This is a genomic window from Mesorhizobium sp. CA16 (genome assembly GCF_020165175.1).
Lineage (GTDB): Bacteria > Pseudomonadota > Alphaproteobacteria > Rhizobiales > Rhizobiaceae > Mesorhizobium.
Window position 1 is genome coordinate 55139 of sequence record NZ_JAIUHP010000014.1, and the last position, 49862, is coordinate 105000.

49 protein-coding genes and 1 tRNA gene (2 of these 50 running past the window's edge) are annotated in these 49862 nt (G+C 64.6%); 27 read left to right on the forward strand and 23 right to left on the reverse strand.

The features are described from left to right. From LB525_RS19580 to LB525_RS19600, 5 genes are all read right to left on the reverse strand, one after another. Window positions 1–589, reverse strand: partial view of an electron transfer flavoprotein subunit beta/FixA family protein gene (locus LB525_RS19580; RefSeq protein WP_224546029.1) — the 5' portion only. Its footprint begins 161 nt before the window's first position; 589 of the gene's 750 nt are visible here — the first part of the coding sequence; the start codon lies at window positions 587–589; its stop codon lies beyond the left edge, outside the window. Between the two features lie 162 nt (window positions 590–751). Then, window positions 752–1555: a rhomboid family intramembrane serine protease gene (locus tag LB525_RS19585; RefSeq protein WP_224546031.1), complete on the reverse strand. Its 804-nt coding sequence runs from the start codon at window positions 1553–1555 to the stop codon at window positions 752–754. A 21-nt stretch (window positions 1556–1576) separates the two neighbouring features. Continuing rightward, window positions 1577–2158: a cob(I)yrinic acid a,c-diamide adenosyltransferase gene (locus LB525_RS19590; protein ID WP_224546033.1), complete on the reverse strand. Its 582-nt coding sequence runs from the start codon at window positions 2156–2158 to the stop codon at window positions 1577–1579. Window positions 2159–2177: 19 nt separating this feature from the next. After that, window positions 2178–2369: a twin transmembrane helix small protein gene (locus LB525_RS19595; protein ID WP_095767495.1), complete on the reverse strand. Its 192-nt coding sequence runs from the start codon at window positions 2367–2369 to the stop codon at window positions 2178–2180. Between the two features lie 25 nt (window positions 2370–2394). Continuing rightward, on the reverse strand, window positions 2395–3261 hold the full coding sequence (locus LB525_RS19600) for an SDR family oxidoreductase (RefSeq protein ID WP_224546036.1): 867 nt from the start codon (window positions 3259–3261) through the stop codon (window positions 2395–2397). Between the two features lie 58 nt (window positions 3262–3319). On the opposite strand from LB525_RS19600, the gene LB525_RS19605 reads away from it, so the two are divergent. Continuing rightward, window positions 3320–4171 carry a YihY/virulence factor BrkB family protein gene (locus LB525_RS19605; protein WP_095767497.1) on the forward strand — a complete coding sequence of 284 codons (852 nt, stop codon included), beginning with the start codon at window positions 3320–3322 and terminating at the stop codon, window positions 4169–4171. A gap of 127 nt (window positions 4172–4298) precedes the next feature. Here LB525_RS19605 and LB525_RS19610 read toward each other — a convergent pair whose 3' ends face one another. Then, on the reverse strand, window positions 4299–5189 hold the full coding sequence (locus LB525_RS19610) for a DMT family transporter (RefSeq protein ID WP_224546037.1): 891 nt from the start codon (window positions 5187–5189) through the stop codon (window positions 4299–4301). Between the two features lie 153 nt (window positions 5190–5342). Here LB525_RS19610 and LB525_RS19615 point away from each other — a divergent pair, with 153 nt between their 5' ends. Next, a complete protein-coding gene (locus tag LB525_RS19615; RefSeq protein WP_224546039.1) occupies window positions 5343–5630 on the forward strand; it encodes a hypothetical protein in 288 nt (95 codons plus the stop codon). A 4-nt stretch (window positions 5631–5634) separates the two neighbouring features. On the opposite strand, the gene gluQRS is transcribed toward LB525_RS19615, so the two are convergent. After that, the gene (gene gluQRS, locus LB525_RS19620; protein WP_224546050.1) at window positions 5635–6504 is read right to left on the reverse strand and encodes a tRNA glutamyl-Q(34) synthetase GluQRS; all 870 of its coding nucleotides are present in this window, start codon (window positions 6502–6504) and stop codon (window positions 5635–5637) included. A 91-nt stretch (window positions 6505–6595) separates the two neighbouring features. On the opposite strand from gluQRS, the gene LB525_RS19625 reads away from it, so the two are divergent. Both LB525_RS19625 and LB525_RS19630 read left to right on the forward strand, forming a co-directional pair. After that, entirely contained in the window at window positions 6596–7255 is a 660-nt protein-coding gene (locus LB525_RS19625) for a DNA-3-methyladenine glycosylase family protein (protein WP_224546052.1), read from the forward strand. Window positions 7256–7366: 111 nt separating this feature from the next. Next, window positions 7367–7924 (forward strand): HNH endonuclease, encoded by a 558-nt coding sequence (locus tag LB525_RS19630; RefSeq protein ID WP_224546054.1) that lies wholly within the window; start codon window positions 7367–7369, stop codon window positions 7922–7924. A gap of 162 nt (window positions 7925–8086) precedes the next feature. Here the strand turns inward: LB525_RS19630 and LB525_RS19635 are convergent, their stop codons facing one another. Further along, the gene (locus LB525_RS19635) at window positions 8087–8605 is read right to left on the reverse strand and encodes a disulfide bond formation protein B (protein WP_095767503.1); all 519 of its coding nucleotides are present in this window, start codon (window positions 8603–8605) and stop codon (window positions 8087–8089) included. 23 nt (window positions 8606–8628) lie between these two features. Further along, a complete protein-coding gene (locus LB525_RS19640) occupies window positions 8629–9219 on the reverse strand; it encodes a YqaA family protein (RefSeq protein WP_140546280.1) in 591 nt (196 codons plus the stop codon). Between the two features lie 332 nt (window positions 9220–9551). On the opposite strand from LB525_RS19640, the gene LB525_RS19645 reads away from it, so the two are divergent. Continuing rightward, window positions 9552–9636: transfer RNA gene (locus LB525_RS19645), tRNA-Leu, on the forward strand. Between the two features lie 101 nt (window positions 9637–9737). Here LB525_RS19645 and LB525_RS19650 read toward each other — a convergent pair. The 6 genes from LB525_RS19650 to LB525_RS19675 all read right to left on the reverse strand — a co-directional run bounded on the left by LB525_RS19650 (window position 9738) and on the right by LB525_RS19675 (window position 15141). After that, entirely contained in the window at window positions 9738–10898 is a 1161-nt protein-coding gene (locus LB525_RS19650; protein ID WP_224546056.1) for a YncE family protein, read from the reverse strand. Window positions 10899–10969: 71 nt separating this feature from the next. Continuing rightward, a complete protein-coding gene (locus LB525_RS19655) occupies window positions 10970–12250 on the reverse strand; it encodes a GNAT family N-acetyltransferase (RefSeq protein WP_224546059.1) in 1281 nt (426 codons plus the stop codon). After that, window positions 12250–13653, reverse strand: a complete 1404-nt coding sequence (locus tag LB525_RS19660; protein WP_224546061.1) for a lipopolysaccharide biosynthesis protein — start codon at window positions 13651–13653, stop codon at window positions 12250–12252. The genes LB525_RS19655 and LB525_RS19660 overlap by 1 nt, the downstream gene beginning before the upstream one ends. Before the next feature lie 244 nt (window positions 13654–13897). Next, a complete protein-coding gene (locus tag LB525_RS19665; protein WP_224546250.1) occupies window positions 13898–14350 on the reverse strand; it encodes a hypothetical protein in 453 nt (150 codons plus the stop codon). Window positions 14351–14606: 256 nt separating this feature from the next. Next, on the reverse strand, window positions 14607–14756 hold the full coding sequence (locus LB525_RS19670) for a hypothetical protein (RefSeq protein ID WP_224546070.1): 150 nt from the start codon (window positions 14754–14756) through the stop codon (window positions 14607–14609). Window positions 14757–14868: 112 nt separating this feature from the next. After that, a complete protein-coding gene (locus LB525_RS19675) occupies window positions 14869–15141 on the reverse strand; it encodes a DUF4242 domain-containing protein (RefSeq protein ID WP_095767571.1) in 273 nt (90 codons plus the stop codon). A gap of 243 nt (window positions 15142–15384) precedes the next feature. Between LB525_RS19675 and LB525_RS19680 the strand changes: the two genes are divergently transcribed. Next, window positions 15385–17970, forward strand: a complete 2586-nt coding sequence (locus LB525_RS19680; RefSeq protein WP_224546072.1) for a helix-turn-helix transcriptional regulator — start codon at window positions 15385–15387, stop codon at window positions 17968–17970. A 102-nt stretch (window positions 17971–18072) separates the two neighbouring features. On the opposite strand, the gene secA is transcribed toward LB525_RS19680, so the two are convergent. Then, window positions 18073–20805, reverse strand: a complete 2733-nt coding sequence (gene secA, locus LB525_RS19685) for a preprotein translocase subunit SecA (protein WP_224546075.1) — start codon at window positions 20803–20805, stop codon at window positions 18073–18075. A 263-nt stretch (window positions 20806–21068) separates the two neighbouring features. Between secA and LB525_RS19690 the strand changes: the two genes are divergently transcribed. Further along, window positions 21069–21995 (forward strand): peptidylprolyl isomerase, encoded by a 927-nt coding sequence (locus tag LB525_RS19690; RefSeq protein WP_224546077.1) that lies wholly within the window; start codon window positions 21069–21071, stop codon window positions 21993–21995. 60 nt (window positions 21996–22055) lie between these two features. On the opposite strand, the gene LB525_RS19695 is transcribed toward LB525_RS19690, so the two are convergent. Beyond that, window positions 22056–22649, reverse strand: a complete 594-nt coding sequence (locus LB525_RS19695) for a TetR/AcrR family transcriptional regulator (RefSeq protein ID WP_095767511.1) — start codon at window positions 22647–22649, stop codon at window positions 22056–22058. A gap of 191 nt (window positions 22650–22840) precedes the next feature. On the opposite strand from LB525_RS19695, the gene argJ reads away from it, so the two are divergent. From argJ to LB525_RS19720, 5 genes are all read left to right on the forward strand, one after another. Further along, complete coding sequence (gene argJ, locus LB525_RS19700) at window positions 22841–24082, forward strand: bifunctional glutamate N-acetyltransferase/amino-acid acetyltransferase ArgJ (RefSeq protein WP_224546079.1); 1242 nt, start codon at window positions 22841–22843, stop codon at window positions 24080–24082. Continuing rightward, window positions 24082–24861 carry a GNAT family N-acetyltransferase gene (locus tag LB525_RS19705; protein ID WP_176477018.1) on the forward strand — a complete coding sequence of 260 codons (780 nt, stop codon included), beginning with the start codon at window positions 24082–24084 and terminating at the stop codon, window positions 24859–24861. Before argJ ends, LB525_RS19705 begins: the two co-directional genes overlap by 1 nt. Beyond that, complete coding sequence (locus tag LB525_RS19710) at window positions 24858–25280, forward strand: (deoxy)nucleoside triphosphate pyrophosphohydrolase (protein ID WP_224546080.1); 423 nt, start codon at window positions 24858–24860, stop codon at window positions 25278–25280. The genes LB525_RS19705 and LB525_RS19710 overlap by 4 nt, the downstream gene beginning before the upstream one ends. A gap of 165 nt (window positions 25281–25445) precedes the next feature. Beyond that, window positions 25446–25766, forward strand: a complete 321-nt coding sequence (locus LB525_RS19715) for a hypothetical protein (protein ID WP_224546082.1) — start codon at window positions 25446–25448, stop codon at window positions 25764–25766. Between the two features lie 111 nt (window positions 25767–25877). Continuing rightward, window positions 25878–26057 carry a Flp family type IVb pilin gene (locus LB525_RS19720; protein ID WP_095767573.1) on the forward strand — a complete coding sequence of 60 codons (180 nt, stop codon included), beginning with the start codon at window positions 25878–25880 and terminating at the stop codon, window positions 26055–26057. 18 nt (window positions 26058–26075) lie between these two features. Here the strand turns inward: LB525_RS19720 and LB525_RS19725 are convergent, their stop codons facing one another. Next, the gene (locus LB525_RS19725) at window positions 26076–26948 is read right to left on the reverse strand and encodes a methyltransferase domain-containing protein (RefSeq protein WP_224546084.1); all 873 of its coding nucleotides are present in this window, start codon (window positions 26946–26948) and stop codon (window positions 26076–26078) included. Between the two features lie 65 nt (window positions 26949–27013). Here LB525_RS19725 and LB525_RS19730 point away from each other — a divergent pair, with 65 nt between their 5' ends. The 4 genes from LB525_RS19730 to LB525_RS19745 all read left to right on the forward strand — a co-directional run bounded on the left by LB525_RS19730 (window position 27014) and on the right by LB525_RS19745 (window position 29451). Further along, a complete protein-coding gene (locus LB525_RS19730) occupies window positions 27014–27814 on the forward strand; it encodes a ComF family protein (RefSeq protein WP_224546086.1) in 801 nt (266 codons plus the stop codon). Window positions 27815–27890: 76 nt separating this feature from the next. Then, window positions 27891–28160 carry a glutaredoxin 3 gene (gene grxC, locus LB525_RS19735; protein ID WP_095767517.1) on the forward strand — a complete coding sequence of 90 codons (270 nt, stop codon included), beginning with the start codon at window positions 27891–27893 and terminating at the stop codon, window positions 28158–28160. A 2-nt stretch (window positions 28161–28162) separates the two neighbouring features. Beyond that, window positions 28163–29029: a carbon-nitrogen hydrolase family protein gene (locus LB525_RS19740; protein ID WP_224546087.1), complete on the forward strand. Its 867-nt coding sequence runs from the start codon at window positions 28163–28165 to the stop codon at window positions 29027–29029. Further along, a complete protein-coding gene (locus LB525_RS19745; protein ID WP_140692522.1) occupies window positions 29026–29451 on the forward strand; it encodes a DUF1178 family protein in 426 nt (141 codons plus the stop codon). Before LB525_RS19740 ends, LB525_RS19745 begins: the two co-directional genes overlap by 4 nt. Before the next feature lie 180 nt (window positions 29452–29631). Here the strand turns inward: LB525_RS19745 and LB525_RS19750 are convergent, their stop codons facing one another. Next, window positions 29632–30129 (reverse strand): MarR family winged helix-turn-helix transcriptional regulator, encoded by a 498-nt coding sequence (locus LB525_RS19750; RefSeq protein WP_224546089.1) that lies wholly within the window; start codon window positions 30127–30129, stop codon window positions 29632–29634. A 99-nt stretch (window positions 30130–30228) separates the two neighbouring features. Between LB525_RS19750 and LB525_RS19755 the strand changes: the two genes are divergently transcribed. Then, entirely contained in the window at window positions 30229–31161 is a 933-nt protein-coding gene (locus LB525_RS19755) for a DMT family transporter (protein ID WP_224546091.1), read from the forward strand. Between the two features lie 157 nt (window positions 31162–31318). On the opposite strand, the gene ubiG is transcribed toward LB525_RS19755, so the two are convergent. Beyond that, entirely contained in the window at window positions 31319–32068 is a 750-nt protein-coding gene (ubiG, locus tag LB525_RS19760) for a bifunctional 2-polyprenyl-6-hydroxyphenol methylase/3-demethylubiquinol 3-O-methyltransferase UbiG (protein ID WP_095767522.1), read from the reverse strand. Between the two features lie 244 nt (window positions 32069–32312). On the opposite strand from ubiG, the gene LB525_RS19765 reads away from it, so the two are divergent. Continuing rightward, window positions 32313–32870 carry a putative glycolipid-binding domain-containing protein gene (locus tag LB525_RS19765; RefSeq protein ID WP_224546093.1) on the forward strand — a complete coding sequence of 186 codons (558 nt, stop codon included), beginning with the start codon at window positions 32313–32315 and terminating at the stop codon, window positions 32868–32870. Between the two features lie 30 nt (window positions 32871–32900). Here the strand turns inward: LB525_RS19765 and LB525_RS19770 are convergent, their stop codons facing one another. Next, window positions 32901–33197, reverse strand: coding sequence for an antibiotic biosynthesis monooxygenase family protein (locus LB525_RS19770; protein ID WP_224546095.1), 297 nt, complete (start codon window positions 33195–33197; stop codon window positions 32901–32903). 213 nt (window positions 33198–33410) lie between these two features. On the opposite strand from LB525_RS19770, the gene LB525_RS19775 reads away from it, so the two are divergent. The 8 genes from LB525_RS19775 to LB525_RS19810 all read left to right on the forward strand — a co-directional run bounded on the left by LB525_RS19775 (window position 33411) and on the right by LB525_RS19810 (window position 45517). Beyond that, window positions 33411–34664 carry an aspartate kinase gene (locus LB525_RS19775; protein WP_140847379.1) on the forward strand — a complete coding sequence of 418 codons (1254 nt, stop codon included), beginning with the start codon at window positions 33411–33413 and terminating at the stop codon, window positions 34662–34664. Window positions 34665–34747: 83 nt separating this feature from the next. Then, window positions 34748–37018 carry a phosphoenolpyruvate--protein phosphotransferase gene (ptsP, locus tag LB525_RS19780; RefSeq protein WP_140632771.1) on the forward strand — a complete coding sequence of 757 codons (2271 nt, stop codon included), beginning with the start codon at window positions 34748–34750 and terminating at the stop codon, window positions 37016–37018. 139 nt (window positions 37019–37157) lie between these two features. Then, window positions 37158–38237: a peptide chain release factor 1 gene (gene prfA / locus LB525_RS19785; protein ID WP_224546097.1), complete on the forward strand. Its 1080-nt coding sequence runs from the start codon at window positions 37158–37160 to the stop codon at window positions 38235–38237. Then, window positions 38230–39099 carry a peptide chain release factor N(5)-glutamine methyltransferase gene (gene prmC / locus LB525_RS19790; protein WP_224546100.1) on the forward strand — a complete coding sequence of 290 codons (870 nt, stop codon included), beginning with the start codon at window positions 38230–38232 and terminating at the stop codon, window positions 39097–39099. Before prfA ends, prmC begins: the two co-directional genes overlap by 8 nt. A gap of 340 nt (window positions 39100–39439) precedes the next feature. Further along, window positions 39440–40447, forward strand: coding sequence for a DUF4167 domain-containing protein (locus LB525_RS19795; RefSeq protein WP_224546102.1), 1008 nt, complete (start codon window positions 39440–39442; stop codon window positions 40445–40447). 223 nt (window positions 40448–40670) lie between these two features. After that, window positions 40671–43277 (forward strand): ATP-dependent chaperone ClpB, encoded by a 2607-nt coding sequence (gene clpB, locus LB525_RS19800; RefSeq protein ID WP_224546105.1) that lies wholly within the window; start codon window positions 40671–40673, stop codon window positions 43275–43277. Between the two features lie 114 nt (window positions 43278–43391). Further along, on the forward strand, window positions 43392–43757 hold the full coding sequence (locus LB525_RS19805; protein WP_140543607.1) for an MmcQ/YjbR family DNA-binding protein: 366 nt from the start codon (window positions 43392–43394) through the stop codon (window positions 43755–43757). A 230-nt stretch (window positions 43758–43987) separates the two neighbouring features. Then, a complete protein-coding gene (locus LB525_RS19810) occupies window positions 43988–45517 on the forward strand; it encodes a L,D-transpeptidase family protein (protein ID WP_224546125.1) in 1530 nt (509 codons plus the stop codon). Here LB525_RS19810 and LB525_RS19815 read toward each other — a convergent pair. Further along, the gene (locus tag LB525_RS19815) at window positions 45491–46123 is read right to left on the reverse strand and encodes a TMEM175 family protein (protein ID WP_140727543.1); all 633 of its coding nucleotides are present in this window, start codon (window positions 46121–46123) and stop codon (window positions 45491–45493) included. The genes LB525_RS19810 and LB525_RS19815 overlap by 27 nt on opposite strands. A 224-nt stretch (window positions 46124–46347) precedes the next feature. Here LB525_RS19815 and LB525_RS19820 point away from each other — a divergent pair, with 224 nt between their 5' ends. Next, window positions 46348–47901, forward strand: coding sequence for an MFS transporter (locus LB525_RS19820; protein ID WP_224546128.1), 1554 nt, complete (start codon window positions 46348–46350; stop codon window positions 47899–47901). On the opposite strand, the gene LB525_RS19825 is transcribed toward LB525_RS19820, so the two are convergent. Further along, window positions 47898–49862, reverse strand: the 3' portion of a protein-coding gene (locus tag LB525_RS19825; RefSeq protein WP_224546130.1) for a M23 family metallopeptidase. Its footprint extends 15 nt past the window's final position; only the last 1965 of its 1980 coding nucleotides appear in the window; its start codon lies off the right edge, out of view; its stop codon occupies window positions 47898–47900. The two genes, LB525_RS19820 and LB525_RS19825, sit on opposite strands and share 4 nt — an antisense overlap.

Below are 49862 nucleotides of genomic sequence, written 5' to 3' on the forward strand. Positions count from 1 at the left end.
TCTTCTTGGCCTTCATGATGTTGGGCAGCGAGGCATAGCGCGGCTGGTTGAGGCGAAGGTCGGCGGTGACGATCGCCGGCATCTTCAATTCCACCGTCTGCAGGCCGCCGTCGACCTCGCGCGTCACCTTAGCCTGATCGCCTTCGAGCACGATCTTGGAGGCGAATGTCCCTTGAGCCCAACCAAGCAGTGCCGCCAGCATCTGGCCAGTCTGGTTCGAATCGTCGTCGATCGCCTGCTTGCCGAGGATGACGAGGCCGGGCGCTTCCGCCTCGACCACGCCCTTCAGCACCTTGGCGACGCCCAGCGGCTCGGTCTGCTCGTCGGTCTTGACCAGGATGGCGCGGTCGGCGCCCATGGCGAGCGCGGTGCGCAGCGTCTCCTGCGCCTGCTGCGGGCCGACCGAGACGACGATGATCTCTTCAGCCTTGCCGGCTTCCTTGATGCGGATCGCTTCCTCGACCGCGATCTCGTCGAACGGGTTCATCGCCATCTTGACGTTGGCAAGCTCGACGCCCAGTCCGTCGGCTTTCACCCGGACCTTGACGTTGGCGTCTACAACCCGCTTCACGGGCACAAGGATCTTCATTTTCCTGTCACCTCTCCTCAGATAGTCGGGGCGCTATAGCAGCGTGCGCCCTGTCAGAGTTGTCGAAAGCCGACATCGCGGACGGAATATCCGCCCAACTGTGCCGTTTCCGTAGTGGCGACAAATCGGCGCGTCAATATCCCACGACGCACCCAAATCGGTTCAGTCCCGGGGCGCCGCTGCTCCACGGCCCCATTGCGCCGCCGGCTGCGCCGGATCGCTCGCGGCGGGCTCGACAGGAACAGGCGGCTGCTGGATGTTGGGCGTCGAGTCCGGCTCGCCGTCGGCGCCAGCCAGCAGCGGCACGCCCCGGCTGCGCAGAACCAGCACCAGGATCGATCCGGCGATGATGCCGCCGATATGGCAGGCCCAGGAGATCTGGTCCTCGCCACCCGCCGCAAACATCACGACCTGGAACAGGATCCACAGAAGCAGCGGAATGAAGGCCGGGATGCGCAGCGGAATGCGGGCAAAGGCCAGCACCCAGACCTTCACCCGGGGGTAGAGGATCAGGTAGGCGGCGACGACGCCGGCGATGGCGCCCGAGGCGCCGATCAACGGCACCTGCGAATCCCAGGCCACCAACCCTTGGAAGAAGGCGCCGGCGACGGCGCAGGCAAGGTAAAAGATCAGATAGCGGATATGGCCGAGCGCATCCTCGACATTGTCGCCGAACACCCAGAGGAACAGCATGTTGCCGCCGAGATGGAAGATGTCGGCATGCAGGAAGGAATAGGTGAGGTAGCTCAGGCTCTCGGGGATGACGACGAATTCGGGCGAGAGCTCGACCTTGTCGTGAACCACCGACGGGATGAAGCCGAGACCGAGAACCGCGGCATTGGTGAAGTTTTCACCGCCGAGCGTGGTCGCCAAGTAGACCAGCACATTCGCCACGATCAGGCCGATCGTCACATATTGCAGGCGGATGTGGCGCAGCCTGTTGGTGTCGTAAAGCGGGATGAACATCGGACCCTCCCGCCTGCGGATTCAGCGGTTCTTGCCGGGAACCCATAGCACGTCGGCCTTTCCACTGTCATTGACCGCGCGGGCGGCGACGAACAGGAAATCCGAGACACGATTGATGTATTTGAGCGCCTCGCGGTTGACATGCTCGGCCGGATCCTGCGCCAGCGCCACCATCAGGCGCTCGGCGCGGCGCGCCACGGTGCGGGCAAGATGGAGCGCGGCCGCGGCCGGCGTGCCGCCGTTCAGCACGAAGGATTTCAGCGGCTGCAGTTCCTTGTTGAGCGCGTCGATGTCCTGCTCGACGCGGTCGGTCTGGGCGGCGACGATGCGCAACGGCTCGTATTCCAGCGGCTTGCCCTCGTCCGGCACGGCAAGGTCGGCGCCCAGATCGAACAGGTCGTTCTGGATGCGCGACAGCATGGCGTCGATCGCGGGATGTCCGGCGGCGGTGTGGACGCGGGCCATGCCGATGCAGGCATTGGCCTCGTCGACGGTGCCATAGGCGTCGACGCGCAGGTCGGATTTCAGCCGCCGCTCCCCGGTGCCGAGCCCGGTGGTGCCGTCGTCGCCGGTGCGGGTGTAGATCTTGTTGAGCTTGACCACGCCGTCCCCTCTAAATCTTCTATTTGCGCGTGAAATAGACAACCAGCAACAGCAGCGCTAAGGCCACGGCCTGCAGCATGATGCGCGCCTGCATCAGCTTGTTCGAGGTGAAGCCGGAGCCGCCGCGCATCATGTTGATCAGGCCGCGAACCAGCACGATCACCACGGCGGCCATCGCGACGATGGCGAGAATCTTGAAGATGATGAGCATCTGGCTGGCTCCGGTTCAGGTTCGGTCAGGCGCGCCTGGCGAGCACGCGGTAGAGCAGGGAGGCCGGCAGGATGCGTTTCAGCGCCGCGCCGATCCTGGCCGGCAGCGTTACCACATAATGCGGGCGCGGGCGCTGTGACAGAAGCGCGTGGCGCAACGCCCTGTGCACGACCTCAGGCCCGGGCTTCAGCTTCGACACGCTGCCGCCCGCCTGAAGCCTTGCGAGCTGCGCCTGATAATCGGCGCGGTGGACGGAATTCTCGACGTCGATATTCTTCAAGAACCAATGCAGGCCATTGCTGGCGATCTTCGACGTCACCGGTCCCGGTTCGATGAGGGAAAGGTGAATGCCGCTGCCTTCGAGCTCCTGGCGCATGCACAGCATCAGGCCTTCGATGGCGTGCTTGGAGGCCGAATAGGCGCCGCGGAAGCGGACCGGCGCCAGCCCGAGAATCGAGGAGCAGTGGACGAGCCGGCCATGCCCCTGGCGGCGCATGACCGGAACGATGCGCCGGGTGAGGTCGTGCCAGCCGAAGAAATTGGCCTCGAACTGCTCGCGAAGTGCTGCGACCGGCAGGTCCTCGACGGCGCCGGGCTGGGCGTAGGCGCCGTTGTTGAAGAGCGCGTCAAGCGTGCCGCCGGTCCGCTCCAGCACCGCATCGACCAAGGCGGCGATGGATTCGGGCTCGCGATAGTCGAGATAGAAGGCCTCCAGGCCGTCGGCCTCGAGGGCTGCGATGTCGGCCGGCTTGCGCGCCGTGGCGAAGACCCGCCAGCCTTCCGCCTTCAACGCCCGCGCGCAATAGGCGCCGATGCCGGAGGAGGCGCCGGTGACGATGACGGTGCGCAACTCTTCTGCCGCGGGGCGCGTTGTGAGACCTGGGGTTGCCATTTACCGCAATCACTTCCCATATTCGCGGCGTCGACACAATCGAGCGGAGCGCGGGCCCTTGCTGCGGAATATCGTCGCCCTCAAGCGCGTGCTCTACGATGCGATAGGCCATTTCAACACCGATGACGGCTGGGCGATGGCCAGCCATCTGGCGATCACCTCGCTGATGGCACTGTTTCCGTTCCTGATCTTCGCCACCACGCTTGCCAGCTTCCTCGGCGCGCGCGCCTTCGCCGACACGGCCGTGCATCTGGTCTTCGACACATGGCCGGAGCAGATCGCCAAGCCGATCGCGCATGAGGTGCTCAACGTGCTCACGGTGCGCCGCACCGACCTTCTGACCTATGGCGTGCTGCTTGCGGCCTATTTCGCTTCCAACGGCATCGAAGCCCTGCGCACTTCGCTCAACCGCGCCTATCGGGTCACCGAGACGCGCGGCATCATCCACCGCCGGGTGCAAAGCATCATCTTCGTCCTGATCGCCACCGCCTGCTTCCTCGCCATCAGCGTGCTTCTGGTGTTCGCGCCGCTGCTCGCACGGCTGGCGGAGGCGCATCTGGAGTGGATCAAGCCCTATATGGGAACGATCACCATCTGGCGTTACGTGATCGCCTCGACGGTCATCGTCATCGGGCTGTTCTCCGTGCATATCTGGCTGCCGGCCGGCAAGCGGCGCTTCGTCTCGATCATACCGGGCATCGTCTTCACGCTGGTCGCCTGGCTGGTCGGGTCGACGATCTTCGCCACCTATCTCGACCATTTCTCATCCTATGTGACGACCTATGCCGGGCTCGCCTCGATCATGATCGCGGTCGTCTTCCTCTACATCATCTCGGCGATCTTCATCCTCGGCGGCGAGCTCAACGCCGCGATCAGCCGTTATCTCGAAGCCCGTGCGCGGGTCGGGTGAGTTGGCGCCGGTCAGAAGAGGAACTGAAGAACTGGAGAATTGAAGAACCGGAGAATTGAAGAATTGAAGAATTGAGGAACTGGGGAAAATGCGCCGACGCTTGGCTCCGCCCTTCTTCTTCAATTCTTCAATTCCCCAGTTCCCCTTTCCTCGCCTGTCGCGCCGTCGCCAGGGCGACGCCGAGCGTGGCGATCGCCATGCCGGCGATCTGCAGCAGATTGAGCTGTTCGTTGAAAAGCAGCCAGGCGATGACCGCGGTTACGGCCGGCACCAGGTAGAACAGCGAGGCGACCTTCGACATCTCACCGTCCCTGATCATCACCATCAGCAGGAATATGGCGCCGACCGACAGCACCAGGACCAGCCAGGCCATGGCGAAGATCAATTCGCCATTGACGGTGACGGCGCGGGTCTCGAAGGCGAGCGAGCCCAGGATCATCACGGCGGAGCCGCCGACATACTGCCACATCGTCGCCGACACGAGATCGCCGCCTGAGGCATAGCGCTTCTGCCAGATGGTGCCGGCGCTCATGCCAAGCACGGAGACGAGCGAAGCCGTCAGGGTCGCCGACGTGACGCCGCCGCCGAGCGCGCCCAGCTTCGGCCACAGCACGATGACGACGCCGAGAAGGCCGACGGCGAGGCCGGCCCAATGGCGCGGCAGGATCGCTTCGCCGAGGAACTTTCCAGCGAGCACGGCGGTGATCAACGGCTGCAGGCCGACAATCAGCGCCGAAAACCCGGCCGGCATGCCCCTGTGGATCGCCCAGAAGACGGCGCCGAGATAGACACCATGCATGAGGACGCCGGCCACCGTTGCGTGCAGCGCCTCTTCGCGCGTCGCCTTGCGCGAGCCAAGCAGAATGGACAGCCCCGCGAACAGGGCCGCCGCGATCACGAAGCGGATGGCAAGGAAGGTGAAGGGTTCCGCCCAGGGCATGGCATAGCGCGCGCCAATGAAGCCGGTCGCCCACAGAACGACGAAGGAGGCGGGAATGAACCGCTTGATGCTCTGCATGGGGGAGGCTGCCGGGATGAACGGTTGATGACGGCAATTGCTCTAATGCCGTTCAATCCCGCAAGCAAAACGAAACGGTTGATCCATAAGCTAAGTTGAATTCATCAAACCGTGCCAAGAGGGGCATGGCGCATCCCCGCGCCATGGTGGGGCATGTTTTTGCATCTGGACACGACCTGGCTGTTGTTCGCCTTCGCGATCATTGCGGCCTTCGGCTTCTTCTTCGGCACGGCGCTCGACGCGATCATGGGGGAGAGCGGCTTCGGCCCGACCGGCAACACACTGCTGTTCATCTTCGGCTTTTTCGTCGCGGTGGGGGTCGCCAACAAGCATGGCATCAGCCTGAGCGATCTCAAGCTGGCGGTGGCCTGCGGGCTGGGCGGCGCCTTTGTCTTCATCAGCGTGCTGGCGCTGATCAAGGCCGGGATGGCGCGCCTCTAGCCAGCTAAAAACCGACCAATCGTCTGACGTCCTGCGGCGACATGCCCGCCTCCCGGAGGGAGGCCAGGCCGGTGTCCTTGAAGCTCTTTGACAGTTTCCTGCCGTCCGCACCGAGGATCAGGCGGTGGTGGAAATAACGCGGCTGTGGCAGGCCGAGCAGTTGCTGCAGCAGGCACTGCACCCCGGTCGCCGAATAGAGGTCCTGGCCGCGCACGACATGGCTGACAGCCTGCAGCGCGTCGTCGACGACGACGGCGAGATGGTAGCTGGTCGGGATGTCGCGGCGGGCGACGATGATGTCGCCCCAGGCCCGCGGTTGTGCTTCGATTGCTCGCGTCGCCGACATCGTCTCGTCGGTGAACTCCAGCCATGACAGGCCGGCCGTGACGCGCGCCATCGCCGCCTCGACGTCGAGCCGCCAAGCGAAAGGCATGTTGTCCGCGATCCGCCGCTTGCGTTCCTTCACCGGCAAGTGCTTGTCGAGGGGTGGGTAGAGCGGCACGCCGTCCGGATCGCGCGGCCAGTCGCGGCCGCCGGTCTCGGCGATAAAGGCGCGGATCTCGCCGCGACTCATGAAGGCCGGATAGACGAGTTCCTCGGCGATCAACCGGTCCAGCACCTCCCGGTATTCGGCGAAATGCTCGGACTGGCGGCGCACCGGTTCTTCCCAGTGCAATCCCACCCATTCGAGGTCGCGAAAAATGCCGGCCTCGAATTCGGGCGTGCAGCGGGTGACATCGATATCCTCGATGCGCAGCAGCAGGCGCCCGCCGACCTGCGCCGCCATGCGCTGGTTGAGCAGAGCCGAGTAGGCATGGCCGAGATGCAATTGGCCATTGGGGCTCGGCGCGAAGCGGAATGTCAGGAGTGTCATATCTCGGGCGGTATTCGGGTTGAAAGGCGCTTCCGCCGGTTGCTAGTTAGCCATCAATTGCCATTTCGCGGGCGCCCTGGGAACAAGCAACGTGCAACGCATCGCCTCGCTGGACGACATTGCGACAGGACTCGACGCGCTCTGCCGGATCGATCCGCGGCTGGAGACGGTGCGCGGCCGGGCGGGCGAAGTGCAGCTGCGACTGTCGGAGCCTGGCTTTCAGAGCCTCGCTTCCATTATCGTTTCACAGCAAGTTTCCCGCGCCAGCGCCGACGCCATCTTCGGGCGGTTGGTGAAGCTTGTCGACCCGCTGACGCCGCAGGCGATCCTTGCCGCCGACGAGGGCGTGTTTCGCGAGGCCGGGCTGTCGCGGCCGAAACAGCGCGGGCTGCTCGCCGTCGCTGAAGCGGTGGCCGGCGGGCTGGATCTCGATCACCTGTGCACGCTGGACGCCGGCGAGGCGATCGCAGCGATGACGGCCGTGCCCGGCATCGGTCCTTGGACGGCGGAATGCTACCTTTTGTTTGCCGCCGGCCATCCGGATGTGTTTCCCGCGCGCGACGTCGCCTTGCAGACGGCGGTCGGCCATGCGCTCGGCATCGACCCGCGTCCGCCGGAGAAAATGCTTATCCGGCTGGCCGAATCATGGAGCCCGTGGCGGGGTGTCGCGTCGCGGCTTTTTTGGGCTTATTACCGGGAATTGAAGGGCAGGGATGCGGCGCCGACTATCGAAATGGCAAAAAAAGCATGAAAATCATGCGGTTTTGGCGATTTCGACGCACGACAATCCGCTTCACATCCCTGTCATGTCGGGCTTACAGTATCCGCGCCGTTCGGTTCTAGAAGCAAGGAGGCGAAGGACGTGACGGTTGCCGTATCTCCGGATGGGCTTCCCGCGCTGGTGCTGAACGCGGACTACCGTCCGCTCAGCTACTATCCCCTGTCGCTCTGGTCGTGGCAGGACGCCATCAAGGCCGTCTTCCTCGACCGGGTGAACATCGTCGCCGAATACGAGCACGCCGTCTCTTCGCCGACCTTCTCGATGAAGCTGCCGAGCGTGGTCAGCCTCAAAGCCTATGTGAAGCCGTCCAGGCATCCCGCCTTCACCCGCTTCAACGTCTTCCTGCGCGACCGCTTCCAGTGCCAGTATTGCGGAACGCCCGAGGATCTGACGTTCGACCATGTCATCCCGCGCCATCGCGGCGGAGCGACGACCTGGGAGAATGTCGTCGCCGCCTGCTCGCCCTGCAACCTCCGCAAGGGCGGCTTGATGCCGGCCCAGGCCAAGATGTGGCCGCTGCAAAAACCCTATCAGCCGACGGTGCACGACCTGCACAACAACGGCCGCCTGTTCCCGCCCAACCATCTGCATGAAAGCTGGATGGATTATCTCTACTGGGATGTCGAACTGGAGCCTTAGAGTTCGGCACAAATTCGCCATGCTGGTCGCCTGCCGCAGCTTTCTGCGCTTCCGGTGCTCACGTACTGTAAGTACGCTCCGCTCCGGTTCTCGACGCTCACTTCATACGACTCATCCTGCCGAATTCTGTGAACGATCTCGCGCCGCCGCTTTGGTGCCGGCTCAATCCCGCGCGAGCGCGCTGCGAAAGGCGACGGCGGCGAGGACGAGGCTGGCTATGGCGTTCCAGCCGGCGAGCGACAGGCCGAGGATGCGCAGCGCTGCCTTGTCGCAGGAGGGCGGCACGAACTTGTCGAGCGCGTCGAGCACGCCCTTGCCGCCAGTGTCGACCGGACCGGCGCCGGCGGTGCAGTCGGCCGGACCTTGCCACCATGCCCATTCGACGCCCGAATGATAGACGCCGAGATAGAGGCCGTAGAGCATCAGCAAGCCGCCGATCGCGAGCAGCCCGCGCGTCACCCAGGCCGGCGCACGCAGCATCGAGGCGATCGCCGCCAGCACCATCAGCGGCACGCCGATATAGTAGGGCGTGCGCTGCTCGAGGCAGAGATGGCAGGGGATGTAGCCGCCGATATATTGGAAGGCAAGCGCCGAGCCGACCGTCGCGGCCATAGCGACGGCGAGAAAGAGCGCCGCGCGCATGCGCTGGCGTCCGGTATCGGCATTCATGGTCGCGGTCATCTATCGGGTCCGTTGTTGCGTCGCTATCCGTGGGCGTATCTGACGAGGATATAGAGCAAAATCAGGGCAGCGGCGCCGGCGCCGACAATCAATCCCAAGCGCTTTTCGATGAACTCCCTGATCTCCTCGCCATAGCGGCGCAACAGCCAGGCAAGGAGCAGGAAACGGGCGCCGCGCGCCACGATCGCGAGCCCGATGAAAAGCAACAGATTAACGCCGATGACGCCCGACAGGATCGTCACCACCTTGATCGGCGGCAGATGGGCCGCGCCCGAGGTGACCAGCATCAGGATGATGAAGCCGACGCCGGACGAGGTGCGCAACTGCTCGAACTCGTCATATTTGCCGTAGAATTCAAGCACCGGCTTGGCGACTGCCTCATAGGCATAGTGGCCGATGAACCAGCCGGCGACGCCGCCCAAGACCGAAGCGACCGTGGCGATCAGCGCGTAGCGATAGGCGCGTTCGGGTTTGGACAGCGCCATCGGCAGGAAGAGCACGTCGGCCGGCACCAGGAAGACCGAGCTTTCGACGAAGGCGATGAAGGCCAGCCACCATTCGGCTGATTTGCGCGCCGCCAGCGACAGGGTCCAGTCGTAAAGTCCGCGAAGCATCGGCTCTCCTAATGCGGTTGACGCAATTCCGGACGGAAAACCGCTGCGCTTTTCCTGGAATTACCTAATGCATGTCGCCCCAACGGCGCAGCGGTTTTCGGCCACCGGCATGCACGAGACAAGGACCCAAAGCGCCGCAGCCGCCATTATCGACCGGGCACCTTAAACATTCGCCTCTCTAGAAAGATTTCCCGCGGCGCACAATGGCGGCGGTCCTCACAAGACCGCCGGATGCTGTTTGGCCGAAGCGGCGTCGGCAAATCCGCAACAGGCCAGTTGACGAAAGGCTGTCCAACCGTATAGTCCGCGCCCATCCAGGCCGCCCGGCCTGAGCCCCTATGGCGGAATTGGTAGACGCGCTCGACTCAAAATCGAGTTCCGCAAGGAGTGCTGGTTCGATCCCGGCTAGGGGCACCATCCTTCGCTCTGCGAGCTTCGGATGGCAGGTCACTCTTTTGAGCTTCGGGTGGCAGGCCATTGCCCCTACGAGCTTCGCGTGGCAGGCCATCCCGAACGCCCTACCGCATATTCCCCGTATGCCCCTGCGAGTAGCGCCCCGGCTGCGGCCACACCGTCAGGCCATGCGGTTCGGCGCCGACGCGGATTTTCGTCACGGCGCCGCTGGTGGTGTCGATCATATAGGCCTCGCTGTCGAAGCGGCCGGAGAGCCATAGCTGCCTGCCGTCGGCGCTGACATTGCCCATGTCGGGGCTGCCGCCGCCGGGGATCGGCCATTGCGCGACCACGGCGCGGGTGGCGAAGTCGATCACCGTCACGCTGCCCGGGCCCTTGGCCTTGCCCTGCTCCATCTTGTGCGAGCCGCGGTTCGAGACGTAGAGGCGCTTGCCGTCGCGGCTGACGACGAAGCCGTGCGCGCCGATGCCGGTCGGGATGAAGCCGATTTCCCGAAAACTGTCGCCGTCGACCAGGAACACGCCGTCATTCATCATGTCGGCGACGTAGAAGACCTTGCCGTCGGGCGACAGGCGGATGTCCTGCGGCATGCCCATCCTGGAGAAGTCGAGATGGCCGAGCAGCTTCTGGTTCTTCAGGTCGATCTTGGCCAGGCCGCCGTCGCCATATTCGCAGGTGAAGATCGCGTAGGAGCCGTCGGCAGAGAAGTCGGCATGGTTGATGCCCGGGCAAGTCGGCGTCGGCAGGCTCGATTTCAACGCCATCGTCGTCGGATCGCGGAAATCGAGCTGCTCCATAGCCTCGTCGACGACGATTGCCGCGCTGCCGTCCGGCATGAAATACAGATTGTAGGGGTCGTCGACCGGAACCTGCTGGCCGGGCTTGGCCGTCATCGGGTCGATCGGCGTCAGGCTGCCGTTCCTGCCGGTGCCGTTGTTGGCGACCCACAGCGTCTTCAAATCCCAGGACGGCACGACATGCTGCGGCTTGCTGCCGACCGGAAAGCGGTCGACCTCCTTCAAGGTGACGGTGTCGATCACCGAGACGCTGTTGGAGGAGCGGTTCGGCACATAGACGCGCGGCAGTGCGCCGGCGGTGGCGGGGCTCAGATGGCCGGCCGTGGTCTGGCTGTAGATGTTGACCGGGGGAGGCGCCGGATCGGAGCAATCCTCCGGGCAGGTACCTGCCGCGACTCGAGCCGGAAACATGGCGAGCAGGACAAGCGGCGCACAAAGGCGGGCGAAGCGCAGGACGGTATCGATCATTTGGAGTGCTTTGTGATGAAGGCCGGCTGGGTCCGGCCGCCGCAAGCCATAGCCGGTGTCTCGCCGCCCATCTAGCGTCTTTTCAGCAGGCTCCGCATGCGGTTGCGCAGGATGCGCGCCATGTTGCGGGTCTCGCGGTAGAGATGCAGTTGCGAGGCGGCCTGACGGGCCAGCCGGTCGGCGTCCGGCGTCAGCCCGATCACCAGCGTGCCCATCGGCTTGCGCTCGCTCCACAGACGGCTCATCACCGGATGGTCCGGAACCGCGCAGGAATCGGTCATGACGATGTTGGGATCGTCGAGATGCTGCCTGGTCACCTCGATCATCAAGAGCGTGCCCGGCGAATAGGCGGAGAGCGTCTCGTCATAGGCCGTCTTCCAGGTATAGGCGACACCGGCCTCGACGAAGACGACCAGGCAGGCGATGGTGCGGCCGTCGAGCGTCAAGAGGTGGATGCGGCACATGTCCTGTTCGGCCAGCCTGTGCACGGCCTCGCGGGCGAAGGCGGCGCGGTAGCGGTCGATCGCCATCGCGGTGCGCTCGCGGCCTTTCCAGCCGGCCGCTTCCAGCGTCAGGAAGCTTTCGATGGCGTGGCGGATCTCGTCCGGCCCGCGCGCCACGGTGTGCTCCAGCTTGCCCAGGTCGGCGAGACGCCGCTTCAGGCGGCGGAATTCGCGATAGTGATGCGCGCGCAGCGATGCCTTGAGGTATTCCTCGCCGTCGGCGTCGCTATCGAGCACCGGACGCTCGACCTTGCCGGTGGTCACCATGGTCAAGCCGCGGCTGTCGGCAAAGGAGGTGAGCAGGCTCGCCACCGGACCGTCGAGGCGCATATCGGGCAGCACGAATACTTTTGGCAGCTTGAGATGCGGCCGCGACAGCATCGAGAAGAAATCCTCGATGACGCCGACCGGATCGTCGCGATCGACCAGCGGCGTTCCGAGCGGGCCGAACGGGCTCGACCATGTGCGCATCACCGGGACGCCGAGCGGGATCGCCGGCCGCTCGACCGAGAACGGCGCCAGAAGCCGAAGCCGGTTGCGGTATTCGTCGCCGTCGCGGATGACGGCCAGCCGCACCTCGCGGTCTTCCAGCCGCGGCATCGCCGGCGCCAGGAAGCGCGGGTTGAAGAAGACGTTCGGCTCGATCGTGCGGGCGCTGAGATAGTCGAGTTCCTCGACGAGGTCGAAGCCGGCCGAGGCCGGATAGATGGCGAGCTTGCGCTCCGGCCTGTTGCTGGCGAAGAGCTCGATATGGGCGGGGTCGACCTCGCGCGCCAGGCCGGCAAGGTTGGAAACCATGGCGCCGGCGGTGCCGCCGCTGGTCTCTTCGAGCAATGGGACGGCGGCCATCAGGCGACTTCCTTGTTTGCGGGCACGAAGATCGCCATCACGATGCCGAGCTTGCGCCAGACGGTGAAGGAGAGCGCGCTGGCCTCGAAGACCATGGCCAGGCTGGTGGCGATTGCCGCGCCCCAGAGGCCGAACAGCGGAATGAGGATCACGTTGAGGCCGATGTTGAGCGCAAGCGTCATGGCATAGACGGCGGCGCAGATGTTCTGGTTGCCGCTCATGGTGAGCAGGCTTTCGCAGGGGCCGACGGCGGCGCGCGCCACGACGCCCAGAACCAGCAGGAAGAGCAGCGGGTAGCCGGCGGTGAATTCGGGACCGAACAGCACCAGCATCGGCTCGCCCAGCGCCAGCACCATGAGCGCCATCAGCAGCGAGGGCCAGAAGGTCCAGGAGACGGTCTCGCGGGCGAAGGCGGCGAGCCGATGCGGCTCGCCATGCGTGAACTGGGCGTAGCGCTGTGCAACGCCGGCCTTGACCGCGAAATAGACGAAATGCACCAGCGCCAGCGTCTTCACCGTGGCGAAATAGACAGCGACGTCATTGGGGTCGAGATAGGCGCCCACCATCAGCACGTCGGCATTGGTGAGCAGGAAGAAGAAGCCCTCGACCAGGAAGATCGGCAGCGAAACGAGGATCCACTGGCTAAAATGCACCGCCATCGGCCCGGCCGGGATCTTTTTCTCCATGCGCGAGGTGACGGCCATCAGCTGACCGAGCGTGGTGACATAGGTTGCGGCGATGGAGGCGAAGATCGCGGTCTTGGCGTCGGGCACATAGTGCAGGCCAAGCATCAGCGCCATGAACGCCAGGATCAGCACCGGCCGCACCAGATAGGTGGGCGACAGCGCCAGCAGCGCCCAGGAATTGGCGCGCGCCAGCCCCTGAAGAAGATCGCCGAGCGCGATCATCGGCAAACAGATGACACCAAGGATGAAGGGGATGACATAGTAGTTCTCGATCCAGTCCGAGGCGAGCCAGACGCCAAGCGCGCCGAGGCCTGCCACCAGCGTCGAGGCGACGAGCACGAACAGGCGGCTCGCCTGCACGATGCCGCGCAGCTCGGCCAGCATGCCGCGCTCGCGATATTCGGGGATGAAGCGGATGACCGAGGTGTGGAAGCCGAGGCAGGCGAGATTGCCGACGATGACCATCGTCACCCAGACCAGCACCGAGATGCCGTATTCGAACGAACCCATCCAGCGTGCCATCAGCACCTGGCTGACAAAGGCGATGAAGGCGCTGACGATGCGGATGGAGAAGGCGATCAGCGACATGCGCCCGGCTTCGCCGCGCTCGTCGGCGGTGGACAGGACGGCATCGATGCGGCCAAGCAATGGCCGCATGCGCAGCGCCCAGCGCTGCGGCAGGAACCGCCCGGCAGTCGTTGCCGCGGAAAAGCGCACCCCGAATACTCTCCGTTTTCCGCCTCTTTCCAAGGTTTCGGTCTATCCGAAACACCTTAAGAAAGGGTGGGTGGAGTGCGGGCTTTTCCTTCTCCCCTTGTGGGAGAAGGTGTCGCCGAAGGCGACGGATGAGGGGTATTCCAGGGAACGCAGACCTCTCACTCCGCTGGAACACCCCTCATCCGTCTCGGCGCTATCGCGCCGATCCACCTTCTCCCACAAGGGGAGAAGGCAAGGGCGCTGCTCACATCCCCTGCATGGCGTCGCAGGACACATTCGGGTTCATGTCGGCGAAGGCGCCGGTGGGGTTCTGCTTCCAGGCCCAGACATGCAGCTCGTAGAATGGGCCGAGGCCGTAGCGGTTGGGCGCGGTGTTGAAGTTGAACAGATGGCCTTCGAGCGAGGCCGGGCCCTTCGCGGTGATGTATTCGACCGCGATCAGCTTCAGCGTGCCGTCGGCCATCGGCTCGTACATCACGGCTTCCGGCTTGGCGACGTCGACGGCGTCGTCCTTCAGATAGGCGGCGTTGACGTAGTGGATGCCCATGGCGCCGCCGGTGAGGCCGCTGGCGCAGGGGATCGGCGCGTAGCCTTCGGCTTTCGCCACGGCGACGTCCTCGAAGCGGCTGTCCAGCGCTCGCACTTTTTCGGCGAGCGGATTGACGGTTTCGGCCGTGGCCGCGCCCGCTATCAGCATGATGATCGAGGCAGAAGCGCCGATGACGCATTTGATTAAGATCTGAATGTTCATTTGTCTCTCCAATTGAGGCGCGCAAGCGGCGGCAGTCGGCCGGTAAAGGCCAACTCCGAACGCCGGCGGCGCTGTCGCTAAAAAGGATGGTCGCTGATCCCGACCAGAGCGGTTCACCGAACGAACCGCTCCAAGTGTTTGTTTTGCGCAATTCCGGACGGAAAACTGCTGCGCAGTCTTCCTGGAATCGCCCGGTGCGGGATCAGCTGTGATGCCACCAATATTCCCAGTATTCGCGCGGGTTTTCCCGCTCGTGCAGGCCGATGTCGCGTCTCAGGTAGTCGTCCTGCGGCGGCAGAAAGCGTCGCCGGTTTCGCAGCGGCGAAAGCAACGCCGACACAGCCCGTCGCATGAAGCCGCGCCGTGACGGGACGATGCCCGCCGCGGCGGATACAGTCTCGTCCTCTGGCTCGGCGTCAGGTCCGCTGGCGACGGGTATGGTCTGCCCGACATGGTCTGCCCGATCAGCGATAAAAGTAGGGGTCGAGGACCCGGACCTCCGTGATCTTGTCGACGGGAAGCGAATTCTTCTGCGCGGTGCTGCGGATCGCCTCGGGCGAGGGCGCATCGTAGATGCAGAAGCTCTTGCTCTTGTCCGGCGAGACGAAGGATTGCACCCAGGTGACGCCTTTCTCGGCATTGCGGGCGATAACGCCGCCCATCGCGGTTGCGCCGGCATCGTTCATCGGCACGTGAAGTCCATCGGGGAAGGTACGTTCAATCAGGTAACGAGGCACGATCGGTTTCCTTTCATTGGTGAGTTGCGCTCGGTTCAAGCGCGACCCAGCAGAAATCACCTTCGCGGAAGGCGCGCATCGGAGCCATTCCCCATATTAGCCGGGACGAATCCCTATCTTTGCGACGTTTTATGTGGAAGATGGCACCTCAGTGTGTGGAAAGTCACATTGTCGCGCCGTTTCCCAGGCTATCGCGGCGGCGGCCCGCCACGATGGAAATTCTGATTTGGCGAGAGAGTGACAATGCTTCTGGAACGGCAGACGCAGCTGCAGCAAATGGATGCCTTGCTGGCGGATGCAACAGGCGGGCGCGGCCGCGTCGTGGTCCTGTCGGGGGAGGCCGGCGCCGGCAAGACGGCGCTGGCCGAGGCGTTCGCAAGCCGCTTGGGCAACGACCTGACCGTGCTTCGCAGCGCCTGCGAGGATCTCTCCATTCCCGATCCCCTGGGGCCGCTTTACGATCTGGCGCGCGAGGCGCAGTGGGAGCCGCCGCTAGCGATCGACGACCGCCAGGTGCAGCGGCTGCCCTTGTTTTCCGAGGCGCTCGACGTTTTCGAGGCGAAAGGTCCATCCCTGCTCGTCATCGAGGACCTGCACTGGGCCGATGATGCGACGCTCGATTTCGTGCGTTTCCTCGGCCGGCGCATTGCAAACACGCACATCCTGCTTCTGATCACGGCGCGCACCGACCGCAGCGAAGGACAGATGCGCGTGCGCCGGGCGCTCGGCGAGATACCGGCCGGCAACATCCAACGCATAGAAGTGCCGCTGCTCAGCGAAAGCGCGGTGCTCTCGCTCGCCGCGGCGGCCGCGCGCGACGGCGACGCGATCTACCGCGCAACGGCGGGAAACGCCTTCTTCGTCACCGAGCTGCTCGCCGCCGCAGTCGATGGTGCGTTGCCGGCGAGCGTCCGCGACGCCGTGCTGGCGCGCGCCGAAAGATTGTCGCCCGGCGCCCGCTCGATGCTCGACGCGGTCTCGGTGTTTCCGCGTCGCGCCGATGCCTGGGCGCTGAGCGGCCTTTGCGGGATCGCCGCCGCCGGCCAGCTCGCCGAATGCGTCGCCAACGGCCTGCTCGAGGATTTCGGCGATGGCTATGCTTTCCGGCACGAGATCGCCCGCACGGCCATCGAGATGGCGCTGACGCCCAGCAAACGACGCGAGTACAATGAGCGCGCGCTGGCGGCATTACGGGAAAATCCGCAAGTCGCCACCGCAAGGCTGGTGCATCATGCCGTGGAAGCGCAAAGCCTCGACGTGGTGCGCGAGCTTGCGCCGGTTGCCGCGCGCGAGGCATCCCGCGTCGGCGCGCATCGCGATGCGGCGGGCTATTACGAGGTCGCGCTGCGCTATGCGGATACCCTGCCGATCGAGAAGCGGGCTGAACTTTACGAAGGGCATGCCTTCGAGTGTCACCTGATCGGCCGCGTCGAGGCGGCGATGGAAGCGCAGGGCCGGGCGCGCCAGCTGCGCCAGGCGCTGGGCGACCGGCTCAAGGAAGGCGACAGCCTCAGATGCCTGTCGCGCTTTGCCTATCTGCTCGGCGATCGCGAGGCAGCGGACCGTTTCGGAGAGCAGGCCGTGGGGCTTCTGGAGACTGCGCCCGACAGCGCCGAGCTGGCGATGGCTTATTCGAACCTCTCGCAACTGGCGATGCTGGCCGAGCGGCTCGAGGACGCCCTTTCGCTCGGCGGCAAGGCGGTCGAGCTGGCGGAGCGGCTCAACCGGGCGGACATTCTATGTCATGCGCTGAACAATGTCGGCGCCGCCGGACAATGGCTGGATTTTGCCAAGGGGCGGCGCGATCTCGCCCGCAGTCTTGGGATTGCGCTGTCGGGCAACTACCAGGAGCATGCGGCGCGCGCCTTCACGAACTGCGCCTGCGTCGAGATGAACAGGCTCAACTTCAAGGAGGCGGCGTCGTTCCTGGATCGCGGCATCGGCTATTGCGTCGAGAACGATCTCGCGACATGGCGCGACTACATGCGCGGCGTGCAGGCGCAGCTTTTGCTTCGCCGCGGCTTCTGGAACGACGCCGCGACAATGGCGCATGAGGTTGTCGACGACGACGCAACGACGCCGCTGGTGCGCTATCCGTCGCTGGTGGCGCTGGCACGATTGCGCATCCGCCGCGGCGACCCGTCGGCCGAGCCGATCGTCGAAGAGATGAGGCGGTTCCTGGACAAGGGCATGGAGCTGCAGCGCCTCGTGGCGTTTGCCCAGGTGCTGGCCGAATCGGCCTGGCTTGGACAAGCCGACAAGCAGGAAGCCTTGCGGCTGATCGCGGTTGCCGAAAATCTCGCGCCAACGCCGGCCGTGTTCGGCGAACTTGCCACCTGGCGGGAACTGTTGTCGCCGGGATCCGAACCCGGCGACACGGACGGCATGGCGGAGCCGCACCGCCTGCAACTGACGGGCGATTGGCGCGCCGCCGCCAGGTTATGGGCCGACATGGGGGCGCCTTTCGAACAGGCAATGGCCTTGCTGCTCGGCGACGAAGCGGCGCAGCGCGAGGCGCTCGCCATTTTCGAGGACCTTGGCGCGAGGGCGGTCGCGCAGCAGGCGCGCAGCCTCATGCGGGAAAGCGGCGTCAGTCACATCGCGAGAGGGCCGCGACAGGCGACGCGCGCCAACCAGGCCGGCCTCACGCAGCGCCAGATGGAAGTCCTGGAACTTCTCGAGCGAGGCTTTTCCAACAAGAAGATCGCCGCGCATCTGACCATTTCGCCCAAGACGGTCGATCACCACGTTTCGGCCGTGCTGGAGAAGCTGGAGGTCATCTCGCGCGGCGAAGCGGCTGCCGCGGCGCGCGCGTCGGGTCTGGTGTGAGGCTTGTTTTCTGCGCCTGAAGGAAACCGCCGGCCCCGGCGCTGCCCCTCATCCGCCCTTCGGGCACCTTCTCCCCGTTGGACGGGGAGAAGGAAATAGGCGTCAGGCGAACGTGCCGTGGCAGTGCTTGTACTTCTTGCCGGAGCCGCAGGGGCAGAGTTCGTTGCGGCCGACCTTGCCCCAGCTCGCGGGGTTCTTCGGATCGCGGTTTTCCGGTGCGACGACGGCGTTGGTGTCCTGACGCACCAGAAGCGCGGTCTCGCCGCCCTGGAAATCATCCTCGCCGGTGGAGCCGTCGATATGGCTGCCGAACATCTCGGGCGCTTCAGGCGGCGGCGCATCGGCCGCCTGGCGCACCAGCTCGACGCGCATCAGCTGTGCGGTGACGGCCTGCTCCAGATTGCCGAGCATGGCCTGGAACAGCTCGAAGGCCTCGCTCTTGTATTCCTGCAGCGGGTCGCGCTGGGCGTAGCCGCGGAAGCCGACGACCGAGCGCAGATGGTCGAGATTGACGATGTGCTCGCGCCACAGATGGTCGAGCGTCTGCAGCACCACCGAGCGTTCGACATAGTTCATCACATCGGGGCCGAAGCGGTCGGCGCGCTCCTTGGCGGCGGCGTCGGCGGCGGCCGTGATGCGCTCGCGAATGTCATCCTCGGCGATACCTTCTTCCTTGACCCATTCCTCGACCGGCAGGTCGAGGTTGAGGTACTGCGCCACTTCCTCCTTGAGACCGGCGACGTTCCACTGCTCGGCATAGGCGTTTTCGGGGATGTTCTTGGCGACGATCTCCTCGATAACGCCTTCGCGCATCTCGGCAATGGTTTCGGCGAGACCTTCTCCGTCCATCAGCTCGATGCGCCGCTGGAACACCGCCTTGCGCTGGTCGTTGGCAACGTCGTCATATTTCAGGAGGTTCTTGCGGATATCGAAGTTGCGCGCCTCGACCTTCTTTTGCGCTTTTTCCAGTGCCTTGTTGATCCAGGGATGGATGATCGCCTCGTCTTCCTTGAGGCCGAGCTTCTGCAGCATGCCGTCCATGCGCTCGGAGCCGAAGATGCGCATCAGATCGTCCTGCAGCGACAGGAAGAATTTCGAGCGGCCGGGATCGCCTTGTCTTCCCGAACGACCTCTAAGCTGGTTGTCGATGCGGCGCGATTCGTGGCGTTCGGTGGCCAGAACATAGAGGCCGCCGGCGGCCAGCGCCTTTTCCCTCAGGCGCTCGACGTCGGCGTGGATTTCCCTTTCCCTGGCCTCGCGCTCGGGGCCCTCGGGCATGTCTCCAAGTTCCTCCGCGATGCGCATCTCGGCATTGCCGCCGAGCTTGATGTCGGTGCCGCGGCCGGCCATGTTGGTGGCGATGGTGATGGCGCCGGGCTTGCCGGCCTGGGCGACGATGGCCGCCTCGCGCTCGTGGTGACGGGCGTTCAGCACTTCGAAGTCCTTGAAGCCGTCCTTGCGCAGGCGCTCGGCCAGCTGCTCGGATTTCTCGATCGAGGTGGTGCCGACCAGCGTCGGCTGGCCCTTGGCGCTGGCTTCGCGGATTTCCCTGACGATCGCCTTGTACTTCTCCTCGACCGTCCGGTAGACCTCATCGTCCTCATCCTTGCGGATGACCGGCAGGTTGGTCGGGATTTCGGTGACCTCGAGGCCGTAGATGTTGCCGAATTCCTCCGCCTCGGTCAGCGCCGTGCCGGTCATGCCGGCAAGCTTCTTGTAGAGGCGGAAATAGTTCTGGAAGGTGACGGAGGCCAGTGTCTGGTTCTCGGGCTGGATCTGCACGTGCTCCTTGGCTTCGAGCGCCTGGTGCAGGCCTTCCGAATAGCGGCGGCCCGGCATCATGCGGCCGGTGAACTCGTCGATGATGACGATCTCGCCGTTGCGCACGATGTAGTCCCTGTCCTTCTGAAACAACAGATGCGCCTTCAGCGCGTTGTTGACGTGATGGACGATGGCGACGTTCTCGACGTCGTAGAGCGACTCGCCCTTCAACAGGCCGGCGTCGCGCAGCATGTTTTCCAGCTTCTCGGTGCCGTCCTCGGTGAAGATCGTCGTCTTCTGCTTCTCGTCGACCTCATAGTCGGCCGGGCCGAGCTTCAGCATGAAGGCGTCGATGGTGTTGTACATTTCCGAGCGGTCCTCGAGCGGACCGGAAATGATCAGCGGCGTGCGCGCTTCGTCGACCAGAATAGAATCGACCTCGTCGACGATGGCGTACGAGTGTCCACGCTGCACCATCTGCGAGCGCTCATACTTCATGTTGTCGCGCAGATAGTCGAAGCCGAGCTCGTTATTGGTGGCATAGGTGACGTCGCAGGCATAGGCGTCACGGCGTTCCTCGTCGGAAAGGCCGTGGACGATGACGCCGACGGTCAGGCCGAGGAATTTGTAGACGCGGCCCATCCATTCGGCGTCGCGCTTGGCGAGATAGTCGTTGACGGTGACCACATGCACGCCCTTGCCGGCGAGCGCATTGAGGTAAACCGGCAAGGTGGCGACCAGCGTCTTGCCCTCGCCGGTGCGCATCTCGGCGATGCCGCCATTGTGCAGCACCATGCCACCGATCAATTGCACGTCAAAGGGACGCATGCCAAGCACGCGGCGGGCGGCCTCGCGCACCGTGGCGAAGGCGGGAACCAAGAGATCGTCGAGCGCAGCGCCGTTGGCGAGATCCTGGCGGAACTTTTCCGTGCGCCCCGCAAGCTCGGCATCGGAAAGCGCCCGCATCTCGTTTTCCATGGCGTTGATGGCTTCGACCCTTGGCCGGGTCGACTTGACGCGGCGGTCGTTGGAAGAACCGAAAACCTTACGGGCGAGACCGCCGAGACTGACCATCCAATGGCCCTTTCGATAGCAATTTAGCCGTTTGCGACAGGCACCTGGCGGGCCCATCAAATCCGCGTGAGTGCGGACAAACGCAAAAAGCGCCCGGAAAACGGTTCTGGACGCCAAGTCGTTGGACAGATAAGAGGGGGCTCAATCGATGTCAACGCCGCGTTAGCCCTATCGGCAGCGCCAAATTCCGCCACAATTCGACTGATCTGGAACCCTTCCGCTCACGCGATCCTTATTGGCAATCCCCATTGGAGTTTATCTTGATGTCCCTGTCGATCCGCCGCGCCTCGCTCGCCAGCCTCGGTCTGGCCTTCGGGCTCTCGGCTCTTTGCCTCTCGCCGCTGATGGCGCAAGAGACCAAGCCCGCCCAGCCGGACGCCACGGCGCCCGCGGCTGCTCCGGCGGCGCCGGTCAATCCCAATGCCGTGATCGCCACCGTCAATGGCGAGAAGCTGACCGAGGCCGATCTTCGGCTCGCCGAAGGCGAACTGTCGCAGCAGTTCGCGCAACTGCCGCCTGAACAGCGCCGCGCGGCGGCCCTCTCGGCGGCGATCGAAATCCGCGTCATGGCCAAGAAGGCCGTCGACAGCGGCCTCGACAAGGACGCCGACTTCCAGCGCCGCATGGCTTTCCTGCAGGCGCGAGCCCTGCATGGCGAGGTCGTCGAGAAGGAAGTGGTCGACAAGGTGACGGACGCCGAAGTGCGCGCCCGCTATGACCAGGAGATCGCCAACACGCCGCCGGTCAACGAAATCCATGCCCGTCACATCCTCGTGAAGACGAAGGAAGAGGCCGAGGCGATCATCAAGCAGCTCGACGGCGGCGCCGATTTCCAGAAGCTCGCCAACGAACACACCAGCGATCCGAGCGGCAAGACCAGCGGCGGCGATCTCGGCTGGTTCGGCCCCGGGCAGATGGTGCCAGAATTCGACAAGGCGGCGTTCGCGCTCGACGTCGGCAAATATTCGAAGGAGCCGGTGCAGTCGCAGTTCGGCTGGCACGTCATCAAGGTCGAGGACAAGCGCGCCAAGCAGCCGCCGGCCTTCGACGACGTCAAGGACCAGGCCAAGCAGGCGGTGATCCGCGACAAGTATTTCGCCATGGTCAAGGAGCTGCGTGCGGCCGCCAAGGTCGAGATCCCGGACGAGAAGCTCAAGAAGGACATCGACACGCTGGAAGCCGGCAAGTAATCCGCTTGCGGCTGGATAATTCTGAAAGGGCGCCCGAGGGCGCCCTTTCGTTTTCGGGGGTCAAGCGTTCATTATGCCCCGCGTGATGTAGCGAATGGCGGCGCGGATCGCCGCCTTGTCCTCGTCGAGCCGTTCGGTCAGCAGATGCCGCCAGGCGAAAGAAGCGACCAGGTCGGCCACGATCCCGGCATCGACATCGGCCGCCACCTCGCCCCGCGCCTTGGCGCGCTCGATCATCCGGCCGGTATGGCTGCGGCGTCCTTTTGAATATTCGGCAAGCGCGGCCGCGGCCGTCTCGTCCGACTGCGCCTCTGCGATCAGCGAGCGGAAGATGTTGCCCGACGGGGTGTCGCGCCAGTGCGCGAACAGATTCTCGAGGAAGCCGGCCAGATCGTCCTCGACGTTTCCGGTATCGGGCGTCTCGACGCGCTTCTGCCGCTGGTAAACCTCGATCAGCAGGGCCGCCTTGCTCGGCCACCAGCGATAGATGGTCGGCTTTCCCGCCCGCGCCCGCCGGGCGACGGCCTCGATCGAGAAGCCGGCATAGCCCGCCTCGCGCAACACCGCCTCGGCGGCATTGAGGATGGCATCGGCGCTCTCGGGACTGCGTTTTGCGCCGATCGACTTGCGCCCGCGAGCGGCGGCTTCGCCCATCGAGGTCTTCCTTGGTCGGTGAATCTGCGGCCGATCATATTGGCTTCGGTGACGAAACGAAACGACGTGTTTCCAATTGCAAGGCCGCCGGCCAAGCCGGCAAGGCGCGGCCAGAACGCCTCTTGCGCCGGCGCGCGCTATCGGGCAAACCGGCTTCCTTCCTTTCGTGTTCTTGCCGCTCCGGGATACCGATGTCTGCTACGATTTCGCCGCTCGCACCGAAGAAATATCCGAAGATGCCGGTCATCGAGGGTGTGCGCATCGCGACCGCCGAAGCCGGTATCAAGTACCGCAACAGAACCGACCTGCTGGCCATGGCCTTCGATCCGGGCACGGCTGTCGCCGGCGTGTTCACCAGGTCGAAATGTCCGTCGGCGCCCGTCGACTTCTGCCGTCAGAACCTGCCCGCCGGCAAGGCGCGTGTCCTGGTGGTCAATTCCGGCAATGCCAACGCCTTCACGGGCAAGAAGGGCCAGGCTTCGACCGCGCTGACCGGCGAGGCGGCGGCGAAGGCCGCCGGATGTTCGCAGAGCGAGGTGTTCCTGGCCTCGACCGGCGTCATCGGCGAGCCGCTCGACACGACCAGATTCAGCCATCTGCTCGCCGGCCTGATCAAGGACGGCAGGCCGGATCAGTGGACCGAGGCGGCCAAGGCGATCATGACCACGGACACCTATCCGAAGGTGGCGACGGCGACGGTCAAAATCGGCGACACCGACGTCACCATCAACGGCATCGCCAAGGGCGCCGGCATGATAGCGCCCGACATGGCGACGATGCTCTCCTTCATCGCCACCGACGCGCCGATCGCAGCTCCCGTGCTACAGGACCTGCTGTCGCGCGGCACGGCCAAGACCTTCAATGCGGTGACCGTCGACAGCGACACCTCGACCAGCGACACGCTGCTCTTCTTCGCCACCGGCAAGGCCGCGGCGCGCGGCGCGCCGCCGATCGGCGACCCCAAGGACGCGCGGCTCGGCGCCTTCCGCCGGGCGCTCGGCAAGGTGCTGAAGTCGCTGGCGCTGCAGGTGGTGCGCGACGGCGAGGGCGCGCGCAAGCAGGTCGAGGTCACCGTCACCGGCGCGAAATCCGCCCGCTCGGCCAAGCGCATCGCGCTCTCGATCGCCAACTCGCCGCTGGTCAAGACGGCCGTCGCCGGCGAGGACGCCAATTGGGGCCGCGTGGTCATGGCCGTCGGCAAGGCCGGCGAGCCGGCCGACCGCGACCGGCTGTCGATCTGGTTCGGCGACAACCGCCTGGCGCATGAGGGCGAGCGCGATCCGGCCTATTCGGAGGAAGCGACCTCGGCCTATATGAAGCGCGACGATATCCGCATCCGCGCCGATCTCGGCATCGGCCGCGGCAAGGCGACGGTGTGGACCTGCGACCTCACCAAGGAATATGTCGCCATCAATGGCGATTACCGGAGCTGATGGCGCCGGTGTCGAGGCATCCGGCAAGCGTGCTCGCGGTTGTGCGTCGCTACGAGGCGGCGGGTTTTCGCGCCTGGCCGGCGGCCGCCGTCCATTATGACGGGACCTGGGTCGTGCGGCTGACCGCAGGTCTCCCCGCCAAGCGCCTCAACTCGGTCAATCCGCTCGATCCGGGCGACACGCACGCCATCGAAGAGCGCATCGGCCGCGCCGCAAGACGCTTCGACGCCTATGGCAGGCCGCTCACCTTTCGCATGTCGCCGCTGTCGGGACAGGTCTTGTCCACGCATCTCGACAAGGCCGGCTGGAACATGTTCGACGAATCTTTGGTGATGCGGTTGCCGCTGAAGGAGGTCGAGCTTGGCGCGGCCATGGACCAGATTCCGCTCAAGGACATCAGCCGTTTCATCGGCGCTTCGCTGAGGACGAGCGGCTCGGACGCCTCGCTGCGGCCCGGCCTGTCCGAGGTCATCGGCGCCATCCAGCCGGAAGCGGGGCTGTTCGCGCTCGAGGACGGCAACGAGCCGCTGGCGACGCTGATCTGCGTTCATGACGGCGATCTCGCGGGTCTGTTCGAGGTCGCCACCGAAAAGTCGGCGCGCAAGAAGGGCCATGGCCGCAATCTCATCCTGTCGGCGCTGAAATGGGCACGGCTGCGCGGCGCGCGGGAGGCCTGGCTACAGGTCGAGGCCGGCAATCTGCCGGCGCTCTCGCTCTACCGGTCGCTCGGCTTCGAGGAAGTCTATCGCTACCACTATCGTCGGCCGCCGGGCGCATGAGCGAGGTCAAGCCGGCCGGAAAGCGACTGCTGCTGGTCGCCGCCTGCGCGCTGGTCGATACCGACCGGCGCGTGCTTCTGGCGCAGCGCCCGCAGGGCAAGCAGCTTGCCGGTCTGTGGGAGTTTCCAGGCGGCAAGGTCGAGCCCGGCGAGACGCCGGAGGAGTGCCTGGTGCGCGAGTTGCATGAGGAACTCGGCATCGAGACCGAGATCCCATGCCTGGCGCCGCTCACCTTCGCCAGCTACTCCTATGACGATTTCCATCTCCTGATGCCGCTCTATGTCTGCCGCCGCTTTCGTGGTATCGCGCAGCCCAGGGAAGGCCAGGGGCTCAAATGGGTCAGGCCGCGGCAGATGCGCGACTATCCGATGCCGCCGGCCGACGCGCCGCTGATCCAGTTCCTCATCGACCTTTTGTAGTTTCGCGCCGACTTGGCGGCAGGTCGGCGTTTCCCGGGCGGCCGAGTGTTTCCGCACGTTTCCGGGAGCTGGTTTAGTCAGCATTAATGGAAGATTTATCTCGACGTGAAAAATTGCGCGAGGCCGCTTCGCGCGGCGATGTCGTCGATGACTGGGAAACACGGCATGAGCCTTGAAAGAGACTGGGATTCGATCCGACCTGACCGGGGATTTCGCGCGGTGGACGCCGGCATGGGCATCCTGCGGATCACGCTTCTCTTCGGCTCGGCGGCGGTGGCGCTGGCGCTGATCGCAACGCCTTTCCTGGACAACCAGACCCGGCCGCAGAGCGTTCGCGACGGCTTCGCGGGCGGGCTCGACATGACCGCGACCGGATCGATCGGCCACCGCCCCAATACATATACGGTGCGCCGCAGCGTGCTGCAGCCCTTTCCCAGTTCAATCTGCGTCATCCGCAATGACGGCAGCCGCAGCGGCGAGTGCTGACTTGGTTAATGATTTTCCGGCGCGACGGCGTTTCACTCGCTGTTAAGCTTTTGCCGTTAACCTTTCTTAACGGGTAGGGCATTAGAGTTTCTGCATGAGGGATCGGTGATCATGAAAAACCTGCTGCAGCAATTCATTCAAGACGAAACGGGCGCTACGGCCGTCGAATATGGTCTGATCGTCGCGGTGTTGTCGCTGGCCATCATTGCCGGGGTCAAACAGGCGGCAGACGGGCTGGTGTGGCTGTTCACCGACAACAACAGCAAGCTTGCCAACGCCTTCGCTCACTGACGGCATCACGGGGGGCACTCAGGTCCTAGACGGGTTCTCCAGGACCGCCTTGAGCGAGACCTTGGCGGATCCCGGCTTGAGCGGCTTTTGCTGCGAGGCGTCGGGCGCCCAGCCGGACATCCAGACAATCGAAAAACTCGCGCGGATACGGCCATCCGGATCCGCGAACCGTTCGGCGTAGAGCTCCGCGGCGCGGGCAAAAAGCCGTCTGCCGACCGGCCTGCGGCTGCGATCGACGAGCGCGTTTGTTTCGCCCATGGCGCGCAGGTCGGCGGCGAGGTCGAACAGCGTGTCGTAGCGCACCGCGACCGTTTCGACATCGGCGACCGGCAAGGCCAGGCCGGCGCGCTGCAACAGCGCGCCGGCGTCGCGCACGTCGGTGAAGGGAAGGATGCGCGGGCTTGCGCCGCCGTAAAGCTCCGTCTCGGCAGCCAGCATGCTCTCGCGCAATTCCGCCAATGTGCCCGCGCCGGCGAAAGCGCCGAGGAAAAGCCCGTCCGGTCGCAACGCCCGGCGGATTTGCGCAAGCACGCCGGGAATGTCGTTCATCGCATGCATCGAGAGCAGGGAGACGACGAGATCGAGGCTGGCCTCCTCGAACGGCACGGTCTCAGGCGGCGCTACCAGGCCGGTGCCGCCGGCCAGAAGCGCTTCGTCCATCTCGACGCGCACGATCTCGCTGACCTTGCCGCTGCCGGCAAGCACGTCCACGGCCGCTGAAGTCTGACAGAACAGCGCGGCCGCCTTGCCGAAGCGGCGTTCGACGGCGCCCAGCCGGTCGGCAAGGTCCTCCGCGGCCCGGCGCATCAGGAAATCGGCGCCTTCGACGGGGCGCGCGAGTGCCCGGCGCTTGCGAGCGAGCCAGAGCTCGGTGTCGATCAAGGGCTGCAATGAAAAGCTTCCTGTTGTCCGCGCGTACCGGAGTGGTGTTAAGGTGGCGCGGGGTTTCCTTTCACGTGGCCGATCCGGTGCACAAGATCAAGACCACAGCGGTCCAGGATATGATGCGGCAGGCACTGGCCTGGCCGGCGCGGCTGTTGTTTCCGCCGGTTTGCGCCGGCTGCCGTCGTCATGTGTCGCAACCCGGCGTGCTGTGCGGCGCCTGCTGGCCGAAGCTTAGGCTGCTGGAAAAACCCTGGTGCCCGGTGATGGGCACGCCCTTCACGCACGACATGGGCGAGGGGTTTCTTTCCGCCGAGGCGATCGCCGATCCGCCGCCCTTCGAGCGGGCGCGGGCCGCCGTCCTCTATTCGGGCGTCGCGCGGCAGATGGTGCAAGGGCTGAAATATCAGGACCGAACCGACCTAGCGCCCTGGATGGCGAACTGGATGATGCGGGCCGGCGCCGAGCTGATTGCGGAGGCCGACCTGGTCGTGCCGGTGCCGTTGCACTGGCGGCGCTTCTTCCGGCGCCAGTTCAACCAGTCCGCGGAACTCGGTCGGGCCGTTGCAAAGCTCAGCGGGCTGCCCTTCTCGCCATCCGCGGTCAGGCGCGTGAAGCTGACGCGCCAGCAGGTCGGGCTCGAACGGCACGAGCGCGAGGAGAATGTGCGCGCCGCGTTTCGCGTGCCGCCGGACGCTGAAATCGAGATAGCGGGGCGCCGGGTGCTCGTGGTCGACGATGTCTACACCACCGGCGCAACGGTGCGGGCCGTCGCCAAGGCGCTGAAGAGGGGCGGCGCCGGAGCGGTCGACGTGCTGACCTTCGCGCGCGTCCTGCCGGGGGACTTCCGGGCCGATGAGTCTGCAACTATATAGTGCTTAAGTTGTTGTTTTGGTGCATGTCGTTTTCGCGCAACTGTCGGGCGACGTGGATAGGCAGGATTGCTGATTGATGGTCGATGTGACGATCTATACGCGCATGATGTGCGGTTACTGCACGGCCGCCAAGCGGTTGCTCGAGCGCAAGGGCGTGACCTATACCGAGCACGATGCCTCATTCTCGCCGGCATTGCGTCAGGAAATGATTTCACGGGCGCATGGGCGCACCACTTTTCCGCAGATATTCATCGGCGACACGCATGTTGGCGGCTGCGACGATCTCCATGAATTGGAGTCGCAGGGGCGGCTGGACGTGCTGCTTGCCAACGAAGCGAGGGCTTGATCATGGGTGTTTTCAAGGCGGCGGCGGTGCAGATGCGTTCGGGGACCAGCCCGGAGCGCAATGCGGCCGACATGGAAAGACTGGTCCGCGATGCTGCACATCAGGGTGCCACCTACGTCCAGACGCCGGAAATGACCGGTGCGCTGATCCGCGACAAGCAGGCGGGGGCGGCCGCCTTCACCACCGAAGACAAGGACGTGGTCGTCGCGACTGCGCGCAAGCTGGCGAAGGAGCTCGGCATTTATCTGCATGTCGGCTCGACGGCGATTCTGCGCGCCGACGGCAAGCTCGCCAACCGCGCGTTCCTGTTCTCGCCCGACGGCGCCCTTATTGCCGGTTACGACAAGATCCATATGTTCGATGTCGATCTCGACAATGGCGAGAGCTGGCGTGAATCCGCCTCCTACGAGCCGGGAACGGAAGCGGTCGTGACCGATATCGAGGGGACGATGCTGGGCTTCGCAGTGTGCTACGACCTGCGCTTTCCGCAGCTGTTTCGCGCCGAGGCGATGGCCGGGGCCGAGGTGCTGACGGTGCCGGCCGCTTTCACGCGCCAGACCGGAGAGGCGCATTGGCACGTGCTGTTGCGCGCCCGCGCCATTGAGAACGGCGCCTATGTCATCGCCGCCGCGCAGGGCGGCCTGCATGAGGACGGGCGCGAAACTTATGGCCATTCGCTGATCGTCGATCCGTGGGGGCGCATCGTCGCCGAGGCCGCGCATGACGAACCCGGGGTGATCGTCGCCGAGATCGATCCGGCGCAGTCGCTTGCCGCGCGCCGCAAGATCCCCAATCTGAAGAACGCGCGGGATTTCACCGTCAATGCCGGGACAAGCGAAGCGCCGCGTTTCAGGGGTGCCGCCTCTTGATCCGTTTTTCCCTGATCTGCGAACACGAGCACGAATTCGAAGCCTGGTTCCGCAGCAATGACGACTTCGACACCCAGAAGAAGCGCGGTTTCGTCGATTGCCCGCGCTGCGGCTCGCACAGGATAGAGAAGGCGCTGATGGCGCCCGCCGTCTCAACGTCCCGCAGCCGAGAGAAGGTCGCTTTGGCCATCGGCGAGGCGCAGAAGCAGGCGCTGGCGCAGCTCAAGGCACTGGCCGAGAAGGTACGCGAAAATGCCGACTATGTCGGCGACAAATTCGCCGAGGAAGCGCGCAAGATCCATTTTGGCGAGACCGATCCACGTGGCATCTACGGCGAAGCGACGCCGGAAGAGGCGCAGAGCCTCGTCGAGGACGGCGTCGAGTTCATGCCGATTCCGAGCTTTCCGGACGACCGGAACTGAGGTGTGTCGATATTCAGGTGATGCCGGCCTGCGAATGGCGGCTTCCTGCGCTTCCGGTGCTCACGTACTTTAAGTACGCTCCGCTCCGGTTCTCGTAAGCCACCATTCTCGGCTCGGCCTGACCTGAATCTCAATACACCTTGGCGCAAGTTCACGAAGGTGGAAAGCAGGAAGCATACGCTAGGCAGAGGTTTGGCCCAAGCTTCCGATCAGTTTTTCCAGCAGTTTCGCCAGCATGTCCCGGTCCTCGCGTGTCAGGCCGGCGAGGATTTCGTGCTCGTTGGCGACGTGGGCGGCAAGCGCTTCGTTGATGAGCTCGAGCCCTTTCCCGGTCAATTGCACCACCACACCGCGCCGATCGTTGGGATGCGGCGCGCGCTGGATAAGGCCGGCCTTCTCCAGCCGGTCGAGGCGTGCGGTCATGGCACCCGACGTCACCATCGTCGCCTCGTAAAGCTCGGTCGGCGTCAGCGCATAGGGCGCGCCGGAACGGCGCAGCGTCGCCAGCACATCGAATTCGCCGGACTGCAGCCCGAAGCGGGCGAAGACCGGCGCCAGGCGGTCGCGCGCGATGAGCGCCGAGACCTCGTTCAGCCGCCCGATGACGCCCATCGGCGACACGTCGAGGTCCGGTCGCTCCCGTCGCCACTGCTCCATGGCTTTGCCTGCTCGATCCATGTTGCTCACCATAAAGTATCTTGACATAAAGAATCTTGGCATTATCTTACTGCAACAGGAACTGGCCGCCAAGCGGTCTCGCAGGGACAGGACGAACCAATGAGACTTCTCTGGGATTCAGCGATTTGGCTTCTGGTCGTGACGGGCAGCCTGCTGGGCATGACGCTGCCGTTCGGCAAGCTCGCCACCGCTGCCGGGGTGCCGGCCATGGTCTGGGCCTTCGTCATCTCGCTGGGCGCAGGCGGCGTGCTGTTTCTGGCGCTTCTACTGGGCGGCGAGCGCATCCGGCTGACCCCGCACAAGCTGCGCTATTTCTTCGTCACCGCAGCGATTTCCTACGTCATTCCCAATCTTTTGATGTTCTCGGCCATCCCGCATCTCGGCGCCGGCTACACCGGCATCATGTTCACCCTGTCGCCGGTGATCACGCTGGTGTTCTCGATCGTGCTCGGTGTCAGGCGCCCCAATCTGCTCGGGGTCATCGGCATCGCCGTCGGCTTTGTTGGCGCGGCGATGGTCGCGCTGACGCGCGGCGAGGCAGGGCAGCCGGCCGACTATTTCTGGGTGGCGATCGGGCTGCTCATCCCGGTCAGCCTTGCCGCCGGCAACATCTACCGCACCGTCGACTGGCCGCAAGGCACCGGCCCGATCGAACTTGCGGTCGGCAGCCATCTGGCCTCGGCCACGCTGCTCCTCATCGGCATTTTGACGCTTTTGGGCGGGCAAGCCTTCATTCCGCTCGGCGGCGTGCCGCTCGTGGTCGTCGGCCAGGTAGCGTCGGCCTCGGCGATGTTCGCCTTCTTCTTCCGCCTGCAGGCGGTCGGCGGGCCGGTCTATCTCAGCCAGATCGGCTATGTGGCGGCGGCCGTCGGCCTGTTCGCCGGCACGATCTTCCTCGGCGAGCACTACCAGCTTCTGACCTGGCTGGGCGCCGCCATCATCACCGTCGGCGTGTTCATCACGACCAAGGCGCAAAACCAGACCGGCGCGCCGGCGCCGGTCCGGGTCGAGCCGGCGGCGTCCCGCAGCTAGAGCAATTCCAGGAAAAGTGTGAGCGGTTTTCCGTCCGGAATTGCGCCAAAACAAAGAGATAGAGCGGTTCGCCGTTTCCGTGAAACGGTGAAACGCTCTAGTTCTCGTTGCCGCCGGCCACTGGAGGCGTGAGACGAGCGGTCCGGCTTGCCGCCGTTCAGACCGAAGCTTTCTCCGCCAGCACCATGTAATTGACGTCCATGTCCCTGGACTTCTGCCAGCGATCGGCCAGCGGATGGTAGATGACGCCGGTGCGGTCGATCACCGTGAGCCCGGCAGCGCCCAGCGCCTTCGCCAGTTCCTCCGGACGGACCAGCTTGCCGAACTGATGCGTGCCGCGCGGCAGCCAGCGCAGCAGATATTCGGCGCCGATGATGGCAAGGCCGAGCGCCTTCAGCGTGCGGTTGATGGTGGCGACGAACATGATGCCGCCGGGGCGGACCATCTGGCCGCATTTGGCCACGAACAGGTCGACATCGGCGACATGCTCGACCACTTCCATGTTCAGGATAACATCGAAGGTCTCGCCGGCATCGGCCAGCGCCTCGGCCGTGGTGGCGCGGTAGTCGACGCTGACGCCGGCCTCCGCCGCGTGCAGCTTCGCCACTTCGATGTTGGTCGCGGAAGCATCGGCGCCGACCACTTCGGCGCCAAGCCTGGCCATAGGCTCGCACAGCAAACCGCCGCCGCAGCCGATATCGAGGAAGCGCAGGCCATCGAAAGGCCGCGCCGCGCGAGGATCGCGGCCGAAACGGGCCGCAACCTGATCGCGGATATAGGCAAGCCGCACCGGATTGAACTTGTGCAGCGGACGGAACTTGCCGTTCGGGTTCCACCATTCGGCGGCAAGGGCGGAGAAGCGTTCCACTTCTCCGGCATCGATGGTCGATCGGCGGGGCTCTGGCATAGGCGGGTCTCCTCGAACGCCAAGAAGTCGGGGAACGCTAGGAAGTCGGGCGCGGGGGAGGGAATGTCAAGGCGGGTTTTTTGCTGCTGACGTCAGACCGCCGGCAGGTCCAACCATGTCGATGGATCAGGCCGCGTTCTGTCAGCACCTGACAGCTTGGTTGCCGCGCTGCCGAAACAAATCGGATGGGCGAACGAAAAGCTGTCATGAACAGGGAGCGAGACCGAGACGGGAGTGTGCGAAAATGCGAATTCTGGCTTCGATCCTTTGGCAACGGCTCGACCTGGAAGGGCACGACGCTTGCCTGCTTGGCGAGACGGATGATGGCCGGACCCTCAAAGGCCATGCGCTTTTCGTCAACGACGCCGGTCCGTGCGGCCTTGCCTATGAGGTGGATTGCGACCTGAGCTGGCGTACCCGCAGGGCGCGGGTCGACGGCTTTTGCGGCATGCGGGAGATGCGTTACCAGATTGAACGTCTTGCCGACGGCCAGTGGCTGCTGAACGGCGCAAGCCAGGCGGAGGTTGCCGGCCTCGTCGACGTCGATCTCGGCTTCACGCCCGCCACCAACCTTGTGGCGATCCGTCGGCTCGAGCTTGGCGCCGGCATGGCGGCGCCGGCGCCGGCCGCCTATCTAGCCTTTCCTGAACTCAGGCTCTCGCGCCTCGAACAGACCTACCGGCGGCTCGACGACAGCCGCTATGCTTATGCCGCACCCGTGTACGGCTACGATGCTGTCCTGACGGTCTCGCCGGCCGGTTTCGTTCTCGACTATCCCGGTCTGTGGCGAAGCGCTACCTGAGCCGCGAGCGCGCGACCGGCAATGTCGTGATCAACGCGACAGCGCGATCGTTGCATGGTTCATGGCGACGCTGTCCGGCTCGATCGCCTGCACGGCTTCGCTGCCGCCGATCTCGGGCATGATGCGGTCGGCCGCCGCCTGGGCCTGTTCCATGCTCTGCCAGCGCACCACGTCCACCCAGCTTCCATCCTCTCGCCGGCCGAGATGCCGGCTGAGGAAGCCTGGCTGCCGGGCGAGCCAGTCAGTGATGACGCCGTTGCTGGCGACAAAGCCGGCTTCGGCGCCGGGCTTGAGGCGGAAGGTGACGATTTCCAGGGTTTCGGTCATGACAATCTCCCAACGGGCCGTTTCGTCGGTCTTATGGCATGATCGGCGACAAGATTCTGTCAGGATAGACGGTGCCGGGCCGCTCTTGGCTGCGCTCGCTTGCGAAGCGTTGCTGTTTTGGCTAAGGAGGCCGCGCATTCCGGCGCCGGGCTTACCCGGCGTTTCCTCTCGTTCCGGGCTCGAGCCGGCTTCAGTCAAAGGCATTTCGCTTCCATGGCGCGTATCGTGATGAAATTCGGCGGAACCTCGGTCGCCGACATCGCCCGCATCCGCAACGTGGCGCGCCATGTCAAACGCGAGGTCGATGCCGGCCACGAGGTTGCCGTGGTGGTCTCGGCGATGGCCGGCAAGACCAACGAGCTGGTCGGCTGGACCCGCGAAGCCTCGCCCATGCACGACGCGCGCGAATATGACGCCGTTGTCGCGTCGGGCGAGCAGGTCACGGCCGGTCTCCTGGCGATCACGCTGCAGAACATGGGCATCCATGCACGGTCCTGGCAGGGCTGGCAGATCCCGATCAAGACCGACAATGCGCATGGCGCGGCACGCATCCTCGATATCGACGGCGCCTTCCTGATCAAGCGCTTCGGCGAGGGCCAGGTGGCCGTCATCGCCGGTTTCCAGGGCATCGGCCCGGACAACCGCATATCGACGCTCGGCCGCGGCGGCTCCGACACCAGCGCCGTGGCGATCGCGGCGGCGGTCAAGGCCGACCGTTGCGACATCTATACCGATGTCGACGGCGTCTACACGACCGACCCTCGTATCGAGCCGAAAGCCCGTCGGCTGGCCAAGATTTCGTTCGAGGAAATGCTCGAAATGGCTTCGCTCGGCGCCAAGGTGCTGCAAGTACGCTCGGTCGAGCTTGCCATGGTACACAGGGTGCGTACCTTCGTGCGGTCGTCCTTCGACGATCCCGACGCGCCCGGAATGGGGGATTTGCTCAATCCGCCCGGAACGCTTATTTGCGACGAGGAAGAGATCGTGGAACAGCAGGTCGTCACCGGAATTGCCTACGCCAAGGACGAAGCGCAGATCTCGCTGCGCCGCGTCGGCGATCGTCCAGGCGTTGCCGCCGGCATCTTCGGCCCGCTGGCCGAAGCCAACATCAATGTCGACATGATCGTCCAGAACATCTCCGAGGACGGCAAGTTCACCGACATGACCTTCACCGTGCCGTCCGGCGACGTCGACAAGGCGCTTGCCGTGCTGGAGAGGCTGAAACCCGATGTCGGCTACGACGTCGTCCAGTCGGAAGCCGGCATGTCGAAGGTCTCGGTCATCGGCATCGGCATGCGCAGCCACGCCGGCGTCGCCGCCACCGCCTTCAAGGCGCTCGCCGACAAGGCGATCAACATCCGCGCCATCACCACTTCCGAGATCAAAATCTCGATACTGATCGACGGTCCCTATACGGAACTTGCAGTTCGTACTTTGCATTCCGTCTACGGGCTCGATAAGCAATAGCAAGAACTGAGTCAGTTGTTGCGTGAACGCCGGCCGCGGGAGAAACTGCGGCGGGCGAAATGCCCATTGGAGAACAAGCCGCGATGCGTGATACGGCCAGTGGCCCGCGCGTTCTGCTCAAACGGCTTCGCGAGCTCATGCAGGAGCCGCTGGAGCCGCAGGAGCGGCTCGACCGCATCGTGCGCGACATCGCCTCCAACATGGTCGCCGAAGTCTGCTCGCTCTATGTGCTGCGCGCGGATTCGGTGCTCGAGCTCTACGCCACCGAAGGTTTGAACCCCAACGCCGTCCACCTGGCGCAGCTGCGGCTCGGGCAGGGCCTGGTCGGCACGATCGCCGCCAGCGCGCGACCGCTCAATCTATCCAATGCGCAGGAGCATCCGGCTTTCGCCTACCTGCCGGAGACGGGCGAAGAGATCTACAACTCCTTCCTCGGCGTGCCGGTGCTGCGGGCAGGGCGCACGCTAGGCGTGCTGGTGGTGCAGAACAAGACCATGCGCCATTACCGCGACGACGAGGTCGAGGCGCTGGAAACGACGGCGATGGTGATCGCCGAGATGATCGCCACCGGCGATCTCGCCCGCCTGACCAAGCCGGGGCTGGAGCTCGACCTGCGCCGCCCGGTGAGCTTCACCGGCCTTTCCTTCAATGAGGGCGTCGGGCTCGGCCATGTCGTGCTGCACGAGCCGCGCATCGTTGTCACCAACCTCTTCAACGAGGACAGCGAGGAGGAGGTGCGCCGGTTGCAGTCCTCACTCGGCTCGCTCCGGCTCTCCATCGACGACATGCTGGAGCGGCGCGAGGTCGCGTTCGAGGGCGAGCACCGCGAGGTGCTCGAGGCCTATCGCATGTTCGCCAACGACAGCGGTTGGGTGCGGCGGCTGGAAGAGGCGATCCGCAACGGCCTGACGGCGGAAGCCGCCGTCGAAAAGGTGCAGAGCGACATGCGCGCGCGCATGCTGCACATGACCGACCCTTATCTGCGCGAGCGGATGAGCGATTTCGACGACCTCGCCAACCGGCTGCTGCGCCAGTTGATGGGACGCGGTCCGGAAGATGTCGCGGCCTCGCTGCCCAAGGACGCCATCATCGTCGCCCGCTCTATGGGCGCGGCCGAGCTGCTCGACTATCCGCGCGACAAACTGCGCGGCCTTGTGCTGGAGGATGGCGCCGCCACCAGCCATGTCGTGATCGTCGCGCGCGCCATGGGCATTCCCGTCGCCGGACAAATGAAGGGCGCCGTTTCCATGGCGGAAAACGGCGACGCCATCATCGTCGACGGCGAGGAAGGCACCATCCATCTCAGGCCGCAATCCGACCTGGAAGCCGCCTATGCCGAAAAAGTCCGCTTCAGGGCGCGGCGGCAGGAGGTCTATCGCGAGCTGCGCAAGAAGCCGTCGCTGACCAAGGACGGCGTTCCGGTCGATCTGCTGATGAATGCGGGCCTGGCCGTCGACCTGCCGCAGCTGACCGAATCGGGCGCCGCCGGCATCGGCCTGTTCCGCACCGAATTGCAGTTCATGGTCGCCTCGACCTTCCCCCGCGCCGAGGCGCAGGAACGGCTTTACCGCGACGTGCTCGAGGCGGCGCGCGGCAAGCCGGTCACCTTCCGCACCATCGACATCGGCGGCGACAAGGTGCTGCCCTATTTCAAGGGCGCGGTGCAGGAAGAGAACCCGGCGCTGGGCTGGCGGGCGATCCGGCTCACCCTCGACCGTCCCGGCCTGCTCAGGACTCAGATACGGGCGCTGCTGAAGGCCAGCGGCGGCCGCGAGCTGAAGCTGATGCTGCCGATGGTGACCGAGCTGTCGGAAATAGCGCAGGCGCGCGAGATCATCGACCGCGAAGTCCGGCATTTGTCACGCTTTGCGCATCACCTGCCCACCAGCCTCAAGCTCGGCGCGATGCTGGAAGTGCCGTCGCTGCTGTTCCAGCTCGACGAATTGATGAAGGCGGTGGATTTCGTTTCGGTCGGCTCCAACGACCTCTTCCAGTTCGTCATGGCCGTCGATCGCGGCAACACCCAGCTCGCCGACCGCTTCGACAACCTGTCGACGCCGTTTCTGCGGGTGCTGAAAACGATTGCCGATGCCGGCGTGCGCAACGACACCCCGGTGACGCTCTGCGGCGAACTGGCCGGCAAGCCGATCTCGGCCATGGCGCTGATCGGCCTGGGCTTCCGCTCGATCTCGATGTCGCCGGCATCGATCGGCCCGGTCAAGGCGATGCTGACCGAGCTGCCGCTGCAGGAACTGAAGGCCTTTTTCGACGACAATCTAATGGCGCCCAGCCAGAAATTGCCGATGCGAGCCTTGCTACAGGCCTTTGCAGACGATCGCTCGATTCCGCTCTAGATTCACGTGAGGGCGGCCTGCAAATGGCGATTTTCTGCGCTTCCGGTGCTCCGGTACCTAAATGTACATTCCGCTCCGGTTCTCGAAACTCGCCATTTTCGGCTCGCCCTGACGTGAATTCCATCGAAGTTCGAAGATCATGATCAACCTGCCCCGCGACCGTATGGATCAAGTCGTCAAGCGTTTCGACATGCTCGAGGCGCAGATGTCGGCCGGACCCGCCGCCGACGCCTATGTGAAGATGGCTTCGGAATATGCCGACATCCAGGAGATGGTGGGCAAGATCCGGGCGCTGCGCGCCGCCGAGCAGGAGCAGGCGGACCTCGAGGCGATGCTTGCCGACAAAGCGACCGATGCCGAGATGCGCGCGCTGGCCGAGGCCGACCTGCCGGAGGTCGAGAGCCGCATCGAGGCGCTGCAGAAGGACATCCAGATCCTGCTGCTGCCCAAGGATGCGGCCGACGAGAGGAACGCCATCCTCGAAATCCGCGCCGGCACAGGCGGCGACGAGGCGGCGTTGTTCGCCGGCGATCTCTTTCGCATGTATGAGCGCTATGCCGCCTCGCGCGGCTGGCGCTTCGAGGTGGTATCGGCGAGCGAGGGCGAGGTAGGCGGCTACAAGGAAATCGTCGCTGCGGTATCGGGCAAGGGCGTGTTCGCGCATCTGAAGTTCGAATCCGGCGTGCACCGCGTGCAGCGCGTGCCGGAAACCGAGGCCGGCGGGCGCATCCACACCTCGGCCGCGACCGTCGCCGTGCTGCCCGAGGCCGAGGAGGTCGATGTCGAAATCCGGGCGGAGGACATCCGCATCGACACGATGCGGGCCTCCGGCTCGGGCGGCCAGCACGTCAACACCACCGATTCGGCGGTTCGCATCACCCATTTGCCGACCGGCATCATGGTGGTGCAGGCGGAAAAGTCGCAGCACCAGAACCGGGCGCGCGCCATGCAGATCCTGAGGGCCAGACTCTACGATCTCGAGCGCAGCCGCGCGGATGAGGAGCGCTCGTCATCGCGAAAATCGCAGGTCGGCTCCGGCGACCGCTCGGAGCGCATCCGCACCTACAATTTCCCGCAAGGCCGTGTCACCGACCACCGCATCAATCTGACGCTCTACAAGCTCGACCGGGTGATGATGGGCGACTTGGACGAGATCGTCGGCGCGCTGATCGCCGATCATCAGTCGAAGCTGCTTGCCGATATGAGCCTCGATGGCTGATCGACTGCCCGCCGCGCTCGGACCGCTGCTCAGGGCAGCGCGCGAGCGTCTGGCTATAGCCGGCATCGACGATCCGGCGCTCGATTCGCGGCTGATCGTCGAGCATTTCTCGGGCACGACCCGTACCCAGGCCATCGCCGAACCGGGACAAGAAGTGGGTTCGGCGGCGCTTTCGGCCATCGAAGCGGCCCTGAGGCGTCGCGTCGCAGGCGAGCCGGTGCACCGCATCCTCGGCTACCGCGAATTCTACGGTTTGCGCCTTTCGCTTTCGGCGGAGACGCTGGAGCCCCGGCCGGATACCGAGACGCTGGTCGACGCCGTCCTGCCCTTTGCGCGGGCAACGGCCGAAAGGCTTGGCGAATGCCGCATTCTCGATCTCGGCACGGGCACCGGCGCCATCGCGCTGGCGCTGCTCAGCGCAGTTCCGGCGGCCACCGCGACTGGCGTCGACATTTCGCTCGACGCATTGGCAGTTGCGGCCGGAAACGCCCGGGACCTGGGGCTCGGCGAACGCTTCAAAGCCTTGCATTCCAACTGGTTCGAAAAAGTTTCGGGCCACTACCATGTAATTGCCTCGAATCCTCCCTATATACCCAGTCGAGACATCGGAAATCTGCAGGACGAGGTCCGCGATTTCGACCCGCACCGGGCCCTGGACGGCGGTGGGGACGGTTTGGACCCCTATCGGGTCATTGCCGCTGAAGCGGCGGAATTTCTGCAAGCGCAAGGCAAGGTAGCGGTCGAGATCGGCCATACGCAGAAAAACGAGGTCACCGGGATATTCGCGGCAGCCGGCTATGTGTTAACCGGGTCACATCGCGATCTCGGCGGCAATGACAGAGTTCTGGTGTTCGAGCGTTGAAAGCCCTGATGCAGTGCGAAAAAACCGCTTGGCAATACCCGGGAATGCAGTTAGGGTCCGGCTCAACCGGATGAGACGAAGCAGGCAGTGCTCCCAGCGATTCGGTTTTCCTTGGAAATAGCTGCCTTCTTGCGCAAACGACGCCCAAGCTTCGTGCGGGAATCATCCGGCAAGTGATGTAACCGGGACAGGATGGCACGTGGCGCCAACGCAATTGATGCGGGCGAACGCCGGTGAAGAGACGAAACGGCTGGCTGCATGAGCGCCACCGTTCGTGAAGAGTTTTTCGAAAATTCACTATGAAGAGAGTCTAATGAGGCCACAACAGCAGAACAGGCGCATGCGCGGTCGCAACAACAATGGCGGCGGTGGCAACAACAACAACCGCAAGGGGCCCAATCCCCTGACCCGCAACTACGAGAGCAACGGCCCGGACGTGAAGATCCGCGGATCGGCTCAGCAGATCGCCGAAAAATACGCCACACTCGCCCGTGACGCGCAGAGCTCCGGCGACCGGGTTATGGCGGAGAACTACCTTCAGCACGCCGAGCATTATAATCGCATCATTGCCGCCGCGCAGGCGCAGATGCCGATCCAGAACACTCAGCAGAACCGCGACGACTTCGACGACGATATGGACGAAGATCGCGAGGAGTTCGACAATATCGGCAACAACAGCGGCAATGGCGCCGATGCGCCGGGCACGGGGAGCGGCTCCGGCCCGCAGCCAGTGATCGAAGGCACGCCGGCGGAACTCGCCTACAACCAGGAAAACGGCCGCGACAACAACAGCCGTCGCGACAACAACCAGCGCGACAACAATGGCCGCGACCGGCATCGCGACCGCCGCAACGGCGGCGGCCAGTATGGCCAGAACGGTCAGCGTGGCGAAAACGCCCAGCGCGGCGAGCAGGGCGGCCAGCAGTTCGACCAGAACCGCCGCAATGAGGGACAGGCGCAGCCCGAGGCGACCGGCGAGGCTGGTTCACAGGCCGTGCAGGCGCCGCAGTTCGACAGTTTCTCGCCGGCCGCCCTTGCCGCACAGGCCGAGCTCAACGAAGCCGCCCAGGACAATGGCGGCCGCCGTCCGCGGCGTCCGCGGCGTCCCCGCGGCAGCTATGCCGACCAAGCCGGTGGCGGGCAGAGCGACCAGCCGGAGGGCTCGAGCCCCGAAGGTTCCAGTCCTGAGAGTTCAGGCGAAACGCGCAACGCTGCGAACGATAGCGACGAGGTCGGCGCCAAGCCGGCCGAAGAGGCGAACCAGGCGAGGGAGCCTGCCGCCAGCGAGCCGGCACCTGTTGTCAACGAAGCCCCCGGCGAGCCTGTAGCTGCCGACGCAAACAACTGATCCAGACGGCATTTCAAGCATCGCTGACGGCGGAGAGAAATCTCCGCCGTTTTTGTTATGCGCGCCTGGGAATATTCTGCATTGATCGACATCAAGGCGTCTTGAGGGACCGTGGCCCATACACCATATCTCGGCTGAACAGGGCTCGGCTCTTTTGAGCGGGTCCGTCACCGCAATCTGATCCGGTGCCGCAAAGTGGGCCGGTGATGGAAGGAGACAGCGAATGAATCTTGAAAAATACTCGGAGCGCGTGCGCGGCTTCATCCAGTCCGCGCAGACCATGGCGCTCTCGCGCAACCACCAGCAATTTACGCCCCAACATATACTGAAGGTGCTCGTCGACGATGACGAGGGCCTCGCCGCATCCTTGATCGAGCGCGCCGGCGGCAATGTCCGCGACGTCAAGCTCGGCGTCGAGACGGCGCTCGAGGCGATGCCCAAGGTCGAAGGTGGCAACGGCCAGCTTTACCTCGCCCAGCCGCTGGCCAAGGTGTTCTCAACCGCCGAGGACCTGGCCAAGAAGGCCGGCGACAGCTTCGTCACCGTCGAGCGGCTGCTGCAGGCGCTTGTCATGGAAAAGTCGGCCAAGACCGCCGACATCCTGTCCAAGGCGGGCGTCACCGCGCAGGCGCTCAACCAGGCGATCAACGACATCCGCAAGGGCCGCACCGCCGATTCGGCCAGCGCCGAGCAAGGCTACGACGCGCTGAAGAAATACGCGCGCGACCTCACCGCCGACGCCCGCGCCGGCAAGCTCGATCCGGTCATCGGCCGCGACGACGAGATCCGCCGCACCATCCAGGTGCTGTCGCGGCGCACCAAGAACAATCCCGTGCTGATCGGCGAACCGGGCGTCGGCAAGACGGCGATTGCCGAGGGCCTGGCGCTGCGCATCGTCAATGGCGACGTGCCGGAATCGCTGAAGGACAAACAATTGATGGCGCTCGACATGGGCGCGCTGATTGCCGGCGCCAAATATCGCGGCGAGTTCGAGGAGCGGCTGAAGGCCGTGCTCAACGAGGTAACCTCGGCCAGCGGCAACATCATCCTGTTCATCGACGAAATGCACACGCTGGTCGGCGCCGGCAAGGCGGACGGCGCGATGGACGCCTCGAACCTGTTGAAGCCCGCGCTGGCGCGCGGCGAATTGCACTGCGTCGGCGCGACCACACTCGACGAATACCGCAAGCATGTCGAAAAGGATGCCGCGCTTGCCCGCCGTTTCCAGCCCGTCTTCGTCGACGAGCCGACGGTGGAAGACACGGTTTCGATCCTGCGCGGCCTGAAGGAGAAATACGAGCAGCACCACAAGGTGCGCATCTCCGATTCCGCGCTTGTATCGGCGGCAGCACTTTCCAACCGCTACATCGCCGACCGCTTTCTGCCGGACAAGGCGATCGACCTGGTCGACGAGGCGGCGTCCAGGCTGCGCATGCAGGTCGATTCCAAGCCCGAGGCGCTGGACGAGATCGACCGCCGCATCATGCAGCTCAAGATCGAGCGCGAGGCGCTGAAGGTCGAGAAGGACGAGGCTTCGAAGGAGCGGCTTGCCAGGCTGGAGAAGGAACTCGCCGATCTCGAGGAGGAATCGAGCGAGCTGACCACCAAGTGGCAGGCCGAAAAGCAGAAGCTTGGCCTTGCCGCCGACCTGAAGAAACAGCTCGACGAGACGCGCAACGAACTGGCGATAGCGCAGCGCAAGGGCGAGTTCCAGCGCGCCGGCGAGCTTGCCTATGGCAAGATCCCGGAGCTCGAGAAGAAGCTCAAGGAAGCCGAGGCGCAGGACGGCAAGACCGGCATGGTGGAAGAGGTGGTCACGCCCGACCACGTCGCGCATGTCGTGTCGCGCTGGACCGGCATTCCGGTCGACAAGATGCTGGAGGGGCAGCGCGAGAAGCTCTTGCGCATGGAAGACGAGATCGGCAAGCGCGTCGTCGGCCAGGGCGAAGCCGTGCAGGCGGTGTCCAAGGCCGTGCGCCGCGCCCGCGCCGGGCTGCAGGATCCGAACCGGCCGATCGGCTCGTTCATGTTCCTCGGACCGACCGGCGTCGGCAAGACCGAGCTCACCAAGGCGCTGGCCAGCTTCCTGTTCGACGACGAGACGGCGCTGGTGCGCATCGACATGTCGGAGTTCATGGAGAAGCACTCCGTCGCCCGGCTGATCGGCGCGCCTCCCGGCTATGTCGGCTATGAGGAAGGCGGTGCGCTGACGGAAGCGGTGCGTCGCCGGCCCTATCAGGTCGTGCTGTTCGACGAGATCGAGAAAGCGCATCCGGACGTGTTCAACGTGCTCCTGCAGGTGCTCGACGACGGAAGGCTGACCGACGGCCAGGGCCGCACGGTCGACTTCCGCAACACGCTGATCATCATGACGTCCAATCTTGGCGCCGAGTATCTGGTCAACCTCAGCGACGACCAGGATGTCGACGCCGTGCGTGACGAGGTGATGAGCGTGGTGAAGGCCTCGTTCCGGCCGGAGTTCCTCAACCGCGTCGACGAGGTGATCCTGTTCCACCGGCTGCGCCGGCTGGACATGGACCGCATCGTCGAGATCCAGCTCAAGCGGCTGGAGAACCTGCTTACCGACCGCAAGATCGCGCTGTCGCTGGATCACGACGCCATCGAGTGGTTGGCGTCGAAGGGCTACGATCCGGCCTATGGCGCCAGACCGCTGAAGCGGGTGATGCAGAAGGAGCTGCAGGATCCGCTGGCAGAGCAGATCCTGCTCGGCGAGATTCTCGACGGTTCGACCGTCAAGGTCACCGCCGGCTCCGACCGGTTGAACTTCCGCTCGAAGCCGACCGTGGTGGCGACGGAAGCCGCCGCCTGATTTCGGGCGAGCTTGAATGACGCGAAGCGCGTCGCATCGTATGGTGCGGCGCGCTTTGTTATTCGCAGTGATTGCGCATAATCGGCTGCCGATTCGGTGACCGCGAAGGACTTGATGAAGCTCGACGATTACAACGGCTTCTGCGCTTCATTGCCCGCCACGACGCATGTCGTTCAGTGGGGCGGCGCCCATGTCTGGAAGGTCGGCGGCAAGGTGTTCGCCATCGGCGGCTGGAACGAGGGCGGTGAGCTCTTCGTCACCTTCAAATGTTCCGAGATGGCCTATGACGTGCTGAAGGATCAGCCGGGCTGCCGGCCGGCGCCCTATCTCGCCTCGCGTGGCATGAAATGGATCCAGCGTCAGACAAGCCAAAGCATGGATGATGCGGCACTCGAGGACTATCTGCGCGAGAGCCATCGCCTGGTCGTCCTCAAGCTGACCAGACAGGCACGTAAGGAATTGGGGCTTGCCGCAGGCTAAGGCGCGTCGCGCCGAAACGGATGTGGTCGATGCGCTTTAGCTGTTGTTTCGCATGTCGGCCCCAGAACCGCTGCGTATTTTGGGCAACATGCATGAGCTCATATTCCTCAAGGTACCGGAAACCCGCCATCTTCATGCCCGGTTCATGTTGGAATCTTAATTTGGCTAGCTGGTTTGCTGACGAAGGTTCGCCCGCCAGAAGCCCGAGTCGACCGGAGAGCTTGACCCCCATGCTGCGCTTGATCTTTTCCCTTTCGGCACTCGCGGCCGGGCTGGTGTCTTCCAGTGCGTTCGCCATGCCGAGCGCGGATGGTGCGCGGCCTGCGCGCCCGGCTGAGCGCGGTGCGCTGATGCTGGCCCAGGACGGCAATATCGATATCTACTACGACGCCAGGGGCAATCGGGTGCTGGTCGATGCCGACACCGGCAAGGTGATCGCCATCCAGCCGCCGGGCAGCAGGCTCGATCGCCGCGCGCTTCGCCGGCAGATGCGCATGCAGGAACTCGGCCGTGCGCCGGCCGAAGACGACGACCGCTATTATCTCGACAACCCCGACGACATGGCGCGCTTCCGCCGTCGGCAATTGGAAGAGAACGGCCGTGTCATCCCGCCGGTCGATGAGTACGACGACAATTCCGTCGATGCCTATCCGCCGGCGCCCAACAACGATGAAGGCTATGCCACCACTTATCCGGAGGCGCCGAAATCCGACACCATCAAGCGCCAGCCGCTGAACGAGGCGTCGATCGATCCGGAGCAGCCGGGCCAGGGCGAAGTGCTGCAGGTCAATCCGGAAGCACAGGCGGCACAGCCGCCGAACACTGGTGGCAAGGCCACGCTCGATCCGTCGCTGTCGCTCGGTGTGCGCCAGGACGTTGCCGCTTTGCAGGTGCTGCTCGATCGCGGAGGCGCTTCGCCGGGCGTGATCGACGGGCGCTTCGGCTCGAATGTCGACAAGGCGCTGGCCGCCTACAACGAAATAAACGGTACCAATCTGAAGTCGACCGATGCAGTCGGCATCCAGGCGGCGCTCGCACAGTCGGGCGGCGACGCCTTCGCCTCCTACACGATCACGCCGGAAGACGCGGCCGGCCCTTACGTCGCCTCGATACCGGAGGACTACAGCCAGAAGGCCAAGCTCGACTGCATGTGCTACACCTCGGTCACCGAGGCGCTGGCCGAACGCTTCCATATGGACGAGACCTATCTGAAATCGATCAACAAGGGCGTGGACTTCAATCGCCCGGGCACGATGATCAAGGTCGCCAATTTCGGCAAGCTGGTCTCGACGCCGGTAACGCGTATCATCGCTGACAAGACCAAGAAGGAAGTCTACGCCTATGATGGGAGCGGCAAGCTGGTCGCGGCCTATCCCGCGACCATCGGCTCGGCCGACACGCCGTCGCCGACCGGCATTCATGCCGTCTCGCGCATCGCTCTCGACCCGAACTACACCTACAATCCGAACATCAATTTCAAGCAGGGCCAGAACGACAAGATCCTGACCGTCCCCCCGGGACCGAACGGTCCGGTCGGTTCGGTCTGGATCGCACTCGACAAGCCGACCTACGGTATTCACGGCACGCCCGATCCCTCTAAGATTGGCAAAACCGAGAGCCATGGCTGCGTGCGCCTGACCAACTGGGATGCACGCGAGCTTGCCAAGCTGGTGTCGCCGGGCGTCACGGTGGAGTTCGTAGGCGGATCAACAATCGCGGATGTCGGCGGGACCTCAACCGATGAGTTTACGCAGCAGTAAGGCGCGCGGCGCCGCGGCATAGATGAGCTGCACCAGCAGGATGAAGCCTATGCTGAGCAGCGGCGTGATCAGGCAAAGCGCCGCGCCGACCGCCCACAGAATCTGCGCCTTGACGATCCGCTTGTAGACGGTGCGTCGCGTTTCAGCATCGACGTCCTCGGCGATCATGCCGTTCCTGTCGGCATACCACCAGCTTGCGTACAGCGTGGCGCCCAGCATCAGCAGGTTCAGCCAGTAGACCAGTACCGCGCCCCTGAATGCCAGGAAATCGGCGAGAAGGTCGGTTGAGAAGGGCAGCAGCGCGATAAAGGCAAGGAAGCACAGGTTGAGCGTCGCGAGCCGCCGGTCCGATTTCGCGATCAGGCCATGCTGTGCCTGCTGTCCGAACCAGAAGATGGTGAGCGTGAGGAAGCTCAGCGCATAAGTCAGGAATCGCGGCCCAAGCGCCAGGATCGCGGCAAGCAATTCGCCTTCCGAATGCACCGCCTCATGCGACGGCACCCTGATCTCCAGCACGATCAAGGTCAGCGCGATGGCGAAAACGCCGTCGGTCACGCCGACGATGCGTCCGCGTCCTTCCGCCGACGGTTCGAGCGGACGCTTCATGGCTTCCCCCTCTCACGCATGATGGGGGAACCTAGCATGCCGCTGGCGGTTTGCATCAGGATTGAGCCCACCTCGCCATCCGGCCCTGAATCAAAAAGAGGGAACATGATGTCGTCCGAAAGCCGCTTCACACGTTTCGGCATCATGCTCTGTCATCTGGTTTCAAGAACAGCGATGCTCTGGCTTGTTGTTGCGCCCGCGCGAGGGGGCTAAGCAGGTTTCCGATGTCATCAGCGAATGAAACCACTGCCGATTCGCATTCGCCCGCGCGGGCGAACGGCACGTTTTGCCCTCAGACCCAGCGAAAATTCGTGCTGGTCGCTGCGATCCTCGCCTCTGCGCTCGGCTTCATCGACGGTTCGATTCTGGCGATCGCCATGCCGGCGCTGCGCGCGGATCTCGGCGCCAGCCTGGCGCAAGCGCAGTGGATTTCCAACGCCTATGCGTTGACGCTGTCGGCGCTCATCCTGGTGGGGGGCGCTGCCGGCGACCGGTTTGGACTGCGGCGCGCCTTCGTGGCCGGGATCGCGTTGTTCGTCGCGGCTTCGCTCGCCTGCGCGCTGGCGCCCGATCCGGCTATATTGATCGCCTTCCGCGCCATCCAGGGCATTGGTGCGGCGATCATGGTGCCGGGCAGCCTGGCCATCATCGCCAAAGCCTATCCGAAGAAGGAGCGCGGCCGGGCGATCGGCATCTGGGCCGCCGCTTCGGCGCTGACCACGGCGCTCGGTCCCGTGCTGGGCGGCTTCGTGCTCTCGACTTTCGGCAATGGCGTCTGGCGCGCGATCTTTGCCATCAACCTGCCGCTTGGGCTGATCTCGATCTATCTGCTTCTGGCCAAGGTGCCGGCCGACAAGCCGACCGAAAAACGCAGCCTCGACCTTGGCGGCGCGGCGCTGGCGACGCTTGCTTTCGGCCTGCTCGCCTACGGGTTGACGGCGATGAATGCCGAAGGCGCAGGGTTGATGTCGGGCCCGGCGATCGTTGCCGGCGTGGTCCTGCTTGTGGTCTTCATCTTTTACGAGCACAGGCGGCGCGACCCGATGATCGATCTCGGCCTGTTCCGGATCAGGGCCTTTGCCGGCGCCAATCTGGCGACGTTTTTCCTTTATTTCGCGCTGTCGGCCAATTTGTTCTACCTGCCGATGCTGTTGATCGCCGGCTGGCGGTTGAGCGAGGCCGAGGTCGGGTTCATCTTCGTGCCGCTGTCGGCGTCGATCGCGCTTTTGTCCGGACCGGTCGGCCAATGGTCGGATCGCATCGGTCCGCGTTTCCCGATCGCCAGCGGCAGCATGGTCGTCGCCATCGCCTTCGCCGGCCTTGCCTTGCTTACCCATTTCGGCATCCACGATTTCTGGATCGGCACCTTTCCGCTGATGGCACTCATGGGGCTTGGCATGGCGCAAGTCGTGTCGCCGCTGTCGACCGCGGTCATGACGTCCGTCGAGGACAAGGATACCGGGGCCGCATCCGGCATCAACAACGCGGTCTCGCGCGTCGGCGGCCTGATCGCGGTGGCGGCGATGGGCTCGCTGGCGGCCTGGGTTTACGCGCGGATGACCGGCAATGCCGCCGGAGTGCCCGGTTTCGGCGAGCCGCCGGCCTCCGGGCTGGCCGCCAATATCGAAGCGGCCAGGATTGCGGCAAGCGATTCGGCTTTCTCCGCGGTCGCGGCGGTCACGGCGCTGCTTTGCGGGCTGTCTTCACTCACCGCCTGGTTCACGGTTCCCGGACAGGCATCGCCCTGGCCGCAAAAGACAAACGATGAGCAAGATTAGTTCGGAAGCTGCGAATCAGTCTTGGCGCTGGCAACCTTCAGCGCATTGCCGTCTTCCTGCTTCAGAAGATCGTCGATGCGCTCGCGCTCTTTCTTGAAGGCGACGAGATCGTCGCCCTTCAAAACCTTGCCGACCGGCAGGCGCACGCGCATCGAATCGACCTTGGTGCCGTTGACGATCAGTTCGTAGTGAAGGTGCGGGCCGGTAGAGAGGCCGGTCTGGCCGAGATAGCCGATGACCTGCCCCTGCCGGACATGAACGCCTTCCTCGATGCCTTTGGCGAAAGCGCTCTGGTGATTGTAGGAGGTCTCGTAACCATTGGCGTGGCGGATGATGATCTGCTTGCCGTAGCCGCCGGCCCAGCCGGCCTTCTCGACCACGCCGTTGCCAGCGGCGATGATCGGCGTGCCGATCGGCGCTGCCCAGTCGGTGCCGGTGTGCATCCGGACGTAGCCAAGGATCGGATGCCGGCGTGCGCCGAAGCCGGAGGTGAAGCGTCCATTGGGCAGCGGATTGCGCAGCAGGAACTGCTTGGCGCTGCTGCCGTTCTCGTCGAAATAGTCGACGCTGCCGTCCTGCATCTGGAAGCGATAGAAGTTGCGTGTTTGTCCGCCGAAGGTCGACGAGACGTAGAGAAGCTCGGAGCCGTCGGAGGCCTGGTCGTCGCCGTCGGGTTGCGAGAACAGCACTTCGAGGCGGTCGGAAGGCGAGAGCCGCGACTGGAAATCCACGTCGGAAGCGAGCAGCTTGATCAGCTTCTGCGTCATCGCTTTCGACATGCCGTAGGAATAGGCGGTGCGGTAGATGCCGTCATAGACATTGGGCAGATTGCCGCGCACCACGACGGGCTGCGAATCGTCGAACGCCGTCAAAAGCTCGGGATTGGGCTCCGGCTCCTGCGCCGGCACATACTGGCCACGGTCATCGAGCGCTATGGTGACGATGTGCGTGGTCTTGTCGTAGACGCTGGTGCGCACGACCTTGGCGATGTCGCCGCGCACCTCGAGGCCAACGCGCAGCACCGTTCCGGCCTTTAGCGCCGGGGCGTTCAAGAGCTTGCCGATCGCCTCCGCCATGCCAGTCGCGTCATCGCCGGTGTAGCCCGAATCGGCAAAGGCCTCGGCGATATCGGTATCCTTGGTGAAGGGAATGATTTCCTCGGCGAAGGCAGGCGTCTGGTCATCCGGCGTGGCACGCGGCGCCACCGAGACGTTTTCCTGCGTGATCTTCACGTCGTAGGAGCCGGCCATCGATTCGGCGAAGGCATCGCCGAACCGCTGCGGATCGATATAGTGCAGTGCTGCCACCTGGACGGCGCCGTCGCTCAAGCCGGTGCCGGCGTCCCGCACCACCTTTTCAACCTCGTCGGCGGAGAGATCGCTTTTTTCGTCGAAGGACGCCGTCTCGATCGGGAAATCGACCGTCTTCAGGCTCATCTCGCTTTCGACCTTGGCGCCGTAGATCTGTCCGGCGACCGCGGTGGCCGTTGCGGGTTGCGCGTTGTCGTCGCCGTCGTCGCCGAACACCTGCATCGGGTCGAACGGCGGGTAGGGGCGGCTGGTGGTGTGGCCGGCGGCCAGGGCCATCTTGATCTGCACGAAGGGCATGGTGTGGATAACGTCACGGTCGCCGACCTTGGTGACCATCGACACTTCCATACGCCGCCGGTCCTTCGCCCGGGCGATCTGTCGGGGTGCCACCAGCCTTGTGGTCTTTGCCTGCTCGCCGGAATCATCGCCGCCGCTGGCAAGACCGATGAGCTCGGCGATTTCCGGCGGGGTCGCCAATTGCTGGCGCCCGTCAAGGGCGGCGAACAACGCCACGCCCATCAACACGCTCGATGTTACGCCGGTGAGGAAGGTGCCTGACAGCCAGCGCGCCGAGACCTCGCGGCGGTCGGGCGGACCGCTGCGGCCATCCGCGATCAGCGGCGGCTCGTTGCCGAGTTCGGCTATGACCTC

Excerpts from the sequence above, each read along its gene's own strand:
- LB525_RS19585 (WP_224546031.1), bottom strand. The coding sequence starts at position 1,555 with ATGTTCATCCCGCTTTACGACACCAACAGGCTGCGCCACATCCGCCTG.
- LB525_RS19595 (WP_095767495.1), bottom strand. The coding sequence starts at position 2,369 with ATGCTCATCATCTTCAAGATTCTCGCCATCGTCGCGATGGCCGCCGTG.
- LB525_RS19600 (WP_224546036.1), bottom strand. The coding sequence starts at position 3,261 with ATGGCAACCCCAGGTCTCACAACGCGCCCCGCGGCAGAAGAGTTGCGC.
- LB525_RS19610 (WP_224546037.1), bottom strand. The coding sequence starts at position 5,189 with ATGCAGAGCATCAAGCGGTTCATTCCCGCCTCCTTCGTCGTTCTGTGG.
- LB525_RS19615 (WP_224546039.1), top strand. The coding sequence starts at position 5,343 with ATGTTTTTGCATCTGGACACGACCTGGCTGTTGTTCGCCTTCGCGATC.
- gluQRS (WP_224546050.1), bottom strand. The coding sequence starts at position 6,504 with ATGACACTCCTGACATTCCGCTTCGCGCCGAGCCCCAATGGCCAATTG.
- LB525_RS19635 (WP_095767503.1), bottom strand. The coding sequence starts at position 8,605 with ATGACCGCGACCATGAATGCCGATACCGGACGCCAGCGCATGCGCGCG.
- LB525_RS19640 (WP_140546280.1), bottom strand. The coding sequence starts at position 9,219 with ATGCTTCGCGGACTTTACGACTGGACCCTGTCGCTGGCGGCGCGCAAA.
- LB525_RS19650 (WP_224546056.1), bottom strand. The coding sequence starts at position 10,898 with ATGATCGATACCGTCCTGCGCTTCGCCCGCCTTTGTGCGCCGCTTGTC.
- LB525_RS19655 (WP_224546059.1), bottom strand. The coding sequence starts at position 12,250 with ATGGCCGCCGTCCCATTGCTCGAAGAGACCAGCGGCGGCACCGCCGGC.
- LB525_RS19665 (WP_224546250.1), bottom strand. The coding sequence starts at position 14,350 with ATGCTGATAGCGGGCGCGGCCACGGCCGAAACCGTCAATCCGCTCGCC.
- LB525_RS19670 (WP_224546070.1), bottom strand. The coding sequence starts at position 14,756 with ATGCGACGGGCTGTGTCGGCGTTGCTTTCGCCGCTGCGAAACCGGCGA.
- LB525_RS19680 (WP_224546072.1), top strand. The coding sequence starts at position 15,385 with ATGCTTCTGGAACGGCAGACGCAGCTGCAGCAAATGGATGCCTTGCTG.
- secA (WP_224546075.1), bottom strand. The coding sequence starts at position 20,805 with ATGGTCAGTCTCGGCGGTCTCGCCCGTAAGGTTTTCGGTTCTTCCAAC.
- LB525_RS19690 (WP_224546077.1), top strand. The coding sequence starts at position 21,069 with ATGTCCCTGTCGATCCGCCGCGCCTCGCTCGCCAGCCTCGGTCTGGCC.
- LB525_RS19695 (WP_095767511.1), bottom strand. The coding sequence starts at position 22,649 with ATGGGCGAAGCCGCCGCTCGCGGGCGCAAGTCGATCGGCGCAAAACGC.
- argJ (WP_224546079.1), top strand. The coding sequence starts at position 22,841 with ATGTCTGCTACGATTTCGCCGCTCGCACCGAAGAAATATCCGAAGATG.
- LB525_RS19705 (WP_176477018.1), top strand. The coding sequence starts at position 24,082 with ATGGCGCCGGTGTCGAGGCATCCGGCAAGCGTGCTCGCGGTTGTGCGT.
- LB525_RS19710 (WP_224546080.1), top strand. The coding sequence starts at position 24,858 with ATGAGCGAGGTCAAGCCGGCCGGAAAGCGACTGCTGCTGGTCGCCGCC.
- LB525_RS19715 (WP_224546082.1), top strand. The coding sequence starts at position 25,446 with ATGAGCCTTGAAAGAGACTGGGATTCGATCCGACCTGACCGGGGATTT.
- LB525_RS19720 (WP_095767573.1), top strand. The coding sequence starts at position 25,878 with ATGAAAAACCTGCTGCAGCAATTCATTCAAGACGAAACGGGCGCTACG.
- grxC (WP_095767517.1), top strand. The coding sequence starts at position 27,891 with ATGGTCGATGTGACGATCTATACGCGCATGATGTGCGGTTACTGCACG.
- LB525_RS19740 (WP_224546087.1), top strand. The coding sequence starts at position 28,163 with ATGGGTGTTTTCAAGGCGGCGGCGGTGCAGATGCGTTCGGGGACCAGC.
- LB525_RS19750 (WP_224546089.1), bottom strand. The coding sequence starts at position 30,129 with ATGGATCGAGCAGGCAAAGCCATGGAGCAGTGGCGACGGGAGCGACCG.
- LB525_RS19755 (WP_224546091.1), top strand. The coding sequence starts at position 30,229 with ATGAGACTTCTCTGGGATTCAGCGATTTGGCTTCTGGTCGTGACGGGC.
- ubiG (WP_095767522.1), bottom strand. The coding sequence starts at position 32,068 with ATGCCAGAGCCCCGCCGATCGACCATCGATGCCGGAGAAGTGGAACGC.
- LB525_RS19765 (WP_224546093.1), top strand. The coding sequence starts at position 32,313 with ATGCGAATTCTGGCTTCGATCCTTTGGCAACGGCTCGACCTGGAAGGG.
- LB525_RS19770 (WP_224546095.1), bottom strand. The coding sequence starts at position 33,197 with ATGACCGAAACCCTGGAAATCGTCACCTTCCGCCTCAAGCCCGGCGCC.
- LB525_RS19775 (WP_140847379.1), top strand. The coding sequence starts at position 33,411 with ATGGCGCGTATCGTGATGAAATTCGGCGGAACCTCGGTCGCCGACATC.
- ptsP (WP_140632771.1), top strand. The coding sequence starts at position 34,748 with ATGCGTGATACGGCCAGTGGCCCGCGCGTTCTGCTCAAACGGCTTCGC.
- prfA (WP_224546097.1), top strand. The coding sequence starts at position 37,158 with ATGATCAACCTGCCCCGCGACCGTATGGATCAAGTCGTCAAGCGTTTC.
- prmC (WP_224546100.1), top strand. The coding sequence starts at position 38,230 with ATGGCTGATCGACTGCCCGCCGCGCTCGGACCGCTGCTCAGGGCAGCG.
- LB525_RS19795 (WP_224546102.1), top strand. The coding sequence starts at position 39,440 with ATGCGCGGTCGCAACAACAATGGCGGCGGTGGCAACAACAACAACCGC.
- clpB (WP_224546105.1), top strand. The coding sequence starts at position 40,671 with ATGAATCTTGAAAAATACTCGGAGCGCGTGCGCGGCTTCATCCAGTCC.
- LB525_RS19805 (WP_140543607.1), top strand. The coding sequence starts at position 43,392 with ATGAAGCTCGACGATTACAACGGCTTCTGCGCTTCATTGCCCGCCACG.
- LB525_RS19810 (WP_224546125.1), top strand. The coding sequence starts at position 43,988 with ATGCTGCGCTTGATCTTTTCCCTTTCGGCACTCGCGGCCGGGCTGGTG.
- LB525_RS19815 (WP_140727543.1), bottom strand. The coding sequence starts at position 46,123 with ATGAAGCGTCCGCTCGAACCGTCGGCGGAAGGACGCGGACGCATCGTC.
- LB525_RS19820 (WP_224546128.1), top strand. The coding sequence starts at position 46,348 with ATGTCATCAGCGAATGAAACCACTGCCGATTCGCATTCGCCCGCGCGG.